This is a genomic window from Mesorhizobium sp. LSJC280B00 (genome assembly GCF_000502835.1).
GTDB lineage: Bacteria > Pseudomonadota > Alphaproteobacteria > Rhizobiales > Rhizobiaceae > Mesorhizobium.
Map to the genome: position 1 here is coordinate 1 of NZ_AYVL01000014.1, position 54,155 is coordinate 54,155.

The following is a 54,155-nucleotide window of genomic DNA, read 5'->3' on the forward strand; positions in this document are numbered from 1 at the left end:
TCCGCACCAGGGAAATCCAAAAATGGCAAAGTCGAATTTCCGGCCGCTGCATGACCGCGTGGTCGTTCGCCGCGTCGAGTCCGAAGCGAAGACCGCCGGCGGGATCATCATCCCCGATACGGCTAAGGAAAAGCCGCAGGAAGGCGAGATCATCGCCATCGGTTCCGGCGCCCGTGACGAGGTCGGCAAGCTCGTCCCGCTGGACGTCAAGGCCGGCGACCGCATCCTGTTCGGCAAGTGGTCGGGCACCGAAGTCAAGCTCAATGGCGAAGACCTTCTGATCATGAAGGAATCCGACATCATGGGCATCATCGGCTGAATATCGGCCTCACCCTCGTTTAAATCTTCGGGCTCAATCCAAGCCCCTGCCAGGAGCTAAAAATGGCTGCCAAAGACGTAAAATTCTCCCGCGACGCTCGTGAGCGCATGCTGCGCGGCGTCAACATCCTCGCCGACGCGGTGAAGGTCACGCTCGGCCCCAAGGGCCGCAACGTCGTCATCGACAAGTCGTTCGGCGCACCGCGCATCACCAAGGACGGCGTCACCGTCGCCAAGGAAATCGAGCTTGAAGACAAGTTCGANGTTCAGACGTGTGCTCTTCCGATCTCGCAGTGAAGGTCACGCTCGGCCCCAAGGGCCGCAACGTCGTCATCGACAAGTCGTTCGGCGCACCGCGCATCACCAAGGACGGCGTCACCGTCGCCAAGGAAATCGAGCTTGAGGACAAGTTCGAAAACATGGGCGCGCAGATGGTCCGCGAAGTTGCTTCGAAGACCAACGACATCGCCGGCGACGGCACCACCACCGCGACCGTTCTGGCACAATCGATCGTCCAGGAAGGCCACAAGTCGGTTGCCGCCGGCATGAACCCGATGGACCTCAAGCGCGGCATCGACCTCGCCGTCGCCGACGTCGTCGCGACGCTGATCAAGAACGCCAAGAAGATCAAGACCTCGGAAGAGGTTGCCCAGGTCGGCACCATCGCCGGCAATGGCGACGTGTCGGTCGGCTCGATGATCGCGGAAGCGATGCAGAAGGTCGGCAATGAGGGCGTCATCACCGTCGAGGAAGCAAAGACCGCCGAGACCGAGCTTGAAGTCGTTGAAGGCATGCAGTTCGACCGCGGCTATCTTTCGCCCTACTTCGTCACCAACGCCGAGAAGATGGTTGCGGATCTGGAAGACGCCTACATTCTTCTCCACGAGAAGAAGCTCTCCAACCTGCAGGCCATGCTGCCGATCCTCGAGGCCGTCGTGCAGACCTCGAAGCCGCTGGTCATCATCTCGGAAGATGTCGAAGGCGAGGCCCTGGCCACGCTGGTCGTCAACAAGCTGCGTGGCGGCCTGAAGATCGCTGCCGTCAAGGCGCCGGGCTTCGGTGATCGCCGCAAGGCCATGCTGGAAGACATCGCCATCCTCACCGGTGGCCAGGTCATCTCGGAAGACCTCGGCATCAAGCTCGAGAACNGCCGTCAAGGCGCCGGGCTTCGGTGATCGCCGCAAGGCCATGCTGGAAGACATCGCCATCCTCACCGGTGGCCAGGTCATTTCCGAAGACCTCGGCATCAAGCTCGAGAATGTCGGCCTGAACATGCTCGGCCGCGCCAAGAAGGTGTCGATCTCCAAGGAGAACACCACCATCGTCGACGGCGCCGGCAAGAAGGCCGAAATCCAGGGCCGCGTCGCCCAGATCAAGCAGCAGATCGAGGAGACCACCTCGGACTACGACAAGGAGAAGCTGCAGGAACGTCTCGCCAAGCTGGCGGGCGGCGTTGCCGTCATCCGCGTCGGCGGTGCGACCGAAGTGGAAGTCAAGGAAAAGAAGGACCGCGTCGATGACGCTCTCAACGCGACCCGCGCGGCCGTCGAAGAAGGCATCGTTCCCGGCGGCGGCGTCGCACTGCTGCGCGCTTCGCTGAGCATCAAGGCAACCGGCGCCAACTCCGACCAGACCGCGGGCATCAGCATCGTGCGTCGCGCGCTGCAGGCTCCGGCCCGCCAGATCGCGGCCAACGCCGGTGCGGAAGCATCGATCGTTGCCGGCAAGATCCTTGAGAACAAGGGGGCAACCTTCGGCTACAACGCCCAGACCGGCGAATATGGCGACATGATCGCCATGGGTATCGTCGATCCGGTCAAGGTTGTGCGCACGGCTCTGCAGGACGCGGCCTCGGTCGCCGGCCTGCTGGTCACCACCGAAGCCATGATCGCGGAGGCTCCGAAGAAGGAGTCGGCTGGCGGCGGCATGCCTGGCGGCATGGGCGGCGGCGGCATGGGCGGCATGGGTGGCATGGATTTCTAATCCAGCCAATCTCGCAAGCTTACGGAAAGGGCGGCAGCGATGCCGCCCTTTTTGTTTGCTTCATAGCGGGCTGCCCCGGCTCAAGCGGCGATATCAATGCACCGCGGCAGCGGCACTCTTGGCCGGCAATGCCCCCTCAATCAGCGCCGCGACCTCATCGGCTACCGCCAGCACCGGGGCGCGGTCGTGGGTGGCGCGTGCGATCACCATCAGCCCTTCCAGCGATGATTCGACCAGCAATGCGAGCGCGTACGCGCGGCGCTCGGGCACCCCTGCCCTGACGAAGGCCGCCCTGAGCAAGCCTATCCACTGCTCGAAGGCGGACCGGCACAATTCGGCCAGTTCCGGCACGTCTGTCGGCGAGTCCAACACCACGGGCGCGATCGGGCAACCGAGCGTGAACCGATTGTCCTCCAACATGCGGGCGACCGACTGGTAAATGTGGTGGACAGCCACCGCCGGATCCTTTTCGGCAGCGAGTGCGGCGTCCAGCCTCTGCGTCACATCGGCGACGCTGTCGCGCGTCACCTCGATGACCAGCTGGTCCTTGCCGCCCGGAAAGTGAAAGTAGAGCGAACCTCTCGGTGCGCCTGAGGCGCTCAAAATATCGTTGAGCGACGTGCCGTGGTAGCCGCGCTGCCTCAGCAGCAGCCCGGTCGTCTCGAGTATGCGGGTGCGGGTGTCGTTCGCCATGTCAACCTCTGTCAGGAGTGAGCATTATAGGCCTTGCCTCGAATATGACAATCGGTCTACATAATATGTAGATCAGTCTACATATGCGAGGGGCAAATGCGCAGTTATCGTCTTGAAGGAACCTGCGGGACCAAGTGCCTGGTGATGCGCGACGAGGCGCAGCCGACGCCGAAGCCGCACGAGATCGTCGTGCGTGTCCGCGCCACCGCGCTCAACCGCCGCGATACGATGATCCTCAACGGCACCTACCCGCTGGCGCCGCGCCAAGGCGTTATCCCGCTGAGCGACGGCGCCGGCGAAGTCGTTGCCGTCGGCGAGGCCGTCACCCGCTTTGCCGTCGGCGACCGCGTCACCGGCAGTTATTTTGCGCGCTGGATCGATGGCCGCATCAATACCGGTCTGATCGACCAGCTTGGCTGCACGCTGGACGGGATGCTGGCCGAATACGCCGTGCTCGACGAGCAATGGGCGGTGCGGCTTCCCGATCATCTCGACTGGCATCAAGCGGCGACACTAACCTGCGCCGGCCTGACCGCCTGGAATGCCGTGACGGCGGCCGAAATGCCGAAGCCCGGCCAATGGGTTCTTGTCATCGGTTCAGGTGGCGTCGCGCTATTTGCGCTGCAATTCGCCAAGCTGCTCGGCTGCCGTGTCGTGGCAGTCAGCTCGCGCAACGAGAAGCTGGACCGGCTGCAGGCGCTGGGCGCCGACCTCGTCGTCTCGACCGCCGACATGCCGGAATGGGGTGCTGCGGTGCGCGAGCAGACCGGCGGCATCGACCTCGTCGTCGAGACCGGCGGCCCGCCGACCTTCGCGCAATCGATGATCGCCTGCGCGCTTTACGGGCGCATCGTGCTTCTCACCATACAGGATGCGAAAGGCGGGACGGTGCAGATCCCCGGCCCGGTCTACCAGCGCAGCCTCGCCACCATCAGCCGCCTGTTCGTCGGCAATCGCACCAATCTCGAAGCCATGCTGCGCGCCATCTCGGTGCATCGGCTTAGGCCTGTCATCGACAAGGTGTTCGCCTTCGACGAGGCCAACGACGCCTACCGCTATTTCCAGCAAGGCGACGTCTTCGGGAAAGTGGTCGTCGACAGCGCCTGACTGGTCCGCCCCAAAATCTGATCGACCCCTCAAATCAAAGGAGAGACACAATGACCATTCGTGAAGCAGAGGCCCAATGGCAGGGATCGTTGAAGGAAGGTTCGGGCCGGCTGAAGCTCGGCAGCGGCGTCTTCGAAGGCGCCTACTCGTTCCCGTCGCGTTTCGAGAACGGTCCCGGCACCAATCCCGAGGAATTGATTGCGGCGGCGCATACCGGCTGCTTCTCGATGGCGCTGAGCGCCGTCCTCGGCCGCGAAGGTTACACTCCCGCGCGCATCCACNATCGCGAAAGCGCATCTCGGCGCCACCGCGGCCGGACCGACGCTGACCCGTATCGAGCTGGAGACCGAGGCAAGCGTCGCCGGGCTGGCGGCGGGGGAGTTCGAGCGGCTGGCGCAGACGGCCAAGGAGAGCTGCCTCGTGTCGCGGGCGCTGGCCGGCGTCGCAGTGATCACGCTCAAGGCCCGCCTCATCGAAACCGCTACCGATCACTGAAGGGAAGGAATATCCAATGACACAGGAACTCGTCATCGACATCGCCGCAGCCAAACGCTCCGCCGAAACGGCCGAGATCATGCGGCGCTACAACGACGTCTTCCAGCGCCACGACCCGTCGGCGCTCGACGATCTGGTGGCGGAAGATTGCGTGATCGAGAACACCACGCCGGCCCCGGACGGCGCCCGCCGCATCGGCAAGGGCGCCTGCGTCGAACTGTGGTCGGCGATCGCGACCGGACCCGGCACGCGCTTCGACATCGAAGAAACTTTCGTCGCCGGCGACCGGGCGACGATCCGCTGGCGCTACTGCATGGCCGACGGCAATTCGCTGCGCGGCGTCAACCTGATGCGCGTGGCGGACGGGCAGATCGTCGAGGCCATGGGCTATGTGAAGGGATAGATTTGTGCTGCCCGCGACCTTCCTGTCTACCGGTCCGCCAGCGCCAGTTTGGCGCCGAGCATGACAAAGGCTCCGGCGAAGGTACGGCGCATCCAGGTCAGCACCTTTGGCCGCGACACGACATGGCTGCGGATCGATGCAGCAAAAATGCCATAGCCGACAAAGACCACGAAGGTGAGCAGCATGAAGATGCTGCTGAGCTCCAGCATCTTCGACAGCGCATGCGGTTCGGTGGTGCTGACGAATTGCGGCAGGAAGGCAAAGAAGAAGATCGACAGCTTCGGATTGAGGATGTTGATGAGGATGCCCGAAGTGATCACTTTGCCGGCCGAGCGCGGCGCGACATTTTCTTCGACGCTCAGGCCGCCCTTCTCCTTCAGCGTGTTCCAGGCCATGTAGAGAAGATAGGCGACGCCGAGATATTTCAGCGTCTCGAAGGCGACGGCACTGGTATGCAGCAGTGCCGCGAGGCCGGTGATGGCGGCCGCCATGTGCGGAATGATGCCGAGCGTGCAGCCGAAAGCGGCAATGATGCTGGCGCGCGCACCACGCGAAAGCCCGGCGCTCAGCGTATAGAGAACGCCGGTACCGGGCGAAGCCACGACAATCAGCGACGTCAACAGAAATTCGATGCTCACGGATGGTCTCCCGGTGCTGGCCCTGCCGCCGGCAGCGTAATCAGCGAAACGTGCGGGCACAAGTCAGCCTGAGAGCCTATGCGCATTCAGATCATGCTGTTGGCGTGCAGCTTGCTATCGGCTATAGGCTGCCGAACTTCCCAGTGTTCGACCAGCTTGCTGTCCTTCAGCCTGAAAATGTCGACAATGGCTAGGCCCTCCTCCTCCGGTTCGCGTTTTGCGTGCATGTGCGCGATGACGAAATCCCCTTCGGCAAAAATCCGCTTCACCTCTCCCTTCACGAGGGGAAATGACTGTTTGAGCTGCTGCAGATAGGCTTTGAAGCCTTCCGCACCATCCGCAATGTTCGGATTGTGTTGGATGTAGCGTTCGCCAAAATGCATCGAAGCAGCTTCGATGTTGCCTTGGTTTACTGCTTTGTCGATGAAGTCCAGGACGATCGCCTTGTTGGTGTCGAGCAAATTATGGGTCTTGGCTGGAACTGGATTTGATGGTTCGTCACGCATGTTTTTGCTCCTTCCCGTGCCTGCTTCTGCCTGTTGTGGACAGGAGCGTCCGCAGGCCGATCTTGCCAACATAATCAGCCACGCTTGTGAGATGGTCGATACGCTATTCGCCTGGATTCTTATCCAATCGTCTAATATCGTCGTCCTATTCATCGTTGGAGGATGGTTCTCATGGACGCCTTGTCCGAAGTTCTTGCTTCGCTGAGATTTGGCAGCGCCATGATCGGCAGCGCGACCCTGCATCGGCCATGGGGTATTTCGGTGGATCCGACAAGGAATGCCGCCATCCACGTCATACAGAACGGCGAATGCTGGCTGCGGTTAGCCGGTGAAAGGGAGCCGATCCGCTTAGGCGAGGGAGATGTCATCCTTGTCGCGAGCGGTATCGGGCATGCCCTTTGCAATCCGGCGGATGCACCGACGGCATCGATATCCGCCGTCCTTTCCGCAAATCGGAGCGGACTGGAACCGAAAAGCGAGAGCGGCGCGACAACTCTTCTTTGTGCGAGATATTCACTCGACGGCGTCGGGCCATATCCGATGGTTTCGCTGCTTCCTCCGCTGATTCATTTGACCCGGAATCAGATCGACACCAGCGAGCCGCTGCGGCTTGCCCTGGAACTTCTGCAGGTCGAAGCGAAAGGCGATCTCGGCGGCCACGACATTGTCGCCCCACGCCTTCTCGACAGCACGTTGATCTTCTTGTTGCGCGCCTGGATCGAACATCAGCCACTCGGAACAGGGGGATGGTTTGGCGCCTTGCGCGACAAAGGCATTGCGCAGGCTTTGCGCCTGATCCACGAGCGGCCGGGCAATCCCTGGACCATCGCTTCCCTTGCCAGCGGCGCAGCACAGTCCCGGGCCACCTTCGCGCGTCGCTTCGCTCAACTGGTAGGACAGCCGCCGCTGTCCTATGTGACCCGGTGGCGGATGAACCTTGCCGCCAAGGCTCTGCGGGAAACGAACCAGAACATTGGCGAGATCGGGCGCGCCGTCGGATATGAATCGGTGCCGTCGTTCTCGCAGGCATTCAAACGATTGACCGGACGATCGCCCGGCCTCTACCGCAGCGACTTTCGCCCATCTGATTGACGAAATTCAAACTGAGACGCCAGCCCGAGGGCCGTCATTACAGCGTCGGCAGACCGTGAGCCCGACGCGCGATCAGGCAGTCGTCATCGCCCGGCATGCAGGCGCGGCAGACGTCGGGGCGGATGTCGTAGATGCCGCATGCGGTCGACTTGCCGACCTCGCCGCACAGTGCCGAACAGCGCGCGCCGTCGCAGCGCATACCGGCTTCGTCGGCAGCCACGTATTTTTGCGGGATAAGGTCGAGCTGCGCGTCATCCTCGGTGGAGAAGCGCGGCCATCTGGACGAGTAGGCGCAGCAGGCGCCACAGGTCTGGCAATCGAAGGCAATCGGACCGGCGCCCTCTTGTGGCGACGAAAACTCCTCTGCGACCGCCAGGGCAAGCAGCCTTGGCGCAGATTTCCGGTCGGCATTTTGCTGCAAGGGCGCTATTTCTTCTTGGGCTTGCGCGGCGGTGCTTCCGCCGGCGACCTGAACAGATCGGTGCCCGCTTCGGCGGCTTCGCCGGTTTTTGGCGCGGCGGCCGGCTTGACCGGCTTCACGGCGGCAGCAGGCGCTGCCGGCTGGCCCTTGGCGGAAAACTTGATTGCCATATCAATCCTCGTCAGAGAAACGCGATGATGGCGCATTCGGATTGCGAAGGCGGCCGATGAGCGCCGAAACGGCCGTGATGTTCATTTCTTCGGGCGACCAGTTCCTGGCTTCCTCAATGTGCCGAGGCGCCAGCTCGCGATGCGTGCTGCCGCTGTAGGCGGCATCCTGAAAGGTCACGCGCTCGCGGGTCTTGGCGTTTTCCCGGACGTATTCGATCAGATAGTTGGGGCATTCGGCACGACCGCGCACGCCGAGCCGAACCTGGGCATCGCCGTGGACACGCCTGCAGCGCTCGAGCTTTTCGAGCACGCGCCGGACATATTCGACCGGCTTGTCTAGTTCGCCCACGACATCGGCGATGGTCGAATCTGTGGCGATCGCCTTTTGAGGCACGCGTTTGGTGGCCATCAGCGTTTGCCTGCGCGTTTCGGCGAGGCCGCGAGCGCAACCGCCGCCGCCATGTCGTCGGCTTCCTTCTCCAGGCGCAATTCGCGCAGCCGCGCGGTCTTGGCTTCGCGGGCCTGGCTGACGGCATCCCGTTCGGAATTGATGCGGTCGAGCGACATCGACTGGGTCCGCGTCTTGCTGAAAATGGATTCGGCCTGGTCGCGGGGTTTTTTTGAAGTTGCGGTCAAGGTCTTTCTCCCGGTTCGGAGCACGCCGCCGAAAAGTGGCGAGACTGGTCTTTCGGCCAGGATCCCGCACAAAGCAATACGGCAGCCGGTTTCAAATTGCTGGAACGTCCTTAGCACGTCCGGGCCGTCGAGCAGCGCTCTTTCGGCGGTCGAAGCGCAAAAATGAAAAAGGCCAGGCACCGCCTGACCTTCCATAAGAGCGCCTGCGCATCCCGAGAGACGCGCAAAGAACGTTCTTCTCATGCGCATGAGCGGGGACTTAACATCCCCGCGATCATGCGCTGGAATTTGCCATTCACCGGTGCCAGTACATCCGTGGTCACCGGCGAGGCTGAATTCCGTTTTAGGCCGCCTTCAACTGGTCGGCGGACATCTTGCCCGACTTGTTGTCGCGGACCATCTCGTAGCCAAGCTTCTGGCCCTCGACGATGTCGCGCATTCCGGCGCGCTCGACGGCTGAGATGTGGACAAAAACGTCGGCAGAACCGTCGTCAGGCTGAATAAAACCAAAACCTTTGGTGGCGTTGAACCATTTAACTGTGCCTGTGCTCATAACGAACCCTTTCCATGGCAAATATTCGTTCGCCGTCATGCGGATGCACAACAACGTTTGTCTCGATTTTGATGGGGGAAGTTCGCCAAAGGCGCGCCTAAGCACGCGGATAACAAAAGTCGGTCAAACAAATATCGACAAAATTCTTATAGACTTCTTTGCGCGTTGTGTCAATTTTTTTGATTTGTCGGTGGTGTCTCAGCTTGAAATTTGACGCCTCTCTTGTCGCGTTGCGATGCTCTGTCCTATACGCTCGCCGTATGAGTGAGCAGCCAGACGAAACGAACGACCTTGTGAATTCGCTCCTGCGACAGGCGGCGGAAGCGCGGGTAACTGCGGCAACTGCTATGATCCGCGCTCTGACAATGGGTGACCCGGAAATATGGGAACCAACGCCTGAGAAGATCGCCGAATATAAAGCGGAGCTAGCTGAGGCAGAAGCCGAGTTGGCAGACTTGAACAATGCCGACCGGACCTAAAGGCCAGAAGCGCCCGGCCGACGTGATCGGCAATGCAGTCCGCATCAACTTCATTCACATTTATAACACGCGGAAGACGTCGCCAGCCATGGCGGCAGTCCGAGGCGCTCCGGTCAATGGCCGATCTTTGCGAGAAGATGGACGCCGTTGCGCCGAAGCCGGGTCGCGCGGGCCCATACAAGAAGAACACCGGCGAAGTCTAGGGGCAGGATGCTGACTTGGACCACTCTTAATTCACTGGGGGAAAACGATCTCCTCTACCGTGGCGCGGTGTTCCGCTTCCGCGCTCGAACTCCAGTAGAGGAAATCCGAGAGTACATGCTGTTTGAAACGTCTGAGGCATCAGGTCTGGGTCTTGTACGGTGCAGCGGCTATGACGCAGGTCACGTGCTCGTCTACCTGCCAGAAGAAGCGAAGGCAGAAGGGGCGACGGCAATATCGCCCAAGTGGCTCGCCTCGCATTGGCTCGAATGGATCGGTCATTCTATTCCAAGCCAAGTTTGGGTATCCAAAGAGGCGCAAGAGTCGCCGGAGCGGCTGCCAGACGAGTGATGCCCTTTGACGTGTCGGGCAGCCTTCCGCCCAATCCTGAAAATTCAAACTGAGACACTACCGATTTGTCGCACTCGCAGAGGGCGCCGCGACTGCCTGTGCAGGCACATCGGCAGCGAAAGCCGGGCGAGCCGCAAAAAACCACTTAGCCGGGAACCATTTTGGCACCGCGGGCATTCTTTCGGTGTCGAAAGCCGTTCTTGAAAGAGCGATCTTGAGAGAGGCGGACGACAAACAGGACGCCCCCCGCGCAGATAAAAGGCACGAGGGGCGTTCCTGTGTGATGCGAGCATTCGCGCCGCCTGCCCCTCACAGCATGCCGCGGCTGAGCCCACCATCCACCGGCAAAGCCACGCCGGTGATATAGGCGGCGTCGTCGCTGGCCAGGAATGCGGCAACCGCGCCGAATTCGGCGGGGGTCCCGTAGCGCTTTGCCGGGATTTCGGCCTGACTCTCGGCGGCGATCACAGCAGCGTCCACACCCCTGTCGGCGGCGTCCATCGCGTCGAACTGCTTCGTCCGGTCCGTCGCAAAACGGCCAGGCAGCAACAGGTTGACGGTGACGCCGTCCGCCGCCACTTCGCCGGCCAGGGTCTTGGCCCAGCCGGCAAGCGACGCGCGCAACGCATTCGAAGCGGTGAGGCCGGGGATCGGCTCGCGGACGGACGTGGAGGAAACGGCGATGATGCGCCCCCAGCGCCGCGACCGCATGCCTGGCAGGAAAGAAATGGCGATACGCATCTGGCTCAGCACCATGCTGGTGAACTGCTTCTCCCAGACGCTCGCATCGAAGACGCTGGCCGCGAAGGGCGGCGGGCCGCCGCCATTGAGCAGGACGATGTCGATCCGCTGATGCTCGTCCTCGATGGCACGGATCAGCCGGGAGACGCTGTCGTTATCGGAAAGATCGGCGCTGAAGGTCGAGCAGACGGGGCCGGCGGACTCGATCGCGCGCCGCGCCGCATCCAGGGTCTCCTCCCCTCGTCCGACCAGGATGATCTCGGCGCCTTTCGCCGCGAGCACTTCGGCGACGCCGAAACCGAGGCCCTTGCCTCCTCCGAGAACCAGCGCCTTCCGCCCCTCAAGATTTGTACTTATCAAGCCAAGCCCCCTCTGGTTTCACTGCGCACTCCCGGATAAGCCCTGAGTGCATGCTTTGGGCGTGCATCAGCGGACATGCACAATGGCGTCGGCTTCGACCGGAACATTGGCCGGCAAGCCGGCCATGCCGAGCGAGCAGCGGGCATGCTCGCCACGCTCGCCAAAAACATGGAGCAGAAATTCGGATGCTCCGTTGCCGACCTCCGAATAGGCCGCAAAGCCGGCCGCCGCGTTCACATAGACGGTCAGCTTGGCGAATTTCACGACGCGGTCGAGATTGCCGTCCAATTCCTTGTCCAGCCAATAGACGATGTTGGCCGCGCAGAGCCGGGCGGCGTTCCGCGCCGCGGCCAGATCGATCTCTGCGCCGACCTGGCCGATCGCGGCGATCTCCTGCCCGATCTCGGGGATCTGACCGGAGACATAGACGATGTCGGCGACCCGAACCGTCGGCGAGAACGGCAAAGCGGGCCGCTCGAGTGACGGCCAGGCGACACCGAGCTCCTCAAATCTTCTTCTGTAGGACAAGGTGGCTGCTCCTGTTTTCGTTGGACGAGCGGACCTTGAATTCAGATCGGGCTTTCAGGTAGCCTGATAGTGCTGACACAGCTATCAGGACTTCTTATGACTGGAGATATCGACGTCAGGCTGCTGCGCGCCTTCGTCACCGTGGCCGATACGGGAACGGTGAGCCGGGCGGCCGATCGGCTTGCCCGCACCCAGGCGGCGGTGAGCATGCAGCTTCAGCGCCTCGAGGGTGAAGTCGGCGCCGAGCTGCTGCGCCGTTCGCCGCGCGGCGTGACGCTGACCGAGGCCGGCGAGATCCTGCTCGCCTTCGCCCGCAAGGCCATCGCGATCGGCGACGATGCCAGGCGCGAGATAGAAGGCCGCAGGCTGGTCGGCCGTGTCCGGCTCGGCATCGTCGAGGATTTGGCGGTAACGCGGCTGCCGTTGATCATCGCCGACTTCCGCCGCCGGCATCCTTCCGTGGAGATCGAGCTGACGTCGGCCAGCAGCAGCGATCTCAGCAAGTCTTTGGGCGAAGGAAGATGCGACATCGTCATGGCCGATCCGGCGCGCTTCACAAAGGCGCCGCGAGGCCATCTGTCACGACAGCTGGTCTGGGCGGCAAGCCGCATGATCGAGATCGATGACGAGGTTGAGCTTCCGCTGATCATCTTCGAAGGCGCCTGCTCCTGGCAGGACAGGATGCTGGCCTCGCTCGCCGAGGCCGGGATCGGCTGGAAGATCGGCTGCCGCGTGTCGACCTTCGCGACACTGATCTCGGCGCTGAGGGCCGGGCTTGGCATCGGCCTTCTGCTGCAGGAAGGACTGCCGCCCGACTGCCAAAGCCTCAACGGACGCTTCAACCTGCCGCCGGCGCCGATGGCGGATTTCGGCGTCTACCTCGCGAGGGACCCGTCGCGGCTGGTCGAGGAGTGTGGCGATTTCCTGCGGGCGGGATTTGAGGCGTAGCGAAAATATCTGACGCCGTTCACCGTTCCTGGTCGGTCGGGCGGATGACGATCTCGTTGACGTTGACGTGTGCCGGCTGGCCCACGGCGTAGAGAATGGCCGCGGCGATGTCCTCGGCGGTCAGCGCCTCCATGGCGGCGAGCCGCTGGTCGAGCCCGGCCTTCGCCGCCGGGTTGGTGACATGGTCGCCGAGTTCGGTGCGCACAAGGCCAGGCTCGATGACGGTGACGCGAACCTTGTCGGCGTAGACTTCGCGGCGCAGCGATTCGGAAAAGCCGACGACGCCGAACTTGGTTGCGGCATAGCCGCTGGCGCCGGGATTGGCGACGCGTCCGGCGATCGACGAGACATTGACGATGTGACCCTTGGCGGCCCTGAGATGCGGCAGCGCCGCCTTGGTGACGCCCATCAGCGCCAGCAGGTTGAGCTCGACCATGCGGCGCCAGTCGTCGAGTTCGGCATCGGCGGCCGGCGACAGAAGCATGACACCTGCATTGTTGACGAGGATGTCGAGGCGGCCCCATTCGGCGACAACCTTGTCGACCATGGCGGTGACATCGTCGTTGCTGGTGACGTCAGCCTCGATGCGGAGCGCAGCGCCGCCGGCCTCTTCGATACGCGCGGCCAGCGCTTCGAGACGATCGGCGCGGCGTGCGGCAATCGCCACCTTGGCCCCGGCGGCTGCGAGTGCCACAGCCGTTGCCTCGCCGATGCCCGAGGAGGCGCCGGTGACGAGTGCGACCTTGCCGGCCAGTGCGGAAGAAACAGATGTCATTGTGAAGTCTCCAAGGCCCCAGCCCGATCTTCAGATAGGCCGCGGGCCGCGAAGTGGAAGACCAGTTTGCCGGTTGCTCGGCTCTATTCGTCTGGGCCGGGCTCCGGCCAAGGCTCTTTCGCCGCCTCGGCATACCAGTGGCGCATCGCCGGCATCGAAAGCACGGCGTCGACATAGGCGCGGGTATCGGTTGCCAGCGTGCCGCCATAGGTGTCGAAGCGGGTGACGACCGGCGCATACATGGCGTCGGCCGCGGTGAAATGGCCAAACAGGAACGGGCCGCCTTTGCCGTATTTTTCGCGGCATTCGCGCCATAGCCCTTCGATGCGCGCCCGTTGTGCCTCACCTTCGGCGTCGAGCGGCTTGTAGCCTTTTGGCCGGCGCAAATTCATCGGCCAGCCATAGCGGACCTGGCGAAAGCCGGAATGCATCTCTGTCGCCGCCGAGCGGGCCAGCGCGCGGGCGCCGATGTCGGCCGGCCAAAGCTCTTTCCCGGGAAACAGCTCGGCGAGATATTCAAGGATGGCAAGGGTTTCCCAGACGATCCGGACCTCGCCATTCGGCAGCCGATGGTTCAGCACCGGCACCTGGCCGGTCGGCGATATCCTGGCCAGATTGGCCGCGGTCTCGGGCGTGCGCAGGCGCACAAGACCTTCCTCGAACGGGATCTCCAGATACTTCATCGCCAGCCACGGCCGCAGTGACCACGACGAAAAACACTTGTTGCCGAGGAAGAGCGTGAATTCAGCCATTGTCCCTCCGGCCCTGTCTGTTCGGGCGTTCTGGTGCACCCTATCCTGTCGGCTTCGCGGCCGGAAGCTATCCCAATCGACGGGCAGAACCCGGAACCTAAGCGATCCGCGACCGTTTCTCCAGGCGAACGGTCCAGGAGATGCGAGATGGTGAACAAGGATCAGGTTGCCGGCGTTGCCAAGCAAGCCAAGGGCTCGGTCAAGCAGACCGCCGGCAAGGCCACCGGCAAGAGGCGCGCCGAGGCCGAAGGCGACGTCGACAAGGCGACCGGCAAGATGCAGAAGGCTTACGGCGACGTGAAGGAGAAGGTGAAGAAGGCGCTTTGACGCCGGCCCTTCGTGAACCAGGAAAAGGCGGCTCGGCCGCCTTTTTGGCCCTCTCCTGCCCGTCAGAAAGTCAGGCTTTTGCTGTATGCATTGGTGAAGGTGACCTCGCCATGATCTCCGGCGGCTTCGCCCAGCACCACATCCATGCTGTTTCCCGTCACCCGCGCCAACGCAAAGCCGCCCATGAAGGCGGCCTTCGGCTTGAACAAGTCGACCCCGTCACGGTGGTAGATCATCGGCGTCGCGTGCTGGTGGCCATGGAAGACGCCGACGACGTTGTAACCCTTCAGCACAGCCAGCAGCGCCTGCCTGTCGGCTTCGCTCCACCAGTGGGGCGGACCCTTGCCGGCGTCGTCGAAGGTTTTCTCGGCGGCGTCCCATCTTTCGATCGAAAAAGTATCCCAGCCATAATGCTGGAACAGGATGACCGGGCGGCCGTCGCCGGCATAAGTCGCCAGGTCCTGCTTCAGCCATGGCAGGCTGCTGACGGCGCCATGGCCGGTATCGCCGGCGAAACGGTGCGTCTGGACAAGATGCAGGCCGCCCCAATCCCATGAATAGCAGTCGGTCTCGACGTCGTAGTCGGTCGCCGGCGCAGGCGGCTTGAAGAACACGCCGGGGCGGTGGTTGACCTCGACGTAGTCGCGCATTTCGCGGCGGTACCAGTCGACATGCGAGCGCGGGCCGTTCTGGTCGAGGTCGTGGTTGCCGAGGCCGACATAGACCGGCATGTGCACGCGGTCGGGGCCGACGCCTTGCTGGTAGCGCTGGCTGAACTGAAGCAGTTGCGTGCCCTCGCTGGGCTGGGTGATCTGGCCGCCGCCATCATCGGTGATGTCGCCGCCAACGACGAGGCCGAGCGGCGTGCCGATTTTGCCCGTCGAGCGCAGGGCGGTGGCAACGCCATCGATTTCAGCCGGCCATTGCCTGTCGCCGACGCCGTTGAGTGCGGCGACGTTGCGCAGCAAGGCAGCGTCTGTCTTGCCCTCCTGCTCGCAGTGCGGGCTCAATCCGTTCGCCATGCGGCAGGCATGGACATCAGCGATAAACAGGAAAGTGGCGTCGATCGGCGGGATGCGCTGCCCGGTCTGGCCGAAGGCCGGGCGCGAAACGGCGCCGGCCGCGGCAACGGCCGCTGCCTTCATCAGGAACCTGCGCCGGGAAACCGGCCGGGCGGAAATGCGATGCATCATGCGCTAAAATTCAGCACGACGCGGACCGGCAGTCCAGTTGCTCGCAAAGTGTGTCGACACGTTCCCCCAGGTCTGGCATTGCTTTCGGCATTCAACTTGCGCGGGCAGAGGAGGACGCCATGAACACTGCATCCATCGGCATGACAATGGCCATTCTGGCGGTGACGAGCGCGGCGCATGGCGCCGAGTGCATCGACGCCAAATCGGCCAAGGCCGGCTTCATTCTCGAAAGGGCTGGCATCCACAGCGAATTTCGTCCGGCGGCGGGCGGAATGGTGGCGGTTGCCAACAAATACCAGTCGCAATCGCCGCAGTCGCAGTACCTGTTCGGCGGGCTGATCGAGGTGTTTCGCGACAGCAGCACGGGGCAGCTGGCGATGATCCCGTTTTCCGATCTCAGGAAGGTGTTCCCGCTGAAGGCGGGTGCCAAGAGCAAGATCGTATTTGCCCGTCTCGCACCGAACAAGCCGCCGAAGGGCACCGAGACGCTGGAGATCAACATCAAGGGCAAGGAGACGTTCAGCCTGGGTGATTGCAAATACTCCGTGCTCGCGGTCAAGCAGACCATCAGGAGCGAGGCCGGCGAGATGCGGGACGAGTTTACCGCGCTTTACGCACCCGACCTGCAGGCAGTTGTGGCCAGGCGCTATGACGAGGGCACCAGTGCCGAAAGCGTGGTCGGCTACGAGCTGATCAAGCCGCTGCCGAATTAAGAGCTCGGCCTCCCCGCCTCGGTCATAGTGAGCGACTGTCCTGCCGGCGTCAGAGGGCTCTGTGCAGTATCCTGCTACGTCGCCTCGTTCCTGCTTTGGACGACATAACTCCCTGCTCCAACGCCATCAGGCAGTCACGCAGCACGCTCGCGTCCTGTGCTGTCTTGGCCATCGACATGGCGCCCGAATAGCTGGCGACGGCGAGCGCTGCGAAGCGCTGCGGATCGGCGCCCAGCTCCCGGCCCGCCTGCTGGTCGGCGCTGATCTTGTCGGCGATCGCCTGACGCCAGGTCGAAAAAATGCCGGCAAGGGCAATGCGGAAATCCGGATCGGCAAGCGACAGTTCATGCGCCAGGTTGTTGAGCGGGCAGCCGCGCACGAAACCCTGCTGCTCCAGCTCCGCCGCGACGGCCGCGAACACGGAGCGCACGCCCTCGCGCGCTGAGGGAGCCATCCGCATCGGCGCGATCCAAGTCTCTTCTACGGCGGCGGCGACCCGCTCCTCGATCACTGCGAGCGCCAGCGCCTTCTTGGTTGGGAAATGGTGGTGCAGCGCGCCGCCGGTGACGCCCGCCGTCGCCATCAGGTCGCCCATGCTGGATGCATGATAGCCGCGTGCCTGAAACGCCTCCTCGGCGACATCGAGCACCTTTTTGCGCATGCCTTCGGGGTCGTTGGTGCGTTTTTGAGCCCGCGACCTTGGGCGAGCGGATATCTCTGCTGACATCTTCACACGATAGCAGATTGACAAAACAGGACAATCGGTCTGTTTTGTAAAACAGGATGACTGTCCTGTTTTGGAGCTCGCGCGATGAACCTGCCTTTGAACGCCATACCTAATCCCGATCTGCTCGCCTCGCCCGTCGTCGAACTCAGGCAATACACGCTGAAACCCGGCCGGCGCGAGACACTGATCGGCATCTTCGACAATCAGCTGATCGAGGGCCAGGAAACGGCGGGGATGACCATCATCGGCCAGTTCCGCGATCTCGACCGGCCGGATATGTTCGTCTGGCTGCGCGGCTTCGACGGTATGGAAGCGCGGAAAAACGCTCTGACCGCCTTCTATGACGGGCCGGTCTGGGCTGCCTGGCGCGACGCCGCCAACGCCACGATGATCTCATCCGACGACGTGCTGCTGCTGAAGCCGGCCTGGCCGGGCGCGAGCCTAGACCTCTCGGGATCGAAACGAGTACCCCAGGCGGACCTCGAAAAACCGTGCGCAGGCAGCGATTTGCAGGCAATTATTGTCATCAGGATTCATCATTTGCAACCGGGCCTGGAAGCCCGTTTCGCCAACGACTTCCAGACCGCGGCCCTTCCGGTGCTCGCCGCATTTGGCGCGTCGCCGCTCGCCGCCTTCGTTACCGAACATGCCGAAAACAGCTTTCCGCGGCTGCCGGTGCGGGCCAGCGAAAACGTCTTCATCAGCATCACCGGTTTCGCCAGCGCCGATGCACATGCCCGCCACGAGGCAGCCTTGGCTGCCTCCCCGGAGTGGCAAGTGTTCGAGCAGAGCGTCCAGTCACGTATGGCCAAGCCGACTGAGACTTTGCGGCTGTCGCCAACCTCACAATCGCTGCTTGGGCGGTGAGACGAGGCGAAGTTTCATACGCTGGGATAGGCAGGCGACTTGACCCGGAGTGCAGGCAGCGCTGCTCTGGGGTCATGCCGCCGGCGGAAGGCGGCAATGCGCGGGAGTGTTGGATGAGACTAGGCGGCAAACGGGCACTGGTCACCGGTGGCTCGGACGGGATCGGGCTGGCAATCGCCGAGGCGTTTTTGCGCGAAGGCGCGGACGTGCTGATCGTCGGCCGCGACGGCAAAAAACTCGACGCCGCCCGCAAGCAGCTCGGGGATAATGTCGAAGCGCTTTCGGCCGACCTGTCGGCCAGCGCCGGCATCGATGCCGTGGTCGAGCATGCCAGGCGCGGCCCACCTGTCGATATCCTCGTCAACAATGCCGGCGTGGCGTTCCTTGTGCCGTTCGAAACCGTCAGCGAGGATCAGTTCCAGCAGTCCTTCGCACTCAACGTCACGGCGGTATTCTTCCTCACCCAGCGGCTGTTGCCGCATCTCGCGCCGGGCGCGGCCTCGGTGATCAACATCTCGTCCTATTTCGCGCACAAGATGATCCCGAAGCGGCCGTCCAGCCTCTATTCGCTGTCGAAGGGCGCGCTCAATTCGCTGACCAAGTCGCTCGCCTTCGAGCTCGGACCGCGCGGCATAAGAGTCAACGCCATCGCGCCCGGCACGGTCGACACAGCGATGCGGCGCAGGTCGATCGAAAACCTGCCTGAGGCCGCGCAAGCCGAGCTCAAGGCCTATGTCGAGCGCAGCTACCCGCTCGGCCGCATCGGCCGAACCGGCGACCTTGCCGGCATCGCCGTCTATCTCGCCAGCGACGAAGCGGCATGGACCAGCGGCGGCATCTTCGCCGTGGATGGAGGATACACGGCGGGGTGAGGAGCGCGCGCTCTTCCTTCTCCCCTTGCGGGAGAAGGTGGCCGAGCGAAGCTCGGTCGGATGAGGGGTGCTGGACGGATCGCCGACGCCTCGTTTCTTCCAACACCCCTCATCCGGCTCGGCGCTACGCGCCGATCCACCTTCTCCCACAAGGGGAGAAGGAAAAGGCGCTGCTTCAACCGATTTGCATTCCCGTCACCCGCAATCTCCGCTTGAAGGCATTTGTGCAACGCGATACGCCGTTTGCAAATTGCAAACCGGAGAGACTTCGTGAGCGCGCCAGAGACCAGAACCGAAACCGACACGTTCGGTCCCATCGAGGTCGCCGCCGACCGTTACTGGGGCGCGCAGGCGCAGCGTTCGCTGGCCAATTTCAAGATCGGCTGGGAAAAGCAGCCGGCCTCGATCGTGCGGGCGCTGGGCATCGTCAAGCGGGCGGCAGCGGAGGCCAATATGGAGCTGAAGCGGCTCGATCCGGCGATCGGCAAGGCCATTATCGAGGCCTCCCAGGAGGTCATCGACGGCAAGCTCAACGAGCATTTCCCGCTGGTCGTCTGGCAGACCGGTTCGGGCACGCAGTCCAACATGAACGCCAATGAGGTGATCTCCAACCGGGCGATCCAGCTTTTGGGCGGCGTCATGGGGTCGAAGAAGCCGGTGCATCCCAACGACCACGTCAATATGAGCCAGTCGTCGAACGACACCTATCCGACTGCAATGCACATCGCCTGCGCCGAGCGCATCATCCACGACCTGCTGCCGGCGCTAAGACATTTGCATGCGGCACTCGAGGCCAAGACCAAGGCTTTCGCCCATATTGTGAAGATCGGCCGCACCCATACACAGGACGCGACGCCGCTGACGCTCGGCCAGGAATTCTCCGGTTATGCGGCGCAGGTCGCCTCGTCGGTCAAGCGCATCGAACTGACCCTGCCCGGCCTGCAGGAATTGGCGCAAGGCGGCACCGCGGTCGGCACCGGCCTCAACGCGCCGGTCGGTTTTGCCGAAAAGGTGGCGGCGCGTATCGCCGCGATCACCGGCATCGATTTCGTCACCGCGCCGAACAAGTTCGAGGCGCTTGCCGCCCATGATTCCATGGTCTTCTCGCACGGCGCCATCAATGCCTGCGCGGCGGCGCTGTTCAAGATCGCCAACGACATCCGTCTGCTCGGTTCCGGCCCGCGTTCGGGCCTCGGTGAATTGTCGCTGCCGGAAAACGAACCGGGCTCGTCGATCATGCCGGGCAAGGTCAACCCGACCCAGTGCGAAGCGATGACGCAGGTTTGCGTGCAGGTCTTCGGCAACAATGCGGCGATCAGCTTCGCCGGCAGCCAGGGCCATTTCGAACTCAACGTCTACAATCCGCTGATGGCCTATTGTTTCCTGCAGTCGGTGCAGCTGCTGGCCGACGCTTCGGTGTCGTTCACCGACAATTGCGTCGTCGGCATCGAGGCCCGCGAGGACAACATCAAGGCGGCACTCGACCGTTCGCTGATGCTGGTGACCGCGCTGGCGCCGACGATCGGCTACGACAACGCGGCCAAGATTGCAAAGGCGGCGCACAAGAACGGCACAACGCTGCGCGAGGAAGCGCTGGCCACCGGGCTGGTCAGCGAAGCCGACTATGAGCGGCTGGTGCGGCCGCAGGACATGACGCATCCGGGGTAAGTTGATCGCGAAAACGTTACCTGGGTGAACAATCCGTAACCAATCTGGCGTCTTTGGTGAACAGTCGGCCTGCGCTAACTAGACGGGTATCCCAAGCCGTTTGGCCAAACCCTTCTGGAGAGTTACGCATGTCCACCAACACGTCCACCAACACTTCGTTTGCCGGTTCCGGCACCGCCGCCGGCGCCTCGGGCACGATCCTGCTCGGCCGCATCCTGCTTTCGGTCATCTTCCTGCTTTCCGGCTTCGGCAAGCTGACGGCGATTGCCGGCACGGCCGGCTATTTCGGCAGCCTCGGCCTGCCGCTGCCGATGGTGACCGCCATTGTCGTCGGCCTGATCGAACTGCTTGGCGGCCTCGCCATCCTCGTCGGCTTCCAGACCCGGATCGTCGGCTGGGTGATGGCGATCTTCACCGTTGCCACCGCATTGGTCGCCCACACCGGCTGGGCCGATCAGATGCAGATGATCAATTTCCTGAAGAACGTTGCGATTGCCGGCGGCTTCCTCGTGCTGGCCTCCTCGGGCCCAGGCGCCTATTCGATCGACGCCAAGCGCGGCTGAAGCAGTCCAGCATTGCTTGGACAAAAGGGGTGCGGAATTTTCCGCGCCCCTTTTTCGTTGTCGGTTTGTGCCCTTCGGTCCGCTGACGGAAAACCTGCTAAGATCGGGCGCCAGGCCAAGCGGCCGTCGACAACGGAGGTGAAGATGCCCCGCAATGCGCTGCTTCTGCTTTCCCGATTGCTGCTCGCCGCACTTTTCGTTCCGTCCGGCTTCCACGCGCTTACTGACGTTGCCGGCACATCAGGCTATTTTGCCGGCCTCGGCCTGCCGCTGCCAACACTCGTAGCCTGGGCGACGGGCCTGTTCGAGCTGATCGCCGGACTGCTCATCCTCGTCGGCCTCAAGACGCCGATCGTGGCGCTCCTGCTTGCCGCGTTCTGCATCGCGGCGGGCTTCATCGGCCACTATGGCCAGGGTGGCGACGATCCGACGCTGACCTTCATGCATTCACAGATGCTGATGAAGGACATCGCCATATCAGGCGGTTTTCTGGCGCTGGCAATGGCCGGCGCCGGCGCCTATTCGTTCGATGGCCGGGCGTTTGGGACCCGCGCCTGAGCAAGTCACCCGGTTTATTTGGTGTCCAGAAAAACAAATTTTGCGAGACGGCTTACATTGACAGGCACCGACGCTAGGGCGCTGTAGTAGCCCATCCGCCCAACGCCGATGTACAGACAAAGCTGCTGTTTTTCTACCGCTGCAGCCACCCACTCCGATCCGAAGTCGTTTGGGTCCCAAACGTAGTTTCGAAGGTTGCTGTCTATGGCGACATATACATAACCATCTGATTGAATCAGTTCTTTTCTCTTGAGATACGGCAACAGATCGACTCGACCAAAAATGGGCTTGGTCGATCCGCCAATGGTCTGAGCCCTGTCGGAAAGAGCTTGGTCAATACCTCTTGAACATGGCTCGAGCCTTGAAAACAAATCGCTCTTCGACAGCGATTTCATAAATTTGAGAACGTCCGTGCTTGGCTTGAATACAAAGTAATTTATGCGCTCCCCGTTCTGGGGTGTTCTCAACATCCTATGAAAATTGAACGGCGTTCTGACGCCCGGCTCTTTGGGATAATGTCGATCCAGATCGAACGTCCCCTTGGCCACGACGGACAGGGTGTACAGCGTCTGGGCACTGGCGGTGCCCTCGAAGAGGACGAAGATCCCCGCAACCAACAGCTGAAGAACCTGCCTGGATTTCACGGCGTTTCCCTTCTTTCCTCAACTGTCGCGACGCGATAGCGCGGGCCTCTATTTGACAGAAACGCTAGGCCCGCCCTCGACTGCCAGCACCAGCCGGCGGTTGGTGACCCTTGCCAGTTGTGCCAGCCGGCCGGCGGGCCGCTCGCCGTAAAGATCGGCCAGCGCTGCCGGCAGCACCAGCGCCAGCACGCCATTGCCGCGGTTTTCCCATTTCAGTCGCGGCATGACGCCGGGCATTGCCGCGCTCAGCAAATAGACGACGCGCAGCAGCGCGGCCAGCACGCGGGCCCGTTCGAGATAGCGCGGTGTCGCCAGCCCGCGGATTTCCGGAGCGGCTTCATTGAACACGCCCTCGTGGCGAAACAGGCTGACAAGCGCCAGGAAGGCGCGGCCGGGATGATCGACGCCGATGAACGAGGCGTGGGCGATGATGTTGAGCGATTGCTTGCCGCGATATTCGGGATGGGCACGCCAGCCGATATCGGCGAGCAGGCAGGCGGCGTGGCGGTAGCGCGCCTCATCCCTGGTCTCGTCGATGCCGAAGGCGGCGAACGCCTTGCCGGTCCACTCGACAAGCTCATGCGCGTGGTCGACCGAGCGCGAGCGCAGGCGGGCAAGCTCTTCCGCCGCCGAGATCAGCGGATCGGCCTTCTGCTCGGCCTCGTCGAGCAGCGAGTAGAGAAAGCCCTCGCGCACGCCCAGCGCCGACACGATGATCTTCGACGGCTGCATCGCCGCCATGATCTCCTGCAGCACGATGGCGCCATAGGGCAGCAGCGAACGGCGGTTCTTGGAGATGCCCTCGATGCCTTTGATCTTATCTATCTCGACCTTGGCGACCTGCCGGAGGAAGTTCGCGGCGCTTTCGATGCCGATCTCGTAATGGTGCATGACGCCGAGCGGGTAGTTGGTCATTTCCATGTGCAGCCGGGCGAGGTTTCGCCAGGTGCCGCCGACCGTGTAGAACGCCCTGCCCTGCCCGCCCTTCAACAATTTCGCCCGCGCCAGTTGCTCGCGCGTGATCTTTGCCGCCTGGGTCAGCGAGTTCTTCGCCATGTCCTGCAGGCGCAGGCCGCCCAACGGCAGCGTGATGCCGTCACCGATCGTCTCACCGTCAATATCGATCAGCTCGAGGCTGCCGCCGCCAAGATCGCCGGCGATGCCGTTGGCCGGATGGAAACCGGAGATGACGCCGAGCGCCGAATAATGGGCTTCCTCGCGGCCGCTCAGCACCTGGATCTCGGTTTTGAGCACATCCTCAGCGCGGTGGATGAAGTCGGGGCCGTTGACCGCCTCGCGGGCGGCGGCGGTCGCCAGCACATACATGCGCTCGGCGCCGGCCTGGTCGGAGAGCGCGCGGAAACGGCGGAACTCTTCCATCGAGCGCGTCACCGCCTCGGGATCGAGCTTTCCGGTCGAAACGATGCCGCGGCCGAGGCCGGCCAGCATCTTTTCATTGAACAGCAAGGTCGGCGAGCGCGCCAGCCCCTCATAGATGACAAGACGGATCGAGTTCGATCCGATATCGATGATGGACAGCGGTCGGCGGTCCTGGAGCCGGCCCTGGGACGCTGAAATCATCAGCCCGTCGCTGCGTTCTGTTTCTTGCGGCGCTTGAACTGCGCGATGCGCTTGGGCGCATGCGACTTCAACGCATCGCCCCGTCCGGACAGGCTCGGATTCGTCATGAAATATTCCTGCGCGTTGAACGGTTCCTCGCCCTCCTCCAGCACGACGCGCCGGGAGGTTCCGTCAGCCAATACGTCGAAACTTTGCTGGTTGTCCATGATGTTGCCGAGCATGATCTGGCCGAGCACCTGTTCGTGCACAGTTGGATTGGTGATCGGCACCATGGTCTCGACACGGCGGTCGAGATTGCGCGGCATCAGATCGGCCGAGGAGATGTAGACGATCGCCCCGTCCGATGGCAGGCCGTGGCCGTTGCCGAAGCAATAGATGCGGCTGTGCTCAAGGAAACGGCCGACGATCGACTTCACCCTAATGTTCTCCGATAGGCCGGGCACCTGCGGTCTCAGGCAGCAGATGCCGCGCACGACGAGATCGATCTCGACGCCGGCGCGGCTGGCATCGTAGAGCGCGTCAATGACGATCGGGTCGACCAAGGCGTTCATCTTNTCGATCTCGACGCCGGCGCGGCTGGCATCGTAGAGCGCGTCAATGACGATCGGGTCGACCAAGGCGTTCATCTTCATCCAGATGCGGGCCGGCCTGCCCTCCAGCGCGTGGCTGATCTCATCGGAAATGTGCTTGAGGATGCGGTCGCGCAGCGTGAACGGCGATATGGCCAGCCGCATCTGCTCGGCCGGCTCGGCATAGCCGGTGATGAAGTTGAACAGCTGGGCGACATCGCGCGCGATCGTCGGGGCGGTGGTGAAGAAGGACAGGTCGGTGTAGATGCGCGCGGTGACCGGGTGGTAGTTGCCGGTGCCGAGATGCACGTAATTGCGCAGCCTGCCATCCTCGCGGCGCACGACCAGCGACATTTTCGAATGGGTCTTCAGTTCGAGGAAGCCGAAGACGACCTGGACGCCGGCTCGCTCGAGGTCGCGGGCCCAGCGGATGTTGGCTTCTTCGTCGAAACGCGCCTTGAGCTCGACCAGCGCGGTCACCGACTTGCCGGCCTCGGCGGCGTCGACCAAAGCGCGTACGATCGGGCTGTCGTTGGAGGTGCGATAGAGCGTCTGCTTGATCGCTACCACTTCCGGATCGGCCATCGCCTGACGCAGGAACTGCACCACCACGTCGAAGGATTCGTAGGGGTGGTGGACGATGATGTCCTTCTCGCGGATCGCGGCAAAACAATCGCCGCCATGCTCGCGGATGCGCTCGGGAAAACGCGGGTTATAGGGCGTGAACTTCAGATCGTCGCGGGCGACGGCGACGATCTCCGAAATCTGGCTGAGCGCCAGCGGACCGGTGAGCACGCTGATGCGGCTTGCCGAGACACCAAGCTCGCCGGCGACGAAGTCGCGCAACTCGGGCGGCATCAGCATGTCGAATTCGATACGGATGACCGAACCGCGGCGGCGGCGCTTCAGCGCCGTCTCGAACAGTCGCACCAGATCCTCTGATTCTTCCTCGACCTCGATATCGCTATCGCGGATGATGCGGAACGTGCCGGAGCCCTTGACCTCATAGCCTGGGAACAGCTTGCCGATATAAAGACCGACCGCCTCCTCGAGCGGGATGAAGCGGACATGGCGCTTGCGATCCGGCAAACGGATGAAGCGCCTCAGCGCCACCGGCAGGCGCAGAAGCGCGCTCATTTCCTCGCCGTTCTTGCGATGGCGCAATTGCAGCGCCATCGAGAAACCGAGATTGGGAATGAACGGGAACGGATGCGCCGGATCGATCGACAACGGTGTCAGCACCGGAAATACCTGCTCCTGGAAATGGTCCTCCAGCCAGGCCTTCTCGTCCTTGCCCAGCGCCTCGCGAGTGATGCTTTCAATGCCTTCCTTGTCGAGGAGCAGCATCAGCGCCGAAAGGCTTTTCTGCTGGTCCTCCTGCAGGCGCTCGACCTCGCGCAGCAATTGTTCGAGCTGCTGCTCGGGCGTGCGCCCGTCCGGGCTCTTCAGCACGATGCCCTCGCGCACCTGGCCGGCAAGACCCGCAACGCGGACCATGAAGAACTCGTCGAGGTTGGCGGCCGATATCGACAGGAAGCGAACACGCTCGAGCAGCGGATGATTGGCGTTCAGCGACTCTTCGAGCACGCGCCGGTTGAATTGCAGCCAGGAAAACTCGCGGTTGACGAAGCGGTCGGGATTGCCGCCTTCGCGGCTCGCCGCCTCGACGGTGATGAATTCGTTCTGCACCGGCTTCAGTTCGTTCATGGTTTCCGCTCTTCCCACACCGTTCGACGACCATAGCCTTAACCGGCTTAACTTATCCTCTGACAGGCTTTTGCGACAGTTTCATTTCATCGATCTTGCAAAGAGACGGGTTATGATCCAGATGCAATCGACAAGATCAGGAGACGACGATGGCAGGCGGTTCCATTCCCCATTTCCAGAACGATGCGGGCTATCCGGCAATCGACATCGGCGTCAAGGAATTCATGTGCACCGGCGCCAATCCGCCTTTCGACCACCCCCATGTATTTCTCGATATGGGCGACGACAATGAAAAGGTCTGCCCCTATTGCTCGACGCTCTATCGCTATTCGCCGAAGCTGAAGGCGTTGGAAACGCAGCCGCCGGGCTGCCTCTATCTCGACCAGGCCGCCTGATTCTTCCGCGACAAGCCTGATGCAGGAAACGCAGTCCCGGCAGGTGGTCATCGCCGGGGCGGGCGTCGCCGGGCTGACCGCGGCACTGGCCTTCGCCGAGCGCGGCTATCGGATAAAACTGTTCGAACAGGCGCAGCACCTCGAGGCTGCCGGCGCCGGTATCCAGCTTTCGCCCAACGCGACGCGCATCCTACGGCAGCTCGGCGTACTCGATCGGCTGTTGCCGACGGCGGTGCGGCCGGAGGCGGTCGTGCTCAAGGATGCCGCCACGCTGCGCAAGCTGGCGCGCGTACCGCTTGGCCAGGCGGCCGAAACGCGCTGGGGAGCGCCCTATCTCGTTGCCCACCGCGCGGATCTGCAGTCAGCGCTGATGCAGCGAGTTTCGGAGCAGCCCGGTATCGATCTGATCGCCGGCGCGCGGGTGACCGACATCGCAGCCGGATCGAAAGGTGTTACCGTCACTGCATCGGCTGATGGCGACACGGTCGAGGCTGGCTGTCTGCTGATCGGCGCCGATGGCGTCTGGTCGTCGGTGCGAGAAACGCTTGCCCGCAACGCAGCCGATTTCCGGAGAAGCCGGTTTTCGGGCGAGCTTGCCTGGCGCGCCACGGTGGCCGCCGACAGCCCCGCCGGACAAGCCTTCAGGGTGATCGGTGCGCCCGATTGCGTTACCGCATTCCTCTATCCAGGCTTCCATATGGTCGCCTATCCGGTCAGCCGTGGCACTGCCTTCAACCTCGCGGCCTTCACCAAGGGCGAGCGCATCGCCGAGGGCTGGTCAGGGCATGCCGACCCCGCCATCCTCGCCAGCGCCATGCGTGGCGCCGCGCCGGCGCTGGTCCGCTTGGCGAACGAGGCCGCGCCGTGGACGGCATGGCCGATCCACATTGTCGAGCAGCGGCGGTGGACGACGCCGGAAGGCATCGCGCTGACCGGCGATGCGGCGCACGCGATGACGCCGTTTGCAGCACAGGGCGCGGCGATGGCGATCGAAGACNGATGGCGATCGAAGACGCGGTAACCCTTGCCGGTTTCGTTGCCACCTCGCCTGCCGATCTCAGCAGCGCGCTTGTCGCCTGGGAACAGGCGCGGCGGCCGCGCGTCGCCCAGGTCGCCCGCCGCGGCGCCGTCAATCGCCTCGCCTGGCATGCGGCCGGGCCGGTGGCGATGGCCCGCAACCTGTTCCTGGCGATGCGCTCGCCCGAAAAACTCGCCGCCGATCTCGACTGGCTCTATGGCTGGCGGGCGTTGGACGATGGCGCGCGATGATACGCACGACAGGCTGGCGGGACAGCGCCTCTCTCTGTCCTGCCGGACATCTCCCCCACTTGGGGGGAGATTGGCCATCACATTGGCTTTCGCCAATCTTCAAGGTTGCATGACCTAGCAAGGCGTCGAAGCCGCTAATCTCCCCCCTCGTGGGGGAGATGTCCGGCAGGACAGAGGGGGGCGCGAAGGATCGCGGCGTTGATCAGCCGGAACCCTCTTCAATTGTAAAGCCGCATCGACAGGCCGAGCGAGGCCGGCAGCGGATTCCACCAGCCGGTGCGCAACCCGGCCGTGCGCAGTGCCGCCGCCGTCCAGGTGTTGCAGCCGACCAGCGCGTTGAAATGGCCATTGGCTTCGAAGAACCGATCGAAGCGGGAATAGGCCGCACTCTCGATCGGGATGGCCCCGTTCGGCCCCTGCCGGAAGCTTGCCGCAATGTAATCTAGCAGCGCCGTAAACCGCTCCTCGCCGATGTCGAAGCTAGCGACGTCGCGATGCGGCTCGGCGATGTCGACGGAAATGTCGACATGCATTGCCGAGGCATCGACCGTCAGCGCCTTCATCACCGGCACCGCCTTCAGCTCCGACCAGGTCGGCGTCTCCAGATAGAAGGCGCGGCCGCCCCAGCCGAAGACGATGTAGCGGACCTCCGCCATGTCTGCTGGAATGCCGGCATCGACCAGGAAATGGAAGCGCCGGCGCACATCGTCGTCGACCGGGATGGCGATGTCGGTGTGGATCGGATTTTGCAGCATCAGGATACGGTGGCTTGTGCCGATCGGATCGGCAACGGCCGCCGGCCAGAGCGGGCGCGGCAGCAGCGTGCCCAGCGCCACCGCAAGGACTGCTGCAACGACCAGCAGGCCAAGAAAACGGGCAAGCTTCTTCATGGGGAAGGCATAGACCAAGCAATGTTCAAGGTGAAGCCTCTCCGGAAATTGAACAGCTGACTTAGAGCTTGACGCGTATCCTCCCCGGGAGGATATGCTGAAGGCATGTCAGATCATCTCCACGCTTCGCATCCTTCCATCGTAAAGCGCCTGAAGCGCGCGCAAGGCCACCTTGCGGCGGTGCTGGCGATGATCGAGGCGCATCGCCCTTGCGTTGACCTGGCGCAGCAGCTTCATGCCGTCGAAAGGGCCATCAGCAGCGCCAAGCGCGAGCTGATCAACGATCACATCGAGCATTGCCTGACGGACAGCGTGGAAACCGGCGGCAACTCGCTGGCGGAACTTAAGCAGCTGGCGAAATATCTATGAATGCCATCGTAGTCCCCATTCTGGAATGGCTCGGGTTCGGCTCGCACGCCGCACATCATCACGGCGGTCACGGTCCGCACGGTCACAGCCATGGCGTCATCGACGCGACAATTGCCACCACCGACCGGGGCATCTGGGCAATCAAATGGTCGTTCGTGATCCTGGCCATCACCGCGGCATTGCAGATGGTCGTGGTTGCGTTGTCGGGGAGCGTGGCATTGCTGGCCGATACGATCCATAACATCGGCGATGCGACCACGGCGATCCCGCTATGGATTGCGTTCGTGCTGGCGCGGCGCAAGCCGTCGCGGATCTTCACGTATGGCTTGGGCCGGGTCGAGGATCTGGCCGGCATCATCATCGTGCTCATCATTCTGTTCAGCGCTGTGGTCGCTGCCTACCAAGCCATCGACAGGCTGATCAATCCACAAGTGGTGACACACCTCGGCTGGCTGACTGCGGCGGGCATTGTCGGCTTCCTCGGCAACGAGGCGGTTGCCGTGTTCCGTATCCGCGTCGGTCGCGAAATCAACAGCGCGGCACTGATTGCCGACGGCTACCATGCCCGCACAGATGGACTTACCAGCCTTGCCGTGGTCATCGGAGCCATCGGCGTCTGGTTCGGCTTTTCCTTGGCCGATCCGATCGTCGGTCTGCTGATCACGATTGCGATCTTCGGTATCGTCTGGCAATCGGCCCGCTCGGTGCTGACCCGCATGCTGGATGGAATCGAACCCGGTGTGATGGACGACATCCGACATGCCGCCGAGCATGTTCCGGGCGCGCGCATTGTCGATGCCAAGGCGCGCTGGATCGGTCATAGATTGCACGCCGACATCGCAATTGCCGCGGACGAAACCCTGCCGCTGTCGGCGGCGAACAAGATCGCCGCAGCGCTGAAGGACGAACTATCCCAGCATATGCCGGCCCTGGCTGAGGCGAATGTGCGGTTTTCAACGGAACGTGGAGAGAACGACCATCCTCACGAGCACACGCATGACCACGGCCACATGCACTGACGCTCGCCGATTTTCTGCTAGTCTCGTCCGATGTTCCAGACGCTCGTCGAATTTCAGCGCACGATCTATCTGACGCTCGGCGAACAGATCAAGCTGCTTGCGGCCGGAGGCAATTGGCTGGCGTTCATGGCCTTCCTGCCGATGGGCGTCGTGTTCGGGGCTGCCCATGCGCTGACGCCGGGGCACAGCAAGGCCGTCCTGGCGACGTATCTTGCCGGTTCGGATGCGAAGGTCTCGCGTGGTCTGCTCGTATCTATTACGCTATCGTTCACGCATGTGACGATTGCCGTTCTGATTGCGGCTCTCTCGCTGCCATTGGTCTCAATAGCATTGGGCAGCGTCGGCCGCGCTCCGCTTCTGGAGCACATCAGTCGCGGGCTGCTCGGCCTCATCGGCGTCTGGATGCTCTGGCGCGCTTTGAGCCACAGCCATCACCACAGGCACGAGGGCGAGGCTGTCGGCGTCATGGCAGGCCTGATCCCTTGTCCGCTTACGCTTTTCGCGATGACTTTCGCGATGTCCAGGGATGTTCCGGCAGCGGGCGTCCTGTTTGCCATCACCATGATGGTCGGCGTGGCGCTGACGCTGTCCTGCGTCGCCGTGTTGTCGATCGTGTTTCGCGAACGGCTTGTACAGTTTTTCGCGCGCCAGCCACGGCTGTTCGAAACCATCTCCCGGGCCATCGAGGGCGCCGCCGGTCTCGCCCTTGCCGGCGTCGCTGTCTGGCAGATCACCTCAGCTTGAGAGAAAATTTGGCCCCAGCCACTGCATGGCGTCCGGGCCGGTGCACCGGCTGGAACGAGCCTAGGCGACGCCGGGCGCACGGTCAGCGCTCGTCGAATACGCGCGAAGCCAGCAAGACAGAGAGCCCGGTCCGCCGGTCTTGTCCCGAACCGGCGTACAGGATCAGTGCAGGATCTGCGACAGGAACAGCTTCGTGCGCTCATGGCGCGGGTGGTCGAAGAACTCGGCCGGCGTGTTCTGCTCGACGATCTGACCCTGATCCATAAAGATCACCCGGTTGGCGACTTTGCGCGCAAAGCCCATTTCGTGGGTGACGCAGAGCATGGTCATGCCTTCCTCGGCCAGCCCGACCATCGTCTCTAGCACTTCCTTGATCATTTCCGGGTCGAGAGCCGAGGTCGGCTCATCGAACAGCATGATACGCGGGTTCATGCACAGCGAGCGGGCGATCGCCACGCGCTGTTGCTGGCCGCCGGAAAGCTGGCCGGGATATTTGTTGGCCTGTTCCGGGATCTTGACGCGCTTGAGGAAATGCATGGCGATTTCCTCGGCCTGTTTCCGCGGCATCTTGCGCACCCAGATCGGCGCCAGCGTGCAATTTTCCAGAATGGTCAGATGCGGGAACAGGTTGAAGTGCTGGAACACCATGCCGACCTCGCGGCGCACCTCGTCGATCTTCTTCAGATCGTTGGTCAGTTCCTTGCCGTCGACTATAATCTTGCCCTTCTGGTGTTCCTCCAGTCGGTTGATGCAGCGGATCATCGTCGATTTGCCGGAGCCCGACGGGCCGCAGATGACGATGCGCTCGCCGCGCATCACCTTTAGATTGATGTCCTTCAGCACATGGAATTCGCCGTACCATTTGTGCATGGCGATGATGTCGATGGCGACATCGGTGGTGGAAATATGCATCTTGGCGGCATTGACCTTGATCTCTTCCGCGCTGACGGCGTTTTCTATGGCCATGACAAGGTCCCCTTTTTTAGCGTTTGTGGCCGGTGTCGAGACGGCGTTCCGTGTACATTGAATAGCGCGACATGCCGAAGCAGAACAGCCAGAAGATGAAGGCCGCGAAGACCAGGCCGGATCTGGCCGTCTGCGGCGTCGCCCAATTGGCGTCGGAGAAGTTCTGCTTGACGATGCCGAGGAGGTCGAACATCGAGATGACGATGACCAGGCTGGTGTCCTTGAACATGCCGATGAAGGTGTTGACGATGCCGGGAATGACCAGCTTCAGCGCCTGCGGCATGACGACCAGACCCATCTTCTGCCAGTAGCTGAGGCCGAGCGAATCGGCGCCCTCATACTGGCCTTTGGGGATCGCCTGCAGGCCGCCGCGCACCACTTCGGCCATGTAGGCGGCGGCAAACAGCGACACGCCGATCAGCGCGCGCAGGAACTTGTCGAAGCTGACGCCGGCCGGCAGGAACAGCGGCAGCATCACGCTGGCAAAGAACAGCACCGTAATCAGCGGGATGCCGCGTACCGTCTCGATGAAGATCACGCACAGCAGCTTGACGATCGGCATGTTCGAGCGCCGGCCGAGCGCCAGCACGATGCCGACCGGCAGCGACACAGCTATGCCGACAAAGGACAGGCTGAGTGTCACCAGCAGTCCACCCCAGAGCGGGGTTTCGACATAGGGCAGGCCGAACATGCCGCCGATCAGCAGAACGAAGGCGACGACCGGCAGTGCAAAAAAGAGAAGAATGGCATTCAGCCCCTTGCGCGGTACGCGCGGAATGAGCAGCGGCACCAGCAGCGCCACGAACAGGATGGCCACCAGGATCGGGCGCCAACGCTCTTCCAGGGGATAGCGGCCGAACATGAACTGGCCGAACTTGGCGTTGACGAAAGCCCAGCAGGCGCCGGTCCAGCCGTCCGACTGGATGCCGCCCTGCGCCACGGTGGCGCAGACCGTGCGGTCCGGTCCCGTCCACTGGGCGTTGATGAAAGCCCAATTGACGATCTGCGGCAGGATCATGGCAACCAGCACGATGCCGATGATGGTCAGGATGGCGTCGCCGGTCGATGCGATCAGATTCTTGCGGACCCAGGCGGTGAGGCCGCGCTCGCTCGACGGCGCCGGCTGCGCCAGCGCCATCTCCGTCCGCACCCAGGACATATCGTGCTCTTGCATGGCCCTACCTCTCCACCAGCGCCATCCTGGCATTGACGACGTTCATGATCGCCGACGTGATCAGGCTGAGCGCCAGGTACACCGCCATCATGATCACCACGCCTTCGACTGCCTGCCCGGTCTGATTCAAGACCGTGCCGGCCGTCGCCGTCAGGTCCGGATAGCCGATGGCGATGGCGAGCGAGGAATTCTTGGTCAGGTTGAGATACTGGCTGGTCAGCGGCGGAATAACGATGCGCATCGCCTGCGGCACGACGACAAGCCTGAGGATCGATCCCGAGCGCAGCCCGAGTGCCGCGGCCGCCTCGGTCTGGCCTGCGCTGACGCCCCTGATGCCGGCGCGCACGATCTCGGCGATAAAGGCGGCCGTATAGCAGGACAACGCCAGATAGAGTGACAGGAACTCGGGCCTGACCTGAAAGCCACCGACGAGATTGAAGGTCGACTGCTTTGGAAATTCAAAGCTCAGCGGAAAGCCGCTCAGCGCGTAGGCCAGCAGCGGCAGGCCGACGATCAACGCCATGGATGTCCAGAACACCGGGAATGGCTGTCCCGTCGCCATCTGCCGCTGCCGCGCCTTGCGGGCGACGAACCAGGCCATGGCGATGCCGAGGAGCAGTGCGACCAGGATCAGCCAGGAGCCCTCGCCCCATATAGCGCGGGGAAAATAGAAGCCGCGCTGGTTGAGAAAGGAGCCGAACGGCAGATTGATGCTCTCGCGCGGCGGCGGCAGCACGGCGAGCACGCCGGAATACCAGAAGAAGATGACCAGCAGCGGCGGGATGTTGCGGAACACTTCGACATAAACGGTGCAGATCTTCCTGATCAGCCAGTTATGCGACAGCCGGCCGATGCCGACGATGAAACCGATGATGGTGGCGGTGATGATGCCGACGACGGCAACGATCACGGTGTTGATAAAGCCAACCAGGATGGCACGGAAATAGGTCGAATCCGATGAATAAGCGATGGCGCTTTCGCTGATGTCGAAGCCGGCGCGGCCCTTAAGAAAGCCGAAGCCGGAAGCGATGTGCAGCCGCGTCAAATTGGCGATGACGTTGTGGGTAACCCACCAGACACCAGCTACCAGCAGGACGAGGACCAGTGCTTGAAAGAATATGCCGCGGACGCGCGGATCATTGATGAAGGAACCGCGGCTTGGCTCCTCGCGAAGAACTTCCTGCGATGCCATTCGACAGTCCCCTGGAAAGAGAGACCGGAAGGCAGACGATCTGCCTTCCGGATCCATTTTCGATCAGCGGATCGGCGGAGCGTACTGCAGGCCACCCTTGGTCCACAGCGCGTTGATGCCGCGGGCGATCTTCAGCGGGCTGCCGGAGCCGACATTGCGTTCGAACATCTCGCCGTAATTGCCGACGGCCTTGACGATGTTGACGACCCAGTCGTTGGAGACGCCTAGATCGGTGCCGATCTTGGTGTCGGCTTCCTGGCCGAGCACGCGCTTGATCTCGGGATTGTCCGAGTTCTTCATCTCGTCGACATTGGCCTGGGTGATGCCCAGTTCCTCGGCGTTGAGCAGCGCGAAATAGGTCCACTTGACGATGTGGTACCACTGGTCGTCACCCTGGCGCACGGCCGGCCCAAGCGGCTCCTTGGAGATGATCTCGGGCAACACGACGTGGTCGGCCGGCGAGCTGAGCGTCAGGCGAATGCCGTAGAGACCCGACTGGTCGGTGGTGTAGACGTCGCAGCGGCCGGCGTCATATGCGGCGTTGACCTCATCCAGCTTTTCGAAAACGACGGGGTTGTACTCCATCTTGTTCGACTTGAAATAGTCGGCAAGGTTGAGCTCGGTCGTGGTGCCGCTCTGCACACACACCGCCGCGCCCGAAAGCTGCAGTGCCGAATTCACGCCCGGAAGCTTCTTGGCGTTGATCATGAAGCCCTGACCGTCATAATAGGTGACGCCGACGAAGTTCAGGCCAAGCGCCGTATCGCGGTTGATGGTCCAGGTGGTGTTGCGCGACAGGATGTCGACCTCGCCCGACTGCAGCGCGGTGAACCGCTCCTTGGCGCTGAGCGGCGTGAACTTGACTTTGGTGCCATCGCCGAAGACGGCGGCCGCCACGGCGCGGCAGAAATCCACATCGATGCCTTTCCATTCACCCTTGTCGTCAGGCGCCGCGAAGCCAGCAAGACCCGTATTGGTGCCGCACTGGATGAAGCCTTTCGCCTTGACATCGTCGAGCGTGCTCGCCGATGCGGCCGAAGCCGCGAATCCAAACGCGGCGGCGCCCAAAAGGCCGATTGCAATGTGTTTCATGACCCACAGACCCTTTTCTGTTTTTTCCAGGCGAACCTGACTTTTTCCCGTGTGAACGCAGCTAAGTATCCCGGCCCGTTACCGGAATCCCGCATCGTCACCGACGCGCTGCCTCCCATTCACGAACAACATCGAAGGCGATTATTCCTGTGAGGTCAAGGGAAATGACCAAATCCGAAAGACTTTGAAAACCAACCGCCTGAAATGCCTGAAATTGCAGACAAACGCGCTCGCAAATTGGTCAGCGCGCCAATAAAGCCGGCAAAGTCCGACCGTGAGTTGCCAAGCGCACTTGGCAGCCTTCCCGCGGATCCACGGCTCGTTGCTGAATTGGCATATTCAAGACCTTGGCCTGGCGAGTGCGGTGCGGTTGCGCGGCCAATGCCGCCGCACTATGGCTAACGACCAATCCATGGGACGAAAAGCAATGGCAAAAGACGACAGCGAGATGGGCGTCAACACGCGGCTCGCCCATTCCGGCAACAACCCGCATGACTATTTCGGCTTCGTCAATCCGCCGGTGGTGCATGCCTCGACCGTGCTTTATCCCAATGCTGCGGCGATGGCTTCACGCAGCCAGAAATACACCTACGGCACGCGCGGCACGCCGACTACCGATGCGCTGAACGGCGCGATCGATGCGCTGGAAGGCTCCGCCGGCACGGTCGCGGTGCCGTCGGGCCTGGCGGCGGTGACGCTGCCGCTGCTCGCCTTCCTGTCGGCCGGCGATCATCTGCTGATCGTCGATTCCGTCTATCACCCGACCCGCAACTTCGCCGACACGATGCTGAAGCGGCTCGGCATCGAGGTCGAGTATTATGAACCGCGCATCGGCGCCGGCATCGCGGCGCTGATCAAGCCCAATACCAAGGTGGTGTTCACCGAATCGCCGGCCTCCAACACTTTCGAGGTGCAGGACATACCGGCCATCGCCAAGGCAGCGCATGCCGCCGGCGCCATCGTCATGATGGACAACACCTGGGCGACGCCGCTCTACTTTCGCCCCCTCGACCATGGCGTCGACATCTCGATCCACGCGGCGACGAAATACCCGGCCGGCCATTCCGACGTGCTGCTCGGCACGGTGTCGGCCAACGCAGCCTGCTGGAAGCAGCTTTGCGAGACGTTCAACACGATGGGCTGCTGCGCCGGGCCGGACGACGTCTACCAGGTGCTGCGCGGCCTGCGCACCATGGGCGTGCGGCTGGAGCACCATCAAAAGAGCGCGCTTTCCCTCGCCGGCTGGCTGGAGGGTCAGCCGGGCGTAGCGCAGGTGCTGCATCCGGGGCTGCCCAGTCATCCCGACCACGCCATATGGAAGCGCGATTTTTGCGGATCGAGCGGCATCTTCTCGATCGTTCTCGCGGGCGGCGGACAGAAGCAGCAGCACGCCTTCCTCGACGCGTTGAAGTTTTTCGGCCTCGGCTATTCCTGGGGCGGCTATGAGAGCCTTGCCGTGCCGGTATTCCTTGGCGACCGCACCATCGCCAAGGGCCCGTATGACGGGCCGCTGGTGCGCCTGCAGATCGGGCTCGAGGATGTAGGGGATTTGAAGGCCGACCTGGCGCGCGGGCTGGCGGCGGCCGCTGGGGCCTGAGCCAGCACCTTTTCAAACTGAGTCAGAAAATCGGCGTAACAGCCTGGAAAAATTGCGATCCTGAGCGATATCATGGCGACCGATCGACCGATGATACGGCTCTACAAAATAGAGGCGGCGGCGTGGTGAAGGCGGTAGAATAGCCTCTGCCAGTCGTTGACACGGATTGAGGCTGGCCGGCGGGATCGGTCGGGAACCTTTTGTCGGCCGATGCATCCAATGTCGCGATGAGAAGCCTATCAGGAGATCGGCCATGCCTGCTGCGTTGACGGCAACGCCCGCCGCTTCCGGCGATATGCAGCTTGTCGGCCGCGCGCTGGCACGTGATGGCGATGCATTCCGCACCATCATCAAGACGCACAACCAAAGGCTCTACCGCATCGCCCGAGGCGTCGTGCGTAACGACAGCGAGGCCGAGGACATCGTCCAGGAGGCCTATGTCAGCGCCTTTGCCCATCTCGAGGCCTTTCGCGGCGATGCCTCGCTCGCGACGTGGCTATCGCGTATCGTCATCAACGAAGCGCTCGGTCGCTTGCGCAAAAGGCGGCGAATGGTAGCGATGCCTGAAAACCCGCAAGCCGAAATCATCCGGTTTCCCCTCAACCCGAGCGACGATCCGGAGCGGACGATGGCGCAACGGCAGATCCTTGAGCTTGTCGAACGGGCAACCGACAGTCTTCCCGATGTCTACCGGATGGTGTTCGTGGCGCGCGTCATCGAGGGATTGAGCATCGAGGAGACCGCCGAACTGCTTGGCGTGCGGCCAGAAACCATCAAGACCAGGCTGCACCGCGCCCGCGCGCTGGTGCGCAAGGCGCTGGACGACCAGATCGGCCCGGTGCTGCTCGACGCCTTTCCCTTCGCGGGCCGGCGCTGCGAACGGCTGACCAATGCCGTGATGCAGCGGCTTGGTCTTTCCGGATAGGCCGCGCCGATTTTCGCGGGAACGTTTGGCGGCGACCTGCATCCAATGAGCATCACTGAAAACGAAGCCCGATGCAGTTCCGCGTCGGGGCGAAGGAGAGCATCATGTTTATTCGATCGACCACGGCACTGGCCGCAGTTTTCCTGCTTAGCGCAGCGCCCTTGTCGCAAGCTGCCGACAAACCGACCGATCCGCAGATCGCACATATCGCCTACACAGCGGGCGTGCTTGACGTCGAGGCGGCCAAGCAGGCGCTGAAGAAATCGAAGAACAAGGAGGTCGTGGATTTCGCCAAGGACATGGTGCGAGATCACGAGGCGGTCAACAAACAGGCTCTCGACCTGGTCAAGAAGCTCAAGGTCACGCCTGAGGACAACCCCACCAGCAAGGCGCTGACCAAGGCGGCGGCCGAGGAACGTGCCAAGCTTGCCAAGCTCAAGGGCGCGGCGTTCGACAAGGCCTATGTCGCCAGCGAAGTGGCCTACCACAAGCAGGTCAATGGCGCGCTCGAAACACTGCTGATTCCGTCGGCCAGCAATGCCGAGTTGAAGAGCCTGCTGGAAACCGGCCTGAAAATATTCCAGGGTCACGAACAGCACGCCGAACACGTCGCCGGCATGCTGAAGTGAGGATTGGGCCGATGATGTCGAGGCGGAATCTAGGGGTTGCGCTGGCACTGGCCATGGGTGCCGCGCCGGCCAAGGCCGACACCATCGAGGTGACGATCGAGAAGCTTGTGTTTTCGCCGGCAAAGATCGAGGCGAAGGTCGGCGACACGATCAGGTGGGTGAACAAGGACGTGTTCGCCCACACGGCAACCGTCAACGGCGCCTGGGAAGTGATGATCTCGCCGAAGAAGGCGGCGAGCCTGACGGTGAAGAAGGCGGAATCGGTCGATTATTTCTGCCGCTTCCATCCCAACATGAGAGGCCATCTGACGGTGACATCGCCCTGACTGGCTGATGCATGTCGCGCAAAAGTGTGCAGCGGTTTTGCGATAACGACATGCATAAACAAGAGCCCAATACGCGTCGCATGACGCCGGTCTAATGCGACGCGCTTTTAGGCTGCCAGCCATGCCGTCCCTACAAGAAGCGTGACCAGCGTCAACGGCAGGCCGACCTTGAAGAAGGCGATGAAGCCCAGCGGTTTGCCAGAGACCCGCGCGTGCTCGGCAACGATCAGATTGGCGACCGAGCCGAGCAGCGTGAAATTGCCGGCCAGCGTCGAGCTCATGGCGACGACTAGCCAGGCCCGCTCGGGATCTTCCAGTCCGGGCACGAACGGCTTCAGCGCCAGCACGGCCGGGACATTGCTCATGATGTTGGATAGCACTGCGGTGAAACCGGACAGCCGCCAGATATCATTCAGCCCGAGGTCCTTTGCCGAAGCGACGATGTCGGGCGTAAGCAGCGTCTTCTCCGCTCCGGCGACGACGATGAACAGCCCGGCAAACATGAACAGCAGCGGCCCATCGATCTCGCGATAGATGCGCTCAGGTTTGATGGCGCGGGTCAAAAGAAGAATGGCGCCGCCGATCAGCGCTGCCTTGGCGACTGGAACGCCGGCGAAGAAGGCGATCGCCAAACCGACACAGACGACCACCGCCTTCACCACCTGCCCCGGCAGCATGCGGCCGCGATAGACTTCGGGGCTGAGCTCGGCCTTGCGCGAAAATTCGGCGCGGTAGACGATGCGGATGATGACGATGACGGCGACGAGGCCGAACGCCGCGACCGGCGCCAGCGCCGCCGAGAAGGCCGGATAGGAAATCCCCGACAGCGCGCCGATGACCATGTTCTGCGGATTGCCGGTGATGGTGGCGACGCTGCCGCAATTCGAGGCCGTGGCGGTGGCGATCAGATAGGGAACCGGGTTGCGGTTGATGACACGGGTGACATGGACGACGATCGGCGCCATCACCAGGCAGATGGCGTCGTTGACCAGGAACGCCGACAGAACGCCGGTCAACAGCGTCACCATCACCAGCAGCATGAACGGCGCATGCGCATGCTCGATGGCGAACCCGCCGAGCGCGCGAAAGGCGCCCGACACTTTCAGATGCGCCACGACGATCATCATGCCGAGCAGAAGCGTGATGGTGTCGAAGCTGATGGCGCGGTAGGCGTCCTCCATGTCGAGCGCGCCGATGGCGATCATCGCCGCACCGCCGAGCAGCGCGATCCCTGCCCGGTCGAGGCGCAGCCCGGGTATCCTGCCGATTGCAACGCCGGCATAGGTCAGGACAAGGATCAGCAGTGCCGCCGCGCCCATCGCTGTCATGTGTTGGAAAATCCTGTGCGACTGGCGAGTGAACCTGTCCGGAATGGACCCTGAAAATATTGGCGATCCCGACAGGATTCGAACCTGTGACCATCGGCTTAGAAGGCCGGTGCTCTATCCAGCTGAGCTACGGGACCGCTGGCCGGCCGCACGACCGGCTGATTTGTTCTTGGCGCCGGCACGGGCCGGCATGGCCGTCAATGCGTCCAGGGCGTCCTGCGGTCATAGCGGAAATTCTCCGCATAGGAAATCTGGCGGCGCTTGATTTCCTTCGGCTCCTCGACGCGAAAAGCCAGCCCTTCCTTCTCGGCATAGGCCACCGCCTCTTCCCTGGTGTCGAAGGTCAACCTGATCTGGCTTCGCATGTCGCCGGACGTGGTGTAGCCCATCAGCGGATCGATCTTCTTGCGCTGCTCCGGATCGAATTCCAGCACCCAATAGCCGGTCTTGGCCTTGCCGGACTGCATCGCGGTTTTGGCTGGGCTGAAAATGCGAGCTGACATGACCACCTCATTGCTGGTTGCAAGCACACGACCCCGAGACCACATTACTGTTCTCTGGCCATGCACTAGCCCGTCATTACTGCGCAATGCCGCCGGCAGCAAGGCCGATGGCTTTTTACGCTTGCTTTGGCGGGCTGAAATCACTAGGCAACAGACCGTTCGGAGTGTAGCGCAGCCTGGTAGCGCATCTGGTTTGGGACCAGAGGGTCGGGAGTTCGAATCTCTCCACTCCGACCATTCATCAAGCAAATCTCGTCGGCAGGGCAAGCGGATCACGCTCGAGTGTGTCTCCCGTCGCCGGTCATGTTTAAGCGACGGACGGACAGCACGAGCCCGGGCTGCCCGTCCGATATGCAAGCCGTCAGCCCTGGATGAAGGCCAGCAGATCCGGATTGATGATCTCCGGATGGGTGGTGCACATGCCGTGCGGAAGGCCCTTGTAGACCTTGAGCGTGCCGTGCTTCACCAGCTTGGCCGCAAGCAGCGCGGAATCGGCGATCGGTACGATCTGGTCGTCGTCGCCATGCATGATCAGGACGGGAACCTCGATCTTCTTGAGGTCGTCGGTGAAATCGGTCTCCGAGAACGCCTTGATGCAGTCGTAATGGGCCTTGGCTCCGCCCATCATGCCCTGGCGCCACCAATTGTCGACGGCGCCTTGCGAGACCTTGGCGCCCTCGCGGTTGAAGCCATAGAACGGGCCGGCCGGCACGTCCCTGTAGAACTGGGCGCGGTTAGCGACCAGGGCGGCACGAAAACCGTCGAAGACTTCGATCGGCAAGCCGCCGGGATTGCTGTCGGTCTTGACCATAATCGGCGGCACGGCGCCGATCAGCACCGCCTTGGCAACACGGCCGCCGCCGCCATAAAGCGCGACGTAACGCGCCACCTCGCCGCCACCGGTCGAATGGCCGATGTGGATCGCATCCCTGAGATCGAGATGCGCCGCCAGCGCCGCAACATCGGCGGCGTAGGTGTCCATCTCATTGCCAGTCGCGGTCTGCGACGAGCGGCCGTGGCCGCGGCGGTCATGTGCGATGACGCGGTAGCCCTTTTCGAGGAAGAACAGCATCTGGTTGTCCCAGTCGTCTGAGCTCAGCGGCCAGCCGTGATGGAAAACGATCGGCTGGCCCTTGCCCCAATCCTTGTAGAAAATCTCGGTGCCGTCATGGGTGGTGAATGTGCTCATCGTTCTACTCCTTGATGGAAAAGTCGGGGGGTAACAGGGAAGCTTTTAGCCCCCTTCAGCTGGACAAATTATAACAGTGCGGTCAGGGTGAGCATTGGCAAAACGGACATTCAACGTGGCAAAACTGACAAATGACGGCTGCGCGTGATCTGATCGAAATCGGCCTTGTCTTGTATCCCGGCGTGCAGGAAGCAGCCGTGCTCGGCCTGACCGATCTTTTCATGCTGGCAAACCGGCTGGCTGTCGAGCGGTCGCCCGAGGCGGCGAGGCTTCGCGTCAGTCATTGGCAATTGGAGGACGCGGGCCACACCGTAGTCCGCACCTTCGACAGCGACCCCGGCGCCGACAATGAACCAGCCATGGTTATCCTCCCGCCGACCTTGGGAGATCCGATCGCTCGGGAAGCAGCCGCGCCCTATGCCGGCTGGCTCAGGGATCGCCACACGGCAGGCGCGACGCTCGGTTCGGTCTGTGCCGGCGCTTTCGTGCTTGCCGAGACCGGCCTGTTGTCCGGTCGCGCCGCGACGACGCACTGGGCCTATCGCGACGCGCTGGCGCTACGCTTTCCAGACATCCTGCTCGACGCCGACAGGCTGGTTATCGATGATGGCGATATCATCACCGCCGGCGGCTACATGGCCTGGACCGATCTCGGCCTGAAGCTGGTGGACAGGGTGCTCGGGTCAGCCGTGATGATGGACACGGCGCGTTTCATGCTGATCGACCCGCCGGGCCGCGAGCAACGTTTTTACAGTCCGTTTGCGCCGCGGCTGACCCACGGCGACGAAGCGATTCTCAAGGTGCAGCACTGGCTGCAGGCGAACGGCGCGCGCGATGTGACGCTTGGCGCCATGGCCGATCACGCCGGGCTGGAGGAGCGGACTTTTCTGCGCAGGTTCCGCAACGCCACCGGCCTCAAGCCGACCGAATATTGCCAGCACCTGCGCGTCGGCAAGGCGCGCGAGATGCTGGAAACCACGATGCGGTCGATCGACCAGATCGCCTGGGAGGTCGGCTATGACGATCCCGGCTCCTTCCGCAAGGTATTCGCCAGGATAACCGGCCTGGTGCCCGGCGACTATCGCAAGCGCTTTGGCACGGAACGAGCGGTGATTGCAGGCGGAGAGAGCTGAGGCCAGCCGCGCAATGGCGCTATCGATTCGATGCTGCCAAAGGCAAGCTCGCCGGGCGAGAACCCCAACCACCCATCTCCCGGCGAGCCTACTACCTGATTTGATACGCAATCAGGACCGGGATTAGCCGGCAAGCTCTTTGCTGCAAGACAGATGCCAGCTTTTGTTCCCGAAATGGGACAGTGGCGGAACTGGAATCGTCAAATCTCGAACTCGCCCTGCCCTTCGTCCATGGCGCTGACGGTCTCGGCGGCGAGCGCGCGGGTGATCGGCGTCTTGCGCTCGAGCGCGGTGCGGTCGAGCCGTTCGACCACGCGCATGGCAGTGGCCAGCGAGCGCTCGATGCGGCGCACCAGATATTGCACGACATGCGGCTCGACCTCGACCTGGCGGTCGGCGAACAGCTTTGTGATGACGCCGGCCAGCAGAAGATCGTCGGGTTCGTGGATCTCGACGGTCGCCGCCGCCTTCAGCCGCGACGCCAGGTCGGGCAGCCTGACGCCCCAGGCGGACGGGAAGCGCCGCGCCGTCAACAGCAAGCTCGAGCCGGCGCCGCGCACCGCGTTGATCAGGTGGAAGAGGCCGTGCTCATCGATCGGTTCGGCATCGATATCGTCGATCAGGGCCGGATGCGGGCCGAGGTTTTCGATGCAGTCGCCGATGCGGCCGGCCTCCACTTTCACGGCGTCGGCGCGGGTCCGCCAAATCGAGGCCAGATGGGTTTTCCCCGAGCCGGCCGGCCCGGCCAGCACAACGACCGGCGACGGCCAGTCCGGCCAGCGGTCGACAAGCGCCGCCGCCTGGCTGTTGGTGCTGGAGACGACGAGCTCGTCGCGCGAATAGCCGGTGCCGTGGCCTAGATCGAGCGGCAATTGACGCGGCGGATCGATCTTGTCCGGCATCTGGCTCAACCGCGCGCGCCCCCGCGGCGCCGCACCTGCAGCGGCGGCACCGGCTCGTCGGCATGGCCCTTGTAGAGCGGCGATTCCAGATAGCGGGCGATGGCGAAACGCACCAGAACGGCAACGGCGGCGGAAGCCGGCACGGCAATCAGCAGGCCGACGAAGCCGAACAGCGCGCCGAAGGCAAACAGCGCAAACATCAGCCATACCGGATGCAGGCCAACGCTTTTGCCGACCAGCCTGGGCTGCAGGATGTTGCCCTCGATGAACTGGCCGACGAAGAACACACCGGCCACCGCCGCGATCATGGTCCAGTCTGGCCAGAACTGGACGAAGGCGACGCCGACGGCCAGCACCAGGCCGGTCAGCGAGCCGACATAGGGGATGAAGGAGATCAGCCCGGCGAACAGACCGATGAGGATGCCGAAATTCAGGCCCGTCAGTGTCAGGCCGGTGGCGTACATGGCGCCGAGCACCAGGCACAGCGTGCCCTGTCCGCGCACGAAGCCGGCGGTTGCCGTGTTGATGTCCCTGGCGATCGTCCTGACGGTCTTGACGTAATCGCGCGGCACCCAGCTGTCGACGATTGCCACCATGCGGTCCCAGTCGAGCAGCATGTAGAAGGCGACGACCGGCGTTACCACGAACAGGCTGACGACCGAGACCAGCGCCACGCCGGAGCTCCAGATCGAGGTGAAGACGGTGGTCAGGAGGCCGAAGCCGGAGGTCAGCAGCGAGTTCAGGCCTTCGCGCAGCCCGTTGGCGTCGACGCCGAATTTTTCTTCCAGCCATTTCGGGTCGAAGCTGGTGATCAGGCCCTGCAGCCGGGTCAGATAGTCCGGCAGCTTGCTGGCGAAATCAGCCATCTGCGAGGCGAGCACCGGAACCAGGATGACGACGGCCAGCACCAGGACGACGATGAAGGCGATCAGGATGACCACCGTTGCCATCAGCCTGGACAGGCCGAGCCGCTCCAGCCGGTCGGCCACAGGATCGAGGAAATAGGCGAGCACCATGCCGGCGACGAACGGCAGAAGGATGCCGCTGAAGACATAGAGGAAGACGGCGAGGATGATGGCGCTGACCAGCCAGAAGCGGATCTGCCGGCGAAACGACGCCGATGCCGCAGCCTCCGCTGCCGCGGCTTCGGCCTCGGCGTCGATGGACCGTTCGTCAGGTGCCCGGTGGTCAGGTGCCCCGCGTTCAGGTGCCGGGTGTGGAGCCTTCGCCATAGCCGCTCATATGCCTCAGCCAAGCCACGAGATAGGCCGCGGCCGAAGCCACGGTCAAGACCCCGGACAGCAATATGAGGGCCGGCCTCAGCGGATCGAGACGGATGTCGAAGGCGAGTTCGCCCAACACCACTGCCGCCAGCACGATCTGGATCGCGGTGTTGGCCTTCGACACCAGGAGCGGCTTCATCTCGACGGGATGCGCCATGACGGTGGACAAAAGCACGGCGCAGACGATCAGTGCGTCGCGCGACACCATGGTAACGACCAGCCACAGCGGCAGTTCGCCGCTGAAGCCCAGGACCACGAAAACCGAGACCAGCAGCAGCTTGTCGGCCATCGGATCGAGATAGGCGCCGAGCCTGGAAAACTGGTTGAAATGGCGGGCGATGAAGCCGTCGACGCCGTCGGAAATGCCGGCAATGAGGAAGCCGGCAAACGCCCAGTCCCAGCGTTCCTGCAGCATGGCCAGCACCACGGCCGGCACCAGCACGAAGCGCATGATCGTGATCATGTTGGGGATGGTCAAACGCATATCCCGTCGCTCTTGTTTGTCGATACATGATGGAGATGGACGGTTACGGCAAGTGAGAAGCGACACCGAAGCTGCCAATCTCCCCACGAGGGCGCCAGCAATGAAATAGTTCAAGACCAATGTCGATTTCGGGGAAACTCATTCGTCTCACGATAGGAAGCCGAAGAATTCGCCCAGGCAAGGAAACGGACGCGATGACAATCACTATCACAGCATTTGAACGATCGCCCGATGGCGGCAAGGGACTGGCGCGTGATACGCGCGTTCGCTGGGCGCTCGAAGAAGTGGGGCAGCCGTATGAGGTTCGTCTTGTTTCCTTCGCAGAGATGAAGGCGCCTGAACATCTGGCCATCCATCCCTTCGGCCAGATCCCCACCTATGAGGAAGGTTCTCTCTCGCTGTTCGAGACCGGCTCGATCGTCTTTCATCTTGCTGAGCAGCATGCGGGATTGCTGCCGAAGGATCGCAATGCCCGCGCGCGTGCGATCACGTGGATGTTTGCCGCACTTAACACCGTCGAACCGCCGATCCTCGAATTAACGACGGCAAGAATATTCGAACGTGACAAGCCTTGGAGCGAGGAGCGCTTGCCGTTGGTAAAGGACCGTGTTCGCGCTCGGCTGGACAAACTCTCGGCCCACTTGGGCGTCGCCGACTGGCTCGATGATACGTTCAGCGCCGGCGATTTATTGATGGTATCGGTGCTGCTGCGACTAAGAATGTCAGGCATTTTGGACGAATATCAAAACTTGGCTGCCTATGTAGCGCGCGGGGAAGCTCGGCCGGCTTATATCCGGGCTTTCGCCGCGCAATTTGCAATCAACGCAGGGGGCGTGAAGAATAGCCAGCGTTGAACTAACCAAATGGAAGCGAGCCCGAAGCGCGCTATCCTTTGGCCGTTAGGAAACAAGGCGCAGTGGATGGACTAATAGGCCGTTAGCAAGGCACGATGCGCAACAGAGAGGGAGTGGAACCTTGTCTTTGGCCGTTGGCGAAGCGCGTAAGTATCTCGATACGTTCATGACGGGACATGGCTTTCGCCGCACCCGGAAAGGCGTCTTCGAAGTCGACCGGAGCGACGATATCAGCCTGATTCTCGAAGAGGCCTTTACTGCAAGCCATGGCGATGTTCATGTGAACATGCTCGTTTACCTGGACTTTCTTACCGTCAGGCCGTTGCTTGAAAGGCTGTACGGCAAAAAATGGATCTGGCCCGGACTGTCGCAGTTTCATCCTGAAACGATATTTAACAATGAGCTGAAAGCTTATGCTCGTTACTTCGAGCACCTTGACCAGACGAGCATAGATAGGTTGCTGGGGAAATATGTCGAGCTGGCGCGACGGATCAGGGCTCAGAACCCGGACCTCGCCAGTTACGTCGCCGGACATAGCGAGTTGCTCGACAAACCTTACGAATTCACACAGCCCTTCGCAGTTCGAATCCTCGCGCTGATTGCCTGCGAAATCGAACTTGGGCACTACGAGCGGGTGAAGCAGGCTGTGCACTGGATTCGAACGAACAATGGCGGAATAGCGCTGAGCGGCTACGCCAAGGCACAACTCGACCGCGTCGACATGGTTCTGGCGGAACGAGAGGGGCGTCCATAAGGGGGGCAGCTTGGGCGACTGTCCACTCCTTTGTCGAGCCAAGACCGTCTGATCCCGCCGTCATCCTTGCGAGGTGCGGCCGTTCATGCGAAGAGCCCGTGAAGCGACAGCCTATTTCCCCACTGCTGAATGACGATGGCGCAGAGAATCACAATCGCTTGGCGAGTAACGCTTTGTTATCTGGCCGGACTGACGGAAAGTCTTTTGGTCTTCGCATTTTTCGGAGCCTCGCACCGCAACGTGGCAGCGCAGGATCTTCTTTCGACCTTCGCTCTTTATCTGGCCGTAGGCGTGGTCGTCTCTTGGCCCCTCTGGCTGACCGCCGCTGTCGTCGCGTTCGTTTTCTCAAGGTCAGTCGCTGCAAATCCAGGTCTGTGGACTGCCGCGGCGGCTTTGATCGCCGCCGGCTTCTCGTATGGGACCCTGCCCTTCGACGGTGAGATCAGGTCTCTTGCCACCGTCGGAGGCCTCGCCGCAATTCTGGCAGGGATTTCTTTTTACTGTTGGAGTGTATCACGCCCGGTTCCGCCGTTATCCAACTGAAACACCATCATCGCGCGCTTGCCTTGCGGGGCAAAACCGTTCATGCGAAGAGCCCGCACGCGAGTGAAAACAGCGACAGGCAAGCGCAACAGATGAGCAGGCGCCGGAAATGAGCAAGCGCAAGAACGGGCTCACCTATGCCGAAGCGGGCGTCGACATCGATGCCGGCAACCTCATGGTCGAGAAGATCAAGCCGCTGGTGCGCGCCACCCGCCGGCCGGGCGCCGATGGCGAGATCGGCGGCTTCGGCGGCCTGTTCGACCTCAAGGCAGCCGGCTTCACCGATCCGGTGCTGGTCGCCGCCAATGACGGCGTCGGCACCAAGCTGAAGATCGCCATCGACGCCGGCAAGCATGACACGATTGGCATCGACCTCGTCGCCATGTGCGTCAACGACATCGTCGTGCAGGGCGCCGAGCCGCTGTTCTTCCTCGACTATTTCGCCACCGGCAAGCTCGATCCCGACCAGGGTGCTTCGATCGTCGGCGGCATCGCCGAGGGCTGCCGGCAGGCCGGTTGCGCGCTGATCGGCGGCGAGACGGCGGAAATGCCCGGCATGTATCACGACAAGGATTATGACCTTGCCGGCTTTGCCGTCGGTGCCGCCGAACGCGGCCAGCTGCTGCCGACCGACGACATCGTCGAAGGCGACGTGCTGCTCGGCCTCGCCTCGTCGGGCCTGCATTCGAACGGCTTTTCGCTGGTCCGCCGCATCGTCGCCGTAAGCGGCCTTGGCTGGGGCGATCCGGCGCCGTTCAATGACGAGGCGACGCTGGCGGAGGCGCTGCTCGAGCCGACGCGCATCTACGTCAAGTCGATCCTCAAGGCGATCCGCAACACACATGGCATCAAGGCGCTGGCCCATATCACTGGCGGCGGCTTTCCCGAAAATATCCCGCGCGTTCTGCCCAAGGATTTTTCGGCCGAGCTCGATCTCGGCGCCATCGAGGTGCCGCCGGTGTTCTCGTGGCTGGCCAAGACCGGCGGCGTCGCGCCGGAAGAGATGATGCGCACCTTCAATTGCGGCATCGGCATGATCCTGGTCGTCGCCTCCGGCCAGGCGGCGCAGGTCGCTGCCGTTCTGCAGGAGGCCGGCGAGACGGTGACGCCGATCGGCCAGATCGTGCCGCGCCGCGATGCCGGCGTCATCTATCGGGGCTCGATTGGCCTATGACCAGGAAACGGACGGTCGTACTGATCTCGGGGCGCGGCTCCAACATGACGGCGCTGGTTGCGGCGGCGAGCAACCCGGCCTATCCGGCCGAGATCGTCGGCGTCATCTCCGACCGCGCCAATGCCGCCGGCCTTGGCATCGCCGCGGCGCGCGGCATCGCCACCAGAGTGATTTCGCGCTCCGACTATGCCAGCAAGCAAGCGCATGACGAGGCGATCGATGCGGCCCTCTTGTCGTTCGGCGCCCAGATCGTCGCGCTGGCCGGCTATATGCGCATCCTCGGCGCGCGCTTCGTCGAGAAGTGGCAGGGCCGCATGATCAATATCCACCCTGCCCTGCTGCCTGCCTTCAAGGGGCTGGATACGCATGCGCGGGCCCTCCGCGCAGGCATGCGCATCCATGGCTGCACGGTGCATTTCGTCACGCTCGACATGGATGACGGGCCGATCATCGCCCAGGCCGCCGTGCCGGTGATGGTTGGCGACAATGAGGATACGCTGGCCGCGCGCGTGCTCAAGGCCGAGCACCAACTTTATCCGCTGGCGTTGGGCCTTGTCGCCGAAGGCAAGGCGCGAATGGAAGGCGGCCGCACGGTGTTTTCGCGCTTCGCCGACGATGCCGACAACGCCACGTCAGTGGTGATCGCGCCCGACCCGCTGCGCGAAGAGACCGATCTCGAGCATCTGGCACGGATCACGCCGTAAGGGTCCGCGGAAACGGCCAATTAATCGCCGGGGAATGACAGAATAGATCAATGGACGTTTTCGACAGCGCGATCCGGACAAAGCGTGATCTCGCCGGCGTCTTCGAGTACGACGAGGCGGGCGATCCGAAAAGTGCCACGGCATATTTTTATCTCTGTCGGATCGAGGACGGACGAGTAGGTCCCGTCGTCGGTGCAATTCACGTTCGATCGGGCGATTGGGCCATCACTGAAGCAGACATTTTGGTCAGATGGGATAAAGATGAACGGCGTGTAGGCCTGTTCATCTTTGGTGCACTTTGGGCGAGTTTTGATACCGTCACAGGTGCAAGACATGGCGGCGGATATGGGAAAGACTTTCAGCCCGACATCCCTTGGACTTGAGTTGAATCCATGAAGCAACTGCTGCTCCTGCGTCACGCCAAGTCGAGTTGGGACGATCCCGACCTCATCGACTTCGACCGGCCGCTGTCCGCGCGCGGGCTGAAGGCAGCACCACTGGTCGGGCGCGAACTGGCCCGGCGCGGCTGGCTGCCGGAGCTGGCGCTGGTGTCGCCGGCGCTGCGCACCCGCGACACGTGGCGGCTGGTCTCGGCGGAATTGCCGGCGAAGGTGCAGGCCAAATCTGCCCAGGCGCTTTACGAGGCAGCGGCGGCGGACATCCTCGCCAAGGTGCGGCAAGTGAAGGCGGGGACCGGAACGCTGCTGGTGCTTGGCCACAATCCCGGGTTGGAGGAGTTCGCGCGCGGTCTTGCCGGGGCTGGATCTGATGAAGCGGCGCTGAAAAAACTGGCGGAAAAATACCCCACCGCGGCCCTGGCTCGGTTCGACGTCGATGGCGATTGGGCCGGTCTCACCTTCGGCAGCGCCCGGCTGACGCACTGCATTTGGCCGAAGGATCTGCGTTAGGGATTTACCAACAGGCCCGGGGATCGCCGATCCTTTCGACCGACCGGGCTTTGCCCAAACAAAAACGGCGGGCCAAGCCCGCCGCTCTTCGTGCTCCGGGGTTTGAGGAACTATCGGCCCCAGTTGCCCCGGCCAGATTGGGGCACTACGGGTTGATCCGTGCCGAACCGGGTCGTCGCCTCGGTGTCGACGGCGTTGTGCTCGGTCGTCAGCGGCTTGCGGATGGAACCGGTAAACCCGCTGTCGATGGTGCCGACAGGCGCGTTGCCAACAGCCGCGGCCGGCTGGTTGACGCCGTCCGAACCATAGTGATCACTGCCTGCAAAGGCGCTGCCCGTGGCGACGAGGACGATGGTGGCGACGGTAAGAGCAATCTTGGTCATTTCAGGTACTCCAGTGTACTGGTCATTCGTGAGTTGTCGTTGCTTTCGACGCATTCGAGATGAGAGCGCTGTCCGCGCCGACGAATACGCACCCGGCTTTTCCGATGTGCACGTTGCTGGACGATTTCAGCAACCGAGATTGTGGCTACAGATGAAACCTGCAAATCAAAGTATTCGATTGGCGCAGGATGCTATTCGGCGCACACGCCCGTTGATACGCGAAAGCAAGAGTAGCGGGCCAAGCCCGCCGCTCTTTGTGGTGCGGGCCGTGATAATCAGCGGCCCCAGATGCCTTGGCCGGATTCAGGCGCCACCGACTCGGAGGTTATCTTGGCACCGGTATGCTCGGAAGTAACTGGCTTGCGGATCGAACCGGTGAAGGTGTTGTCGACGTTGGCAGCAGCAGCAGCGGCCGGCTGGTTGACGTTGTCCGAGCCATAATGGTCGCTGCCGGCAAAAGCAGTGCCGGTGGCAACGAGGATGGCGGCGGCGGCGGTAAGAGCGAGCTTGGTCATTTCGGGTACTCCGGTAGTTCTTTGGTCTGTCCGTCAAGTGGCGTGCCTCGGGAGGAATTCGCGTCGCTCGGACCACCCCGAGATGGGTCGGCAAGTCTGTCGTTTCCAATCACGAAAATTTTGTACGGGTGCGCCAAATTGGCCGCTTGAAATTCGACATGCAGCTCCTGGCGCCACAATGTTCTTATTTCTTTTCAACTAGTTATGCGGTCAGTGGTGATTTGCCGCGCGAACATTCTTTGAGCCGGCGTTCACCCTTTCCTGCACTCTCTGTCAACAGAACCGAACCGTTCGGTTCGAGTTTCTTTTACGTTTGGCTGATAAGCGCTTTCAGAAGCTCGATCGACATTCCTGCCGACGGATCAATGCGCCGTGAAATTCACGCTGCCAGCTCAGCGCCAGCGGCGTCGTGCTTGGGCCGCGCGCTGGCCAGAAGCACGACGGGGCAGTTGCAGGCGGCTAAAACAGCGCCGGCGGTTTCACCGAAGAACAGGTCCTCACCCGGACGTTGGGTGACGCCCATCACGACGATCGCCGCGCCTTTGGCCGCCTCCCGGGTGATCGCCTTGTCGGGTGTGACGCGGGTATGGAACGCTGTGTCGATATGCAGGCCGTAGCGGCCCGCCAGATCAGCGATGTCTTTCAGGACGGCCTCTTCGCGGCTATGCGACACGGATGTCAATCTTCGGCCCTTGGCTGCCGTTTGCGAGACGTAAAGTATCTTGACCCGCGCCCGGTTTGGACGGGCCAGCGCCAGCGCCAAGTCGGCGGCGCGACGCGCCACTTGGGTACCGTTGACGGGGACGAGAATGCTGGTGCCGGCCTTCAGAGTCGGCATCTTTTCGGCAGCATTGCCACCATTCAGGACCAGGCAAAGCGGGCCGTCAAATCCTCCGGCGATGTCGTTGAGGGCCGGCGCAAAGGCGCCATCGGCGGTCAGCACATTGTCAAGCCCGACCAGCAGCAGGCCGTATCCCTTGCGGGCCTCTTCGGCGATCGTCTCACCGGTGGCTTCCAATTCGGTGCGGGCCGTCAGGTGGACTTTGCCGACAAGCGTATCTTCAATCCGTTTCACCGCCCGGGCGCTTTTTTTTGCACCCTTCTTGATTTCCTTCAGGGTGCGCTCCTGTCCTTTGCTGTCGGTTGGCCTGTCCATTCGGCCGTCCTTCGGCTGAAGCAAGGTGGTGGGCATGCCGCTGCCTCCGCCGACCAGTCCGGCGAGATAGGCGGTGAACTTGCCGATCCTGCTGTCGTCGACCAGCACCAGCAGCCGCTCCAGCCTGGAAATGAAGCCGTATTCGTCCAACGCCTCGCGCTCGACCCGCTGCTGCTCATCGTGCCCAACCGGCAGCCGGCCGAGCGCCCAGCGCAGCATCGGCGGCATGGCCAGCGTGGTGATCACGGCCATGGTAACGATCATGGTGAAGAGATTGTGCGACAGGATGTTCATCGACAGGCCGATGCTGGCGACGATCACCTCGGTCGAGCCGCGCGCGTTCATGGCACTGCCGACGGCGATTGCTTCCTTGAACGACATGCCGGCGAGCTTGGCGCCGATGAACGCGCCGCCAAACTTGCCGATGCTGGCGATGACCACGAGAGCGCCCGTCAGCATGGCAAGGGTTGGATCGGCGAGCACGGTGAGATCGGCGGAAAGCCCCGCCATGCCGAAGAAGATCGGCATGAACAGCGCGGTGATGACGCCGCGAAGCTGGCCTTCGATATGGCTGGAGAGGATGGGCGATTCCCCGACAAGGATACCGGCGACGAACGCCCCCAGCACGGTATGGACGCCTATCATGTTGGTGATCAGCGCCATCACGCCCATGATGATGAGGATCATGGTGATCACCGCAAACTCGCTGCGGAATTGATCGTTGGTCCAGCGGATCAAGGTGAAGACAAGACGGCGGCCAATGGTGAAGGAGAACACCATGAACAGTGCCACGGCGGCGATGGTGGTCACCAGCGGTACGAGCTGCAGCCTGCCATTGGTGGCGATGCCGAAGGTTACGGCGATGACCAGCCAGCCGATCGTGTCCTCGATGATTGCCGAGGAAATAATCACCTGTCCGAGGTTGCGGCGCATGAAGTTCATCTCGCGCACCACCATGGCGACGATCTTGACCGACGAGATCGACAGCGCGGTGCCCAGGAACAGCCCGGCGACGGTACGTTGCGTGGGGTCAGCCAGCAATGCGTCCGGCAGGAACTGCGCCAGCGCGAAACCGCAGATGAAGGGCACCACGACGCCGGTAGCCGAAATGGAAAAACAGGCCGCGCCAACCCGGCGCACCAGCCGCAGGTCCGTCTCCATGCCGGTCAGCAAAAGCAGCATCAGGATGCCGAGCTGCGAGACGGCGTCGATCATGCCCTTTCGCGCAGGATCACTGGGAAAGATCAGGTGCTGGGCCGACGGCCACAGCCAGCCGAACAGCGAAGGACCGAGCAGGATGCCGCCGATCAGTTGGCCCATGATTGCCGGCTGGCCATAACGCTGCAGCACTTCGCCCAGGCCGCGCCCAACAAGCAGCAGAAGCACGATCTCGGCGACGAAAGCGCCTTCGCCCGAACCACCCATGCCGGAGGCCCGGGTACCGACAACGAGCGTCTCCGCTGCCCAGGCCGCGCCCGCGGGGACGAAAGCGCAAACCAGCAGTGTCAGGCTTGAACGTGTCGGAGCCTGCCAAGCCATGAAACCCCCATCGCCCAATGCACGTGTCCAACAACGCGCGACAGGGCGTTGCGTTGCTAGACGTGGACGTCACCGAA

At 62.6% G+C, this 54,155-nt stretch carries 61 protein-coding genes, 2 tRNA genes and 4 pseudogenes (1 of these 67 running past the window's edge); 34 read left to right on the top strand and 33 right to left on the bottom strand.

Translation table 11 applies throughout. The annotated features are described in order from the left end of the window. Positions 1 to 22 precede the first annotated feature (22 nt). From groES to groEL, 3 genes and pseudogenes are all read left to right on the top strand, one after another. Positions 23 to 319, top strand: coding sequence for a co-chaperone GroES (gene groES / locus X773_RS58265; RefSeq protein ID WP_023677597.1), 297 nt, complete (start codon positions 23 to 25; stop codon positions 317 to 319). Between the two features lie 62 nt (positions 320 to 381). Further along, positions 382 to 579, top strand: a pseudogene (locus X773_RS0138130) (TCP-1/cpn60 chaperonin family protein); the annotation flags it as partial. 888 nt (positions 580 to 1,467) lie between these two features. Beyond that, positions 1,468 to 2,301 (top strand): annotated as a pseudogene (gene groEL / locus X773_RS79050) (chaperonin GroEL); the annotation flags it as partial. 93 nt (positions 2,302 to 2,394) lie between these two features. On the opposite strand, the gene X773_RS58270 reads toward groEL, so the two are convergent. Further along, positions 2,395 to 2,994, bottom strand: a complete 600-nt coding sequence (locus X773_RS58270) for a TetR/AcrR family transcriptional regulator (RefSeq protein ID WP_023677598.1) — start codon at positions 2,992 to 2,994, stop codon at positions 2,395 to 2,397. Positions 2,995 to 3,090: 96 nt separating this feature from the next. On the opposite strand from X773_RS58270, the gene X773_RS58275 reads away from it, so the two are divergent. From X773_RS58275 to X773_RS58285, 3 genes are all read left to right on the top strand, one after another. Further along, positions 3,091 to 4,101, top strand: a complete 1,011-nt coding sequence (locus X773_RS58275; protein ID WP_023677599.1) for an NAD(P)-dependent alcohol dehydrogenase — start codon at positions 3,091 to 3,093, stop codon at positions 4,099 to 4,101. A 50-nt stretch (positions 4,102 to 4,151) separates the two neighbouring features. Further along, entirely contained in the window at positions 4,152 to 4,616 is a 465-nt protein-coding gene (locus X773_RS74610; protein ID WP_245274733.1) for an OsmC family peroxiredoxin, read from the top strand. Beyond that, positions 4,613 to 4,999 (top strand): nuclear transport factor 2 family protein, encoded by a 387-nt coding sequence (locus X773_RS58285; protein ID WP_023677601.1) that lies wholly within the window; start codon positions 4,613 to 4,615, stop codon positions 4,997 to 4,999. The genes X773_RS74610 and X773_RS58285 overlap by 4 nt, the downstream gene beginning before the upstream one ends. Before the next feature lie 26 nt (positions 5,000 to 5,025). Here X773_RS58285 and X773_RS58290 read toward each other — a convergent pair whose 3' ends face one another. Further along, positions 5,026 to 5,637: a LysE family translocator gene (locus tag X773_RS58290; protein ID WP_023677602.1), complete on the bottom strand. Its 612-nt coding sequence runs from the start codon at positions 5,635 to 5,637 to the stop codon at positions 5,026 to 5,028. An 86-nt stretch (positions 5,638 to 5,723) separates the two neighbouring features. Continuing rightward, positions 5,724 to 6,143, bottom strand: a complete 420-nt coding sequence (locus X773_RS58295; protein ID WP_051406154.1) for a nuclear transport factor 2 family protein — start codon at positions 6,141 to 6,143, stop codon at positions 5,724 to 5,726. A 171-nt stretch (positions 6,144 to 6,314) separates the two neighbouring features. Between X773_RS58295 and X773_RS58300 the strand changes: the two genes are divergently transcribed. Then, on the top strand, positions 6,315 to 7,235 hold the full coding sequence (locus tag X773_RS58300; RefSeq protein WP_023677604.1) for an AraC family transcriptional regulator: 921 nt from the start codon (positions 6,315 to 6,317) through the stop codon (positions 7,233 to 7,235). Positions 7,236 to 7,272: 37 nt separating this feature from the next. Here X773_RS58300 and X773_RS0138145 read toward each other — a convergent pair whose 3' ends face one another. From X773_RS0138145 to X773_RS58315, 5 genes are all read right to left on the bottom strand, one after another. Then, the gene (locus tag X773_RS0138145; RefSeq protein WP_051406159.1) at positions 7,273 to 7,611 is read right to left on the bottom strand and encodes a YkgJ family cysteine cluster protein; all 339 of its coding nucleotides are present in this window, start codon (positions 7,609 to 7,611) and stop codon (positions 7,273 to 7,275) included. 50 nt (positions 7,612 to 7,661) lie between these two features. Then, a complete protein-coding gene (locus X773_RS77375) occupies positions 7,662 to 7,826 on the bottom strand; it encodes a hypothetical protein (protein ID WP_023677606.1) in 165 nt (54 codons plus the stop codon). 1 nt (position 7,827) lies between these two features. After that, positions 7,828 to 8,235: a hypothetical protein gene (locus X773_RS58305; protein ID WP_023677607.1), complete on the bottom strand. Its 408-nt coding sequence runs from the start codon at positions 8,233 to 8,235 to the stop codon at positions 7,828 to 7,830. Then, complete coding sequence (locus X773_RS58310) at positions 8,235 to 8,462, bottom strand: hypothetical protein (protein WP_023677608.1); 228 nt, start codon at positions 8,460 to 8,462, stop codon at positions 8,235 to 8,237. Before X773_RS58310 ends, X773_RS58305 begins: the two co-directional genes overlap by 1 nt. 343 nt (positions 8,463 to 8,805) lie before the next feature. Continuing rightward, positions 8,806 to 9,015, bottom strand: a complete 210-nt coding sequence (locus tag X773_RS58315) for a cold-shock protein (protein ID WP_010915421.1) — start codon at positions 9,013 to 9,015, stop codon at positions 8,806 to 8,808. Between the two features lie 689 nt (positions 9,016 to 9,704). Here X773_RS58315 and imm45 point away from each other — a divergent pair. Continuing rightward, positions 9,705 to 10,046 carry an Imm45 family immunity protein gene (gene imm45, locus X773_RS76440; RefSeq protein WP_156937365.1) on the top strand — a complete coding sequence of 114 codons (342 nt, stop codon included), beginning with the start codon at positions 9,705 to 9,707 and terminating at the stop codon, positions 10,044 to 10,046. Positions 10,047 to 10,355: 309 nt separating this feature from the next. Here the strand turns inward: imm45 and X773_RS58325 are convergent, their stop codons facing one another. Both X773_RS58325 and X773_RS58330 read right to left on the bottom strand, forming a co-directional pair. Further along, positions 10,356 to 11,147, bottom strand: coding sequence for an SDR family oxidoreductase (locus X773_RS58325; protein ID WP_280952103.1), 792 nt, complete (start codon positions 11,145 to 11,147; stop codon positions 10,356 to 10,358). A 66-nt stretch (positions 11,148 to 11,213) separates the two neighbouring features. Next, positions 11,214 to 11,675 (bottom strand): RidA family protein, encoded by a 462-nt coding sequence (locus X773_RS58330; RefSeq protein WP_023677611.1) that lies wholly within the window; start codon positions 11,673 to 11,675, stop codon positions 11,214 to 11,216. A gap of 96 nt (positions 11,676 to 11,771) precedes the next feature. On the opposite strand from X773_RS58330, the gene X773_RS58335 reads away from it, so the two are divergent. After that, a complete protein-coding gene (locus X773_RS58335; RefSeq protein WP_023677612.1) occupies positions 11,772 to 12,623 on the top strand; it encodes a LysR family transcriptional regulator in 852 nt (283 codons plus the stop codon). Between the two features lie 19 nt (positions 12,624 to 12,642). On the opposite strand, the gene X773_RS58340 is transcribed toward X773_RS58335, so the two are convergent. Further along, complete coding sequence (locus tag X773_RS58340) at positions 12,643 to 13,398, bottom strand: SDR family NAD(P)-dependent oxidoreductase (protein WP_023677613.1); 756 nt, start codon at positions 13,396 to 13,398, stop codon at positions 12,643 to 12,645. A gap of 83 nt (positions 13,399 to 13,481) precedes the next feature. Continuing rightward, positions 13,482 to 14,150 (bottom strand): glutathione S-transferase family protein, encoded by a 669-nt coding sequence (locus X773_RS58345; protein ID WP_023677614.1) that lies wholly within the window; start codon positions 14,148 to 14,150, stop codon positions 13,482 to 13,484. A gap of 147 nt (positions 14,151 to 14,297) precedes the next feature. On the opposite strand from X773_RS58345, the gene X773_RS58350 reads away from it, so the two are divergent. Then, complete coding sequence (locus X773_RS58350) at positions 14,298 to 14,477, top strand: CsbD family protein (protein WP_031212003.1); 180 nt, start codon at positions 14,298 to 14,300, stop codon at positions 14,475 to 14,477. Positions 14,478 to 14,539: 62 nt separating this feature from the next. On the opposite strand, the gene X773_RS58355 is transcribed toward X773_RS58350, so the two are convergent. Beyond that, on the bottom strand, positions 14,540 to 15,670 hold the full coding sequence (locus X773_RS58355; protein WP_023677616.1) for a metallophosphoesterase: 1,131 nt from the start codon (positions 15,668 to 15,670) through the stop codon (positions 14,540 to 14,542). 119 nt (positions 15,671 to 15,789) lie between these two features. On the opposite strand from X773_RS58355, the gene X773_RS58360 reads away from it, so the two are divergent. Beyond that, positions 15,790 to 16,383 carry a hypothetical protein gene (locus X773_RS58360; protein WP_023677617.1) on the top strand — a complete coding sequence of 198 codons (594 nt, stop codon included), beginning with the start codon at positions 15,790 to 15,792 and terminating at the stop codon, positions 16,381 to 16,383. Positions 16,384 to 16,432: 49 nt separating this feature from the next. On the opposite strand, the gene X773_RS58365 is transcribed toward X773_RS58360, so the two are convergent. Beyond that, positions 16,433 to 17,044, bottom strand: a complete 612-nt coding sequence (locus X773_RS58365) for a TetR/AcrR family transcriptional regulator (protein WP_051406155.1) — start codon at positions 17,042 to 17,044, stop codon at positions 16,433 to 16,435. A 150-nt stretch (positions 17,045 to 17,194) separates the two neighbouring features. Between X773_RS58365 and X773_RS58370 the strand changes: the two genes are divergently transcribed. The 5 genes from X773_RS58370 to X773_RS58390 all read left to right on the top strand — a co-directional run bounded on the left by X773_RS58370 (position 17,195) and on the right by X773_RS58390 (position 21,638). After that, entirely contained in the window at positions 17,195 to 17,977 is a 783-nt protein-coding gene (locus tag X773_RS58370; RefSeq protein WP_023677619.1) for an NIPSNAP family protein, read from the top strand. Between the two features lie 113 nt (positions 17,978 to 18,090). Next, on the top strand, positions 18,091 to 18,849 hold the full coding sequence (locus X773_RS58375; protein WP_023677620.1) for an SDR family oxidoreductase: 759 nt from the start codon (positions 18,091 to 18,093) through the stop codon (positions 18,847 to 18,849). Between the two features lie 270 nt (positions 18,850 to 19,119). Then, positions 19,120 to 20,517 (top strand): class II fumarate hydratase, encoded by a 1,398-nt coding sequence (gene fumC / locus X773_RS58380; RefSeq protein ID WP_023677621.1) that lies wholly within the window; start codon positions 19,120 to 19,122, stop codon positions 20,515 to 20,517. A gap of 128 nt (positions 20,518 to 20,645) precedes the next feature. Next, entirely contained in the window at positions 20,646 to 21,080 is a 435-nt protein-coding gene (locus X773_RS58385) for a DoxX family protein (RefSeq protein ID WP_023677622.1), read from the top strand. Positions 21,081 to 21,224: 144 nt separating this feature from the next. Continuing rightward, a complete protein-coding gene (locus tag X773_RS58390; RefSeq protein WP_023677623.1) occupies positions 21,225 to 21,638 on the top strand; it encodes a DoxX family protein in 414 nt (137 codons plus the stop codon). 14 nt (positions 21,639 to 21,652) lie between these two features. On the opposite strand, the gene X773_RS58395 is transcribed toward X773_RS58390, so the two are convergent. The 3 genes from X773_RS58395 to X773_RS58405 are packed head-to-tail and all read right to left on the bottom strand — an operon-like array spanning position 21,653 to position 26,139. Continuing rightward, complete coding sequence (locus tag X773_RS58395; protein WP_023677624.1) at positions 21,653 to 22,282, bottom strand: hypothetical protein; 630 nt, start codon at positions 22,280 to 22,282, stop codon at positions 21,653 to 21,655. Between the two features lie 48 nt (positions 22,283 to 22,330). Then, positions 22,331 to 23,863, bottom strand: a complete 1,533-nt coding sequence (gene ppx / locus X773_RS58400) for an exopolyphosphatase (RefSeq protein ID WP_023677625.1) — start codon at positions 23,861 to 23,863, stop codon at positions 22,331 to 22,333. Further along, entirely contained in the window at positions 23,863 to 26,139 is a 2,277-nt protein-coding gene (locus tag X773_RS58405) for an RNA degradosome polyphosphate kinase (RefSeq protein ID WP_023677626.1), read from the bottom strand. The genes ppx and X773_RS58405 overlap by 1 nt, the downstream gene beginning before the upstream one ends. 149 nt (positions 26,140 to 26,288) lie before the next feature. Here X773_RS58405 and X773_RS58410 point away from each other — a divergent pair, with 149 nt between their 5' ends. Then, positions 26,289 to 26,534, top strand: a complete 246-nt coding sequence (locus tag X773_RS58410; protein ID WP_023677627.1) for a zinc-finger domain-containing protein — start codon at positions 26,289 to 26,291, stop codon at positions 26,532 to 26,534. 19 nt (positions 26,535 to 26,553) lie between these two features. Then, positions 26,554 to 27,803 (top strand): annotated as a pseudogene (locus tag X773_RS58415) (FAD-dependent monooxygenase). Between the two features lie 218 nt (positions 27,804 to 28,021). On the opposite strand, the gene X773_RS58420 reads toward X773_RS58415, so the two are convergent. After that, positions 28,022 to 28,693 carry a TIGR02117 family protein gene (locus X773_RS58420; protein ID WP_023677628.1) on the bottom strand — a complete coding sequence of 224 codons (672 nt, stop codon included), beginning with the start codon at positions 28,691 to 28,693 and terminating at the stop codon, positions 28,022 to 28,024. Between the two features lie 105 nt (positions 28,694 to 28,798). Between X773_RS58420 and X773_RS58425 the strand changes: the two genes are divergently transcribed. From X773_RS58425 to X773_RS76455, 3 genes and pseudogenes are all read left to right on the top strand, one after another. Next, positions 28,799 to 29,062 (top strand): metal-sensing transcriptional repressor, encoded by a 264-nt coding sequence (locus tag X773_RS58425; RefSeq protein ID WP_023677629.1) that lies wholly within the window; start codon positions 28,799 to 28,801, stop codon positions 29,060 to 29,062. Beyond that, positions 29,059 to 30,021: pseudogene (locus tag X773_RS76450) on the top strand (cation diffusion facilitator family transporter); the annotation flags it as partial. The gene X773_RS58425 and the pseudogene X773_RS76450, both read left to right, overlap by 4 nt. A 90-nt stretch (positions 30,022 to 30,111) precedes the next feature. After that, on the top strand, positions 30,112 to 30,825 hold the full coding sequence (locus tag X773_RS76455; protein ID WP_023677631.1) for a sulfite exporter TauE/SafE family protein: 714 nt from the start codon (positions 30,112 to 30,114) through the stop codon (positions 30,823 to 30,825). A 162-nt stretch (positions 30,826 to 30,987) separates the two neighbouring features. Here the strand turns inward: X773_RS76455 and X773_RS58440 are convergent, their stop codons facing one another. The 4 genes from X773_RS58440 to X773_RS58455 all read right to left on the bottom strand — a co-directional run bounded on the left by X773_RS58440 (position 30,988) and on the right by X773_RS58455 (position 35,249). Beyond that, positions 30,988 to 31,791 (bottom strand): amino acid ABC transporter ATP-binding protein, encoded by an 804-nt coding sequence (locus X773_RS58440; protein WP_023677632.1) that lies wholly within the window; start codon positions 31,789 to 31,791, stop codon positions 30,988 to 30,990. Positions 31,792 to 31,807: 16 nt separating this feature from the next. Continuing rightward, positions 31,808 to 32,965: an amino acid ABC transporter permease gene (locus X773_RS58445; RefSeq protein WP_023677633.1), complete on the bottom strand. Its 1,158-nt coding sequence runs from the start codon at positions 32,963 to 32,965 to the stop codon at positions 31,808 to 31,810. A 4-nt stretch (positions 32,966 to 32,969) separates the two neighbouring features. After that, positions 32,970 to 34,157, bottom strand: coding sequence for an amino acid ABC transporter permease (locus tag X773_RS58450; RefSeq protein ID WP_023677634.1), 1,188 nt, complete (start codon positions 34,155 to 34,157; stop codon positions 32,970 to 32,972). Between the two features lie 63 nt (positions 34,158 to 34,220). Beyond that, positions 34,221 to 35,249: an amino acid ABC transporter substrate-binding protein gene (locus X773_RS58455; protein WP_023677635.1), complete on the bottom strand. Its 1,029-nt coding sequence runs from the start codon at positions 35,247 to 35,249 to the stop codon at positions 34,221 to 34,223. 427 nt (positions 35,250 to 35,676) lie between these two features. On the opposite strand from X773_RS58455, the gene X773_RS58460 reads away from it, so the two are divergent. The 4 genes from X773_RS58460 (at position 35,677) to X773_RS58475 (ending at position 38,726) form a co-directional block, all read left to right on the top strand. Beyond that, on the top strand, positions 35,677 to 36,846 hold the full coding sequence (locus tag X773_RS58460) for a cystathionine beta-lyase (RefSeq protein WP_023677636.1): 1,170 nt from the start codon (positions 35,677 to 35,679) through the stop codon (positions 36,844 to 36,846). Positions 36,847 to 37,099: 253 nt separating this feature from the next. Next, a complete protein-coding gene (locus tag X773_RS58465; RefSeq protein WP_023677637.1) occupies positions 37,100 to 37,771 on the top strand; it encodes an RNA polymerase sigma factor in 672 nt (223 codons plus the stop codon). Between the two features lie 104 nt (positions 37,772 to 37,875). Next, positions 37,876 to 38,400: a DUF4142 domain-containing protein gene (locus X773_RS58470; RefSeq protein ID WP_023677638.1), complete on the top strand. Its 525-nt coding sequence runs from the start codon at positions 37,876 to 37,878 to the stop codon at positions 38,398 to 38,400. A gap of 14 nt (positions 38,401 to 38,414) precedes the next feature. Continuing rightward, the gene (locus X773_RS58475; protein WP_023677639.1) at positions 38,415 to 38,726 is read left to right on the top strand and encodes a cupredoxin family copper-binding protein; all 312 of its coding nucleotides are present in this window, start codon (positions 38,415 to 38,417) and stop codon (positions 38,724 to 38,726) included. Positions 38,727 to 38,833: 107 nt separating this feature from the next. Here the strand turns inward: X773_RS58475 and X773_RS58480 are convergent, their stop codons facing one another. The 3 genes from X773_RS58480 to X773_RS58490 form a co-directional block, all read right to left on the bottom strand. Continuing rightward, entirely contained in the window at positions 38,834 to 40,054 is a 1,221-nt protein-coding gene (locus tag X773_RS58480; protein ID WP_023677640.1) for an anion transporter, read from the bottom strand. Between the two features lie 60 nt (positions 40,055 to 40,114). After that, a tRNA-Arg gene (locus X773_RS58485) sits at positions 40,115 to 40,191 on the bottom strand. Between the two features lie 60 nt (positions 40,192 to 40,251). Beyond that, a complete protein-coding gene (locus X773_RS58490; RefSeq protein ID WP_023677641.1) occupies positions 40,252 to 40,557 on the bottom strand; it encodes an ETC complex I subunit in 306 nt (101 codons plus the stop codon). Positions 40,558 to 40,717: 160 nt separating this feature from the next. Between X773_RS58490 and X773_RS58495 the strand changes: the two genes are divergently transcribed. After that, positions 40,718 to 40,794 (top strand) — tRNA-Pro (locus X773_RS58495). Between the two features lie 124 nt (positions 40,795 to 40,918). Here the strand turns inward: X773_RS58495 and X773_RS58500 are convergent. Beyond that, positions 40,919 to 41,746, bottom strand: coding sequence for an alpha/beta hydrolase (locus tag X773_RS58500; protein WP_023677642.1), 828 nt, complete (start codon positions 41,744 to 41,746; stop codon positions 40,919 to 40,921). Positions 41,747 to 41,877: 131 nt separating this feature from the next. Between X773_RS58500 and X773_RS58505 the strand changes: the two genes are divergently transcribed. Then, on the top strand, positions 41,878 to 42,879 hold the full coding sequence (locus X773_RS58505; protein WP_023677643.1) for a GlxA family transcriptional regulator: 1,002 nt from the start codon (positions 41,878 to 41,880) through the stop codon (positions 42,877 to 42,879). A gap of 200 nt (positions 42,880 to 43,079) precedes the next feature. Here X773_RS58505 and hdaA read toward each other — a convergent pair whose 3' ends face one another. Genes hdaA through X773_RS58515 form a run of 3 tightly spaced genes read right to left on the bottom strand, consistent with a single transcriptional unit; the run spans position 43,080 to position 45,542 of the window. After that, on the bottom strand, positions 43,080 to 43,781 hold the full coding sequence (gene hdaA / locus X773_RS58510; protein ID WP_023677644.1) for a DnaA regulatory inactivator HdaA: 702 nt from the start codon (positions 43,779 to 43,781) through the stop codon (positions 43,080 to 43,082). Between the two features lie 5 nt (positions 43,782 to 43,786). After that, a complete protein-coding gene (locus X773_RS0138160) occupies positions 43,787 to 45,013 on the bottom strand; it encodes an AI-2E family transporter (protein ID WP_031212006.1) in 1,227 nt (408 codons plus the stop codon). Further along, positions 44,985 to 45,542 carry a CDP-alcohol phosphatidyltransferase family protein gene (locus X773_RS58515; RefSeq protein WP_023677645.1) on the bottom strand — a complete coding sequence of 186 codons (558 nt, stop codon included), beginning with the start codon at positions 45,540 to 45,542 and terminating at the stop codon, positions 44,985 to 44,987. The genes X773_RS0138160 and X773_RS58515 overlap by 29 nt, the downstream gene beginning before the upstream one ends. A 200-nt stretch (positions 45,543 to 45,742) precedes the next feature. On the opposite strand from X773_RS58515, the gene X773_RS58520 reads away from it, so the two are divergent. The 7 genes from X773_RS58520 to X773_RS58550 all read left to right on the top strand — a co-directional run bounded on the left by X773_RS58520 (position 45,743) and on the right by X773_RS58550 (position 50,485). Further along, on the top strand, positions 45,743 to 46,402 hold the full coding sequence (locus tag X773_RS58520) for a glutathione S-transferase family protein (RefSeq protein ID WP_023677646.1): 660 nt from the start codon (positions 45,743 to 45,745) through the stop codon (positions 46,400 to 46,402). Positions 46,403 to 46,523: 121 nt separating this feature from the next. Further along, positions 46,524 to 47,156 (top strand): hypothetical protein, encoded by a 633-nt coding sequence (locus tag X773_RS58525; protein WP_156937367.1) that lies wholly within the window; start codon positions 46,524 to 46,526, stop codon positions 47,154 to 47,156. A 135-nt stretch (positions 47,157 to 47,291) separates the two neighbouring features. Continuing rightward, a complete protein-coding gene (locus tag X773_RS58530) occupies positions 47,292 to 47,699 on the top strand; it encodes a hypothetical protein (RefSeq protein ID WP_156937368.1) in 408 nt (135 codons plus the stop codon). Positions 47,700 to 47,808: 109 nt separating this feature from the next. Then, complete coding sequence (purM, locus tag X773_RS58535) at positions 47,809 to 48,873, top strand: phosphoribosylformylglycinamidine cyclo-ligase (protein ID WP_023677649.1); 1,065 nt, start codon at positions 47,809 to 47,811, stop codon at positions 48,871 to 48,873. Then, complete coding sequence (gene purN / locus X773_RS58540) at positions 48,870 to 49,577, top strand: phosphoribosylglycinamide formyltransferase (RefSeq protein WP_023677650.1); 708 nt, start codon at positions 48,870 to 48,872, stop codon at positions 49,575 to 49,577. Before purM ends, purN begins: the two co-directional genes overlap by 4 nt. 50 nt (positions 49,578 to 49,627) lie before the next feature. Beyond that, a complete protein-coding gene (locus X773_RS58545) occupies positions 49,628 to 49,960 on the top strand; it encodes a hypothetical protein (RefSeq protein WP_023677651.1) in 333 nt (110 codons plus the stop codon). Positions 49,961 to 49,969: 9 nt separating this feature from the next. Next, positions 49,970 to 50,485 (top strand): histidine phosphatase family protein, encoded by a 516-nt coding sequence (locus X773_RS58550; RefSeq protein WP_023677652.1) that lies wholly within the window; start codon positions 49,970 to 49,972, stop codon positions 50,483 to 50,485. 110 nt (positions 50,486 to 50,595) lie between these two features. Here X773_RS58550 and X773_RS58555 read toward each other — a convergent pair whose 3' ends face one another. The 4 genes from X773_RS58555 to X773_RS58570 form a co-directional block, all read right to left on the bottom strand. Then, positions 50,596 to 50,868 carry a DUF680 domain-containing protein gene (locus X773_RS58555; RefSeq protein WP_023677653.1) on the bottom strand — a complete coding sequence of 91 codons (273 nt, stop codon included), beginning with the start codon at positions 50,866 to 50,868 and terminating at the stop codon, positions 50,596 to 50,598. 275 nt (positions 50,869 to 51,143) lie between these two features. After that, the gene (locus X773_RS58560; protein WP_023677654.1) at positions 51,144 to 51,383 is read right to left on the bottom strand and encodes a DUF680 domain-containing protein; all 240 of its coding nucleotides are present in this window, start codon (positions 51,381 to 51,383) and stop codon (positions 51,144 to 51,146) included. A 379-nt stretch (positions 51,384 to 51,762) separates the two neighbouring features. Next, entirely contained in the window at positions 51,763 to 54,078 is a 2,316-nt protein-coding gene (locus tag X773_RS58565; RefSeq protein ID WP_023677655.1) for a cation:proton antiporter, read from the bottom strand. A gap of 56 nt (positions 54,079 to 54,134) precedes the next feature. Continuing rightward, a protein-coding gene (locus tag X773_RS58570) for a DUF2270 domain-containing protein (protein WP_023677656.1) crosses the window boundary here: on the bottom strand, positions 54,135 to 54,155 show its end. Its footprint extends 678 nt past the window's final position; 21 of the gene's 699 nt are visible here — the last part of the coding sequence; its start codon lies beyond the right edge, outside the window; its stop codon occupies positions 54,135 to 54,137.

Excerpts from the sequence above, each read along its gene's own strand:
- X773_RS58365 (WP_051406155.1), bottom strand. The coding sequence starts at position 17,044 with ATGCGCAAAAAGGTGCTCGATGTCGCCGAGGAGGCGTTTCAGGCACGC.
- purM (WP_023677649.1), top strand. The coding sequence starts at position 47,809 with ATGAGCAAGCGCAAGAACGGGCTCACCTATGCCGAAGCGGGCGTCGAC.
- X773_RS77375 (WP_023677606.1), bottom strand. The coding sequence starts at position 7,826 with ATGGCAATCAAGTTTTCCGCCAAGGGCCAGCCGGCAGCGCCTGCTGCC.
- X773_RS58350 (WP_031212003.1), top strand. The coding sequence starts at position 14,298 with ATGGTGAACAAGGATCAGGTTGCCGGCGTTGCCAAGCAAGCCAAGGGC.
- X773_RS58505 (WP_023677643.1), top strand. The coding sequence starts at position 41,878 with ATGACGGCTGCGCGTGATCTGATCGAAATCGGCCTTGTCTTGTATCCC.
- imm45 (WP_156937365.1), top strand. The coding sequence starts at position 9,705 with ATGCTGACTTGGACCACTCTTAATTCACTGGGGGAAAACGATCTCCTC.
- X773_RS58355 (WP_023677616.1), bottom strand. The coding sequence starts at position 15,670 with ATGATGCATCGCATTTCCGCCCGGCCGGTTTCCCGGCGCAGGTTCCTG.
- X773_RS58550 (WP_023677652.1), top strand. The coding sequence starts at position 49,970 with ATGAAGCAACTGCTGCTCCTGCGTCACGCCAAGTCGAGTTGGGACGAT.
- X773_RS58555 (WP_023677653.1), bottom strand. The coding sequence starts at position 50,868 with ATGACCAAGATTGCTCTTACCGTCGCCACCATCGTCCTCGTCGCCACG.
- X773_RS58305 (WP_023677607.1), bottom strand. The coding sequence starts at position 8,235 with ATGGCCACCAAACGCGTGCCTCAAAAGGCGATCGCCACAGATTCGACC.
- X773_RS58370 (WP_023677619.1), top strand. The coding sequence starts at position 17,195 with ATGAACCTGCCTTTGAACGCCATACCTAATCCCGATCTGCTCGCCTCG.
- X773_RS58360 (WP_023677617.1), top strand. The coding sequence starts at position 15,790 with ATGAACACTGCATCCATCGGCATGACAATGGCCATTCTGGCGGTGACG.
- X773_RS58445 (WP_023677633.1), bottom strand. The coding sequence starts at position 32,965 with ATGCAAGAGCACGATATGTCCTGGGTGCGGACGGAGATGGCGCTGGCG.
- X773_RS58420 (WP_023677628.1), bottom strand. The coding sequence starts at position 28,693 with ATGAAGAAGCTTGCCCGTTTTCTTGGCCTGCTGGTCGTTGCAGCAGTC.
- X773_RS58300 (WP_023677604.1), top strand. The coding sequence starts at position 6,315 with ATGGACGCCTTGTCCGAAGTTCTTGCTTCGCTGAGATTTGGCAGCGCC.
- X773_RS58450 (WP_023677634.1), bottom strand. The coding sequence starts at position 34,157 with ATGGCATCGCAGGAAGTTCTTCGCGAGGAGCCAAGCCGCGGTTCCTTC.
- X773_RS58545 (WP_023677651.1), top strand. The coding sequence starts at position 49,628 with ATGGACGTTTTCGACAGCGCGATCCGGACAAAGCGTGATCTCGCCGGC.
- X773_RS58390 (WP_023677623.1), top strand. The coding sequence starts at position 21,225 with ATGCCCCGCAATGCGCTGCTTCTGCTTTCCCGATTGCTGCTCGCCGCA.
- X773_RS58460 (WP_023677636.1), top strand. The coding sequence starts at position 35,677 with ATGGCAAAAGACGACAGCGAGATGGGCGTCAACACGCGGCTCGCCCAT.
- X773_RS58500 (WP_023677642.1), bottom strand. The coding sequence starts at position 41,746 with ATGAGCACATTCACCACCCATGACGGCACCGAGATTTTCTACAAGGAT.
- X773_RS58340 (WP_023677613.1), bottom strand. The coding sequence starts at position 13,398 with ATGACATCTGTTTCTTCCGCACTGGCCGGCAAGGTCGCACTCGTCACC.
- X773_RS58315 (WP_010915421.1), bottom strand. The coding sequence starts at position 9,015 with ATGAGCACAGGCACAGTTAAATGGTTCAACGCCACCAAAGGTTTTGGT.
- X773_RS58560 (WP_023677654.1), bottom strand. The coding sequence starts at position 51,383 with ATGACCAAGCTCGCTCTTACCGCCGCCGCCGCCATCCTCGTTGCCACC.
- X773_RS58565 (WP_023677655.1), bottom strand. The coding sequence starts at position 54,078 with ATGGCTTGGCAGGCTCCGACACGTTCAAGCCTGACACTGCTGGTTTGC.
- X773_RS58490 (WP_023677641.1), bottom strand. The coding sequence starts at position 40,557 with ATGTCAGCTCGCATTTTCAGCCCAGCCAAAACCGCGATGCAGTCCGGC.
- X773_RS58470 (WP_023677638.1), top strand. The coding sequence starts at position 37,876 with ATGTTTATTCGATCGACCACGGCACTGGCCGCAGTTTTCCTGCTTAGC.
- X773_RS58410 (WP_023677627.1), top strand. The coding sequence starts at position 26,289 with ATGGCAGGCGGTTCCATTCCCCATTTCCAGAACGATGCGGGCTATCCG.
- X773_RS0138160 (WP_031212006.1), bottom strand. The coding sequence starts at position 45,013 with ATGGCGAAGGCTCCACACCCGGCACCTGAACGCGGGGCACCTGACCAC.
- X773_RS58440 (WP_023677632.1), bottom strand. The coding sequence starts at position 31,791 with ATGGCCATAGAAAACGCCGTCAGCGCGGAAGAGATCAAGGTCAATGCC.
- X773_RS58480 (WP_023677640.1), bottom strand. The coding sequence starts at position 40,054 with ATGACAGCGATGGGCGCGGCGGCACTGCTGATCCTTGTCCTGACCTAT.
- X773_RS76455 (WP_023677631.1), top strand. The coding sequence starts at position 30,112 with ATGTTCCAGACGCTCGTCGAATTTCAGCGCACGATCTATCTGACGCTC.
- hdaA (WP_023677644.1), bottom strand. The coding sequence starts at position 43,781 with ATGCCGGACAAGATCGATCCGCCGCGTCAATTGCCGCTCGATCTAGGC.
- X773_RS58275 (WP_023677599.1), top strand. The coding sequence starts at position 3,091 with ATGCGCAGTTATCGTCTTGAAGGAACCTGCGGGACCAAGTGCCTGGTG.
- X773_RS58385 (WP_023677622.1), top strand. The coding sequence starts at position 20,646 with ATGTCCACCAACACGTCCACCAACACTTCGTTTGCCGGTTCCGGCACC.
- X773_RS58455 (WP_023677635.1), bottom strand. The coding sequence starts at position 35,249 with ATGAAACACATTGCAATCGGCCTTTTGGGCGCCGCCGCGTTTGGATTC.
- ppx (WP_023677625.1), bottom strand. The coding sequence starts at position 23,863 with ATGATTTCAGCGTCCCAGGGCCGGCTCCAGGACCGCCGACCGCTGTCC.
- X773_RS58345 (WP_023677614.1), bottom strand. The coding sequence starts at position 14,150 with ATGGCTGAATTCACGCTCTTCCTCGGCAACAAGTGTTTTTCGTCGTGG.
- groES (WP_023677597.1), top strand. The coding sequence starts at position 23 with ATGGCAAAGTCGAATTTCCGGCCGCTGCATGACCGCGTGGTCGTTCGC.
- X773_RS58335 (WP_023677612.1), top strand. The coding sequence starts at position 11,772 with ATGACTGGAGATATCGACGTCAGGCTGCTGCGCGCCTTCGTCACCGTG.
- X773_RS58270 (WP_023677598.1), bottom strand. The coding sequence starts at position 2,994 with ATGGCGAACGACACCCGCACCCGCATACTCGAGACGACCGGGCTGCTG.
- X773_RS58465 (WP_023677637.1), top strand. The coding sequence starts at position 37,100 with ATGCCTGCTGCGTTGACGGCAACGCCCGCCGCTTCCGGCGATATGCAG.
- X773_RS58285 (WP_023677601.1), top strand. The coding sequence starts at position 4,613 with ATGACACAGGAACTCGTCATCGACATCGCCGCAGCCAAACGCTCCGCC.
- purN (WP_023677650.1), top strand. The coding sequence starts at position 48,870 with ATGACCAGGAAACGGACGGTCGTACTGATCTCGGGGCGCGGCTCCAAC.
- X773_RS58295 (WP_051406154.1), bottom strand. The coding sequence starts at position 6,143 with ATGCGTGACGAACCATCAAATCCAGTTCCAGCCAAGACCCATAATTTG.
- X773_RS58375 (WP_023677620.1), top strand. The coding sequence starts at position 18,091 with ATGAGACTAGGCGGCAAACGGGCACTGGTCACCGGTGGCTCGGACGGG.
- X773_RS58520 (WP_023677646.1), top strand. The coding sequence starts at position 45,743 with ATGACAATCACTATCACAGCATTTGAACGATCGCCCGATGGCGGCAAG.
- X773_RS58530 (WP_156937368.1), top strand. The coding sequence starts at position 47,292 with ATGGCGCAGAGAATCACAATCGCTTGGCGAGTAACGCTTTGTTATCTG.
- X773_RS58425 (WP_023677629.1), top strand. The coding sequence starts at position 28,799 with ATGTCAGATCATCTCCACGCTTCGCATCCTTCCATCGTAAAGCGCCTG.
- X773_RS58475 (WP_023677639.1), top strand. The coding sequence starts at position 38,415 with ATGTCGAGGCGGAATCTAGGGGTTGCGCTGGCACTGGCCATGGGTGCC.